The sequence below is a fragment of the Aquirufa ecclesiirivi genome (genome assembly GCF_011250515.1).
Classification (GTDB): Bacteria; Bacteroidota; Bacteroidia; order Cytophagales; family Spirosomataceae; genus Aquirufa; species Aquirufa ecclesiirivi.
Window position 1 is genome coordinate 173,015 of sequence record NZ_JAANOP010000004.1, and the last position, 57,671, is coordinate 230,685.

At 38.2% G+C, this 57,671-nt stretch carries 46 protein-coding genes and 1 tRNA gene (2 of these 47 running past the window's edge); 25 read left to right on the plus strand and 22 right to left on the minus strand.

Annotation, left to right across the window (positions count from 1 at the left end):
• A protein-coding gene (locus tag G9H65_RS07455; protein WP_166374714.1) for a DUF885 domain-containing protein crosses the window boundary here: on the minus strand, positions 1-526 show its 5' end (the start). Its footprint begins 1,232 nt before the window's first position; the window shows 526 of its 1,758 coding nt (coding positions 1-526); it begins with the start codon at positions 524-526; the stop codon falls past the left edge of the window.
• A 260-nt stretch (positions 527-786) separates the two neighbouring features.
• Here G9H65_RS07455 and G9H65_RS07460 point away from each other — a divergent pair, with 260 nt between their 5' ends.
• Positions 787-3,426 (plus strand): MGH1-like glycoside hydrolase domain-containing protein, encoded by a 2,640-nt coding sequence (locus G9H65_RS07460; RefSeq protein WP_166374715.1) that lies wholly within the window; start codon positions 787-789, stop codon positions 3,424-3,426.
• Positions 3,419-3,892 (plus strand): RidA family protein, encoded by a 474-nt coding sequence (locus G9H65_RS07465; RefSeq protein ID WP_166374716.1) that lies wholly within the window; start codon positions 3,419-3,421, stop codon positions 3,890-3,892. Before G9H65_RS07460 ends, G9H65_RS07465 begins: the two co-directional genes overlap by 8 nt.
• Positions 3,893-4,061: 169 nt before the next feature.
• Here the strand turns inward: G9H65_RS07465 and nadA are convergent, their stop codons facing one another.
• A complete protein-coding gene (gene nadA / locus G9H65_RS07470; RefSeq protein ID WP_166374717.1) occupies positions 4,062-5,048 on the minus strand; it encodes a quinolinate synthase NadA in 987 nt (328 codons plus the stop codon).
• A complete protein-coding gene (nadC, locus tag G9H65_RS07475; protein WP_166374808.1) occupies positions 5,045-5,884 on the minus strand; it encodes a carboxylating nicotinate-nucleotide diphosphorylase in 840 nt (279 codons plus the stop codon). Before nadC ends, nadA begins: the two co-directional genes overlap by 4 nt.
• Before the next feature lie 114 nt (positions 5,885-5,998).
• Here nadC and G9H65_RS07480 point away from each other — a divergent pair, with 114 nt between their 5' ends.
• The 4 genes from G9H65_RS07480 (at position 5,999) to G9H65_RS07495 (ending at position 12,564) form a co-directional block, all read left to right on the plus strand.
• A complete protein-coding gene (locus tag G9H65_RS07480) occupies positions 5,999-6,352 on the plus strand; it encodes a hypothetical protein (RefSeq protein ID WP_166374718.1) in 354 nt (117 codons plus the stop codon).
• 60 nt (positions 6,353-6,412) lie between these two features.
• Positions 6,413-9,340, plus strand: a complete 2,928-nt coding sequence (gene secDF, locus G9H65_RS07485) for a protein translocase subunit SecDF (protein ID WP_166374719.1) — start codon at positions 6,413-6,415, stop codon at positions 9,338-9,340.
• 65 nt (positions 9,341-9,405) lie between these two features.
• Positions 9,406-10,884, plus strand: coding sequence for an APC family permease (locus G9H65_RS07490; protein WP_166374720.1), 1,479 nt, complete (start codon positions 9,406-9,408; stop codon positions 10,882-10,884).
• Positions 10,885-10,971: 87 nt separating this feature from the next.
• A complete protein-coding gene (locus G9H65_RS07495) occupies positions 10,972-12,564 on the plus strand; it encodes a peptide chain release factor 3 (protein WP_166374721.1) in 1,593 nt (530 codons plus the stop codon).
• A 187-nt stretch (positions 12,565-12,751) separates the two neighbouring features.
• Here the strand turns inward: G9H65_RS07495 and G9H65_RS07500 are convergent, their stop codons facing one another.
• Positions 12,752-14,506 (minus strand): phospho-sugar mutase, encoded by a 1,755-nt coding sequence (locus tag G9H65_RS07500; RefSeq protein ID WP_166374722.1) that lies wholly within the window; start codon positions 14,504-14,506, stop codon positions 12,752-12,754.
• A 107-nt stretch (positions 14,507-14,613) separates the two neighbouring features.
• Here G9H65_RS07500 and G9H65_RS07505 point away from each other — a divergent pair, with 107 nt between their 5' ends.
• Positions 14,614-16,398, plus strand: a complete 1,785-nt coding sequence (locus G9H65_RS07505) for a hypothetical protein (RefSeq protein WP_166374723.1) — start codon at positions 14,614-14,616, stop codon at positions 16,396-16,398.
• Here G9H65_RS07505 and dapF read toward each other — a convergent pair.
• Positions 16,385-17,158, minus strand: a complete 774-nt coding sequence (dapF, locus tag G9H65_RS07510) for a diaminopimelate epimerase (RefSeq protein ID WP_166374724.1) — start codon at positions 17,156-17,158, stop codon at positions 16,385-16,387. The two genes, G9H65_RS07505 and dapF, sit on opposite strands and share 14 nt — an antisense overlap.
• A gap of 213 nt (positions 17,159-17,371) precedes the next feature.
• Positions 17,372-17,890 (minus strand): DinB family protein, encoded by a 519-nt coding sequence (locus G9H65_RS07515; protein WP_166374725.1) that lies wholly within the window; start codon positions 17,888-17,890, stop codon positions 17,372-17,374.
• A gap of 74 nt (positions 17,891-17,964) precedes the next feature.
• Between G9H65_RS07515 and G9H65_RS07520 the strand changes: the two genes are divergently transcribed.
• The 7 genes from G9H65_RS07520 (at position 17,965) to G9H65_RS07545 (ending at position 22,012) form a co-directional block, all read left to right on the plus strand.
• Positions 17,965-18,041 (plus strand) — tRNA-Asp (locus G9H65_RS07520).
• A 224-nt stretch (positions 18,042-18,265) separates the two neighbouring features.
• A complete protein-coding gene (locus G9H65_RS07525; RefSeq protein ID WP_166374726.1) occupies positions 18,266-18,853 on the plus strand; it encodes a hypothetical protein in 588 nt (195 codons plus the stop codon).
• A gap of 6 nt (positions 18,854-18,859) precedes the next feature.
• Positions 18,860-19,294, plus strand: coding sequence for a helix-turn-helix transcriptional regulator (locus G9H65_RS07530; RefSeq protein ID WP_166374727.1), 435 nt, complete (start codon positions 18,860-18,862; stop codon positions 19,292-19,294).
• On the plus strand, positions 19,294-19,749 hold the full coding sequence (locus G9H65_RS07535; RefSeq protein WP_166374728.1) for a hypothetical protein: 456 nt from the start codon (positions 19,294-19,296) through the stop codon (positions 19,747-19,749). The genes G9H65_RS07530 and G9H65_RS07535 overlap by 1 nt, the downstream gene beginning before the upstream one ends.
• 169 nt (positions 19,750-19,918) lie before the next feature.
• On the plus strand, positions 19,919-20,167 hold the full coding sequence (locus G9H65_RS13545; protein WP_394367192.1) for a Fic family protein: 249 nt from the start codon (positions 19,919-19,921) through the stop codon (positions 20,165-20,167).
• 290 nt (positions 20,168-20,457) lie between these two features.
• Entirely contained in the window at positions 20,458-20,799 is a 342-nt protein-coding gene (locus G9H65_RS07540) for a HipA domain-containing protein (protein WP_317164413.1), read from the plus strand.
• A gap of 190 nt (positions 20,800-20,989) precedes the next feature.
• Positions 20,990-22,012, plus strand: a complete 1,023-nt coding sequence (locus G9H65_RS07545; protein WP_166374729.1) for a DUF2971 domain-containing protein — start codon at positions 20,990-20,992, stop codon at positions 22,010-22,012.
• A gap of 103 nt (positions 22,013-22,115) precedes the next feature.
• Here G9H65_RS07545 and G9H65_RS07550 read toward each other — a convergent pair whose 3' ends face one another.
• The 3 genes from G9H65_RS07550 to G9H65_RS07560 all read right to left on the minus strand — a co-directional run bounded on the left by G9H65_RS07550 (position 22,116) and on the right by G9H65_RS07560 (position 27,102).
• Positions 22,116-23,783: a carboxylesterase/lipase family protein gene (locus G9H65_RS07550; RefSeq protein ID WP_166374730.1), complete on the minus strand. Its 1,668-nt coding sequence runs from the start codon at positions 23,781-23,783 to the stop codon at positions 22,116-22,118.
• Positions 23,780-26,161, minus strand: a complete 2,382-nt coding sequence (locus tag G9H65_RS07555) for an alpha-L-rhamnosidase-related protein (protein WP_166374731.1) — start codon at positions 26,159-26,161, stop codon at positions 23,780-23,782. The genes G9H65_RS07550 and G9H65_RS07555 overlap by 4 nt, the downstream gene beginning before the upstream one ends.
• A 212-nt stretch (positions 26,162-26,373) precedes the next feature.
• Entirely contained in the window at positions 26,374-27,102 is a 729-nt protein-coding gene (locus G9H65_RS07560) for an NUDIX hydrolase (protein ID WP_166374732.1), read from the minus strand.
• A 210-nt stretch (positions 27,103-27,312) separates the two neighbouring features.
• Here G9H65_RS07560 and G9H65_RS07565 point away from each other — a divergent pair, with 210 nt between their 5' ends.
• Positions 27,313-27,690: a hypothetical protein gene (locus tag G9H65_RS07565; protein WP_166374733.1), complete on the plus strand. Its 378-nt coding sequence runs from the start codon at positions 27,313-27,315 to the stop codon at positions 27,688-27,690.
• Positions 27,691-27,760: 70 nt separating this feature from the next.
• On the opposite strand, the gene G9H65_RS07570 is transcribed toward G9H65_RS07565, so the two are convergent.
• The 7 genes from G9H65_RS07570 to G9H65_RS07605 form a co-directional block, all read right to left on the minus strand.
• Positions 27,761-28,126 (minus strand): DUF1304 domain-containing protein, encoded by a 366-nt coding sequence (locus G9H65_RS07570; RefSeq protein ID WP_166374734.1) that lies wholly within the window; start codon positions 28,124-28,126, stop codon positions 27,761-27,763.
• 6 nt (positions 28,127-28,132) lie between these two features.
• The gene (locus tag G9H65_RS07575) at positions 28,133-29,530 is read right to left on the minus strand and encodes an aminopeptidase P family protein (protein WP_166374735.1); all 1,398 of its coding nucleotides are present in this window, start codon (positions 29,528-29,530) and stop codon (positions 28,133-28,135) included.
• Positions 29,531-29,635: 105 nt separating this feature from the next.
• Positions 29,636-30,154 (minus strand): acyl-CoA thioesterase, encoded by a 519-nt coding sequence (locus G9H65_RS07580; protein ID WP_166374736.1) that lies wholly within the window; start codon positions 30,152-30,154, stop codon positions 29,636-29,638.
• A gap of 79 nt (positions 30,155-30,233) precedes the next feature.
• A complete protein-coding gene (locus G9H65_RS07585; RefSeq protein ID WP_166374737.1) occupies positions 30,234-31,190 on the minus strand; it encodes a ketopantoate reductase family protein in 957 nt (318 codons plus the stop codon).
• A 6-nt stretch (positions 31,191-31,196) separates the two neighbouring features.
• Positions 31,197-32,309 (minus strand): DinB family protein, encoded by a 1,113-nt coding sequence (locus G9H65_RS13500; protein ID WP_317164411.1) that lies wholly within the window; start codon positions 32,307-32,309, stop codon positions 31,197-31,199.
• A gap of 38 nt (positions 32,310-32,347) precedes the next feature.
• Entirely contained in the window at positions 32,348-32,629 is a 282-nt protein-coding gene (locus G9H65_RS07600) for an antibiotic biosynthesis monooxygenase (protein WP_166374738.1), read from the minus strand.
• 49 nt (positions 32,630-32,678) lie between these two features.
• Entirely contained in the window at positions 32,679-33,269 is a 591-nt protein-coding gene (locus tag G9H65_RS07605; protein WP_166374739.1) for a TetR/AcrR family transcriptional regulator, read from the minus strand.
• Between the two features lie 258 nt (positions 33,270-33,527).
• Here G9H65_RS07605 and G9H65_RS07610 point away from each other — a divergent pair, with 258 nt between their 5' ends.
• The 3 genes from G9H65_RS07610 to G9H65_RS07620 all read left to right on the plus strand — a co-directional run bounded on the left by G9H65_RS07610 (position 33,528) and on the right by G9H65_RS07620 (position 39,599).
• Positions 33,528-34,772 carry a serine hydrolase domain-containing protein gene (locus G9H65_RS07610; RefSeq protein WP_166374740.1) on the plus strand — a complete coding sequence of 415 codons (1,245 nt, stop codon included), beginning with the start codon at positions 33,528-33,530 and terminating at the stop codon, positions 34,770-34,772.
• Between the two features lie 92 nt (positions 34,773-34,864).
• Positions 34,865-36,136: a purple acid phosphatase family protein gene (locus G9H65_RS07615; RefSeq protein WP_166374741.1), complete on the plus strand. Its 1,272-nt coding sequence runs from the start codon at positions 34,865-34,867 to the stop codon at positions 36,134-36,136.
• 154 nt (positions 36,137-36,290) lie between these two features.
• Positions 36,291-39,599 carry a glycosyl hydrolase gene (locus tag G9H65_RS07620; protein WP_166374742.1) on the plus strand — a complete coding sequence of 1,103 codons (3,309 nt, stop codon included), beginning with the start codon at positions 36,291-36,293 and terminating at the stop codon, positions 39,597-39,599.
• Positions 39,600-39,656: 57 nt separating this feature from the next.
• Here G9H65_RS07620 and G9H65_RS07625 read toward each other — a convergent pair whose 3' ends face one another.
• Positions 39,657-40,565, minus strand: coding sequence for a lipopolysaccharide biosynthesis protein (locus G9H65_RS07625; protein WP_166374743.1), 909 nt, complete (start codon positions 40,563-40,565; stop codon positions 39,657-39,659).
• On the opposite strand from G9H65_RS07625, the gene G9H65_RS07630 reads away from it, so the two are divergent.
• Positions 40,564-40,707 (plus strand): hypothetical protein, encoded by a 144-nt coding sequence (locus G9H65_RS07630; protein ID WP_166374744.1) that lies wholly within the window; start codon positions 40,564-40,566, stop codon positions 40,705-40,707. The two genes, G9H65_RS07625 and G9H65_RS07630, sit on opposite strands and share 2 nt — an antisense overlap.
• Positions 40,708-40,738: 31 nt before the next feature.
• On the opposite strand, the gene G9H65_RS07635 is transcribed toward G9H65_RS07630, so the two are convergent.
• Positions 40,739-43,207 (minus strand): SLBB domain-containing protein, encoded by a 2,469-nt coding sequence (locus G9H65_RS07635; protein ID WP_166374745.1) that lies wholly within the window; start codon positions 43,205-43,207, stop codon positions 40,739-40,741.
• A 464-nt stretch (positions 43,208-43,671) separates the two neighbouring features.
• Entirely contained in the window at positions 43,672-44,559 is an 888-nt protein-coding gene (locus G9H65_RS07640; protein ID WP_205753274.1) for a DUF4382 domain-containing protein, read from the minus strand.
• A gap of 141 nt (positions 44,560-44,700) precedes the next feature.
• On the opposite strand from G9H65_RS07640, the gene G9H65_RS07645 reads away from it, so the two are divergent.
• The 3 genes from G9H65_RS07645 to G9H65_RS07655 all read left to right on the plus strand — a co-directional run bounded on the left by G9H65_RS07645 (position 44,701) and on the right by G9H65_RS07655 (position 47,478).
• Positions 44,701-45,438 (plus strand): sulfite exporter TauE/SafE family protein, encoded by a 738-nt coding sequence (locus tag G9H65_RS07645; protein WP_166374746.1) that lies wholly within the window; start codon positions 44,701-44,703, stop codon positions 45,436-45,438.
• Positions 45,439-45,575: 137 nt separating this feature from the next.
• Positions 45,576-46,151 carry a GDP-mannose pyrophosphatase NudK gene (gene nudK, locus G9H65_RS07650; protein WP_166374747.1) on the plus strand — a complete coding sequence of 192 codons (576 nt, stop codon included), beginning with the start codon at positions 45,576-45,578 and terminating at the stop codon, positions 46,149-46,151.
• 106 nt (positions 46,152-46,257) lie between these two features.
• Positions 46,258-47,478 carry a L,D-transpeptidase family protein gene (locus G9H65_RS07655; protein WP_166374748.1) on the plus strand — a complete coding sequence of 407 codons (1,221 nt, stop codon included), beginning with the start codon at positions 46,258-46,260 and terminating at the stop codon, positions 47,476-47,478.
• A gap of 236 nt (positions 47,479-47,714) precedes the next feature.
• Here the strand turns inward: G9H65_RS07655 and G9H65_RS07660 are convergent, their stop codons facing one another.
• Positions 47,715-49,148: a Gfo/Idh/MocA family oxidoreductase gene (locus G9H65_RS07660; protein ID WP_166374749.1), complete on the minus strand. Its 1,434-nt coding sequence runs from the start codon at positions 49,146-49,148 to the stop codon at positions 47,715-47,717.
• Between the two features lie 498 nt (positions 49,149-49,646).
• On the opposite strand from G9H65_RS07660, the gene G9H65_RS07665 reads away from it, so the two are divergent.
• A complete protein-coding gene (locus G9H65_RS07665; protein ID WP_235927479.1) occupies positions 49,647-52,778 on the plus strand; it encodes a SusC/RagA family TonB-linked outer membrane protein in 3,132 nt (1,043 codons plus the stop codon).
• A gap of 29 nt (positions 52,779-52,807) precedes the next feature.
• Positions 52,808-54,370: a RagB/SusD family nutrient uptake outer membrane protein gene (locus tag G9H65_RS07670; protein WP_166374750.1), complete on the plus strand. Its 1,563-nt coding sequence runs from the start codon at positions 52,808-52,810 to the stop codon at positions 54,368-54,370.
• Between the two features lie 122 nt (positions 54,371-54,492).
• Here the strand turns inward: G9H65_RS07670 and G9H65_RS07675 are convergent, their stop codons facing one another.
• Both G9H65_RS07675 and G9H65_RS07680 read right to left on the minus strand, forming a co-directional pair.
• Positions 54,493-55,854 (minus strand): Gfo/Idh/MocA family protein, encoded by a 1,362-nt coding sequence (locus tag G9H65_RS07675; RefSeq protein WP_166374751.1) that lies wholly within the window; start codon positions 55,852-55,854, stop codon positions 54,493-54,495.
• Positions 55,855-56,018: 164 nt separating this feature from the next.
• On the minus strand, positions 56,019-57,308 hold the full coding sequence (locus G9H65_RS07680; protein ID WP_166374752.1) for a purple acid phosphatase family protein: 1,290 nt from the start codon (positions 57,306-57,308) through the stop codon (positions 56,019-56,021).
• A gap of 163 nt (positions 57,309-57,471) precedes the next feature.
• Between G9H65_RS07680 and G9H65_RS07685 the strand changes: the two genes are divergently transcribed.
• A protein-coding gene (locus tag G9H65_RS07685; RefSeq protein WP_166374753.1) for a bile acid:sodium symporter family protein crosses the window boundary here: on the plus strand, positions 57,472-57,671 show its 5' end (the start). The gene runs 664 nt beyond the window's last position; the window shows 200 of its 864 coding nt (coding positions 1-200); the start codon lies at positions 57,472-57,474; its stop codon lies off the right edge, out of view.

Consider the following 57,671-nt stretch of genomic DNA (forward strand, 5'->3'; position numbering starts at 1 on the left):
TCGCCTTCAAGCCTTTTTTGAAATAGACGATACTGCTGTCTAAACAAGCCGCGCCTAAATGCATTCTTTTTTCCCAATTGGCATAGTCTTTCACGGTTTTAAAGGGCTGCACAACCGACCCAGAGCCGTATTGAGCAAAGGTTAAGTGAAACCCTTGAAATTGATTGAGTGGGATATAATTTTCTGGAAATGATAATCCTTCTAGGTTAAGTTCTAACGTGTTTTTTAGAATTTCATAACTCAGTCGGTCATTATCATTTAAATCCTTCAGTGGGATGTTATTTAGGCTGGCAAGGGTCTTTTGAGAATAGGCTTTTTGTTTAGCCCGATAGTCGTCTGTAAAATCAAATGATAATTGGTCATTGAACCGATTATCTCCATTTTGAGTAGCAGATAGTGGATTCATTTGAAGTTGATTTTCATAGAATGCATCTGCTAATTGGTTTAAAGCAGCATTCGGAGCCTGAGCTAAGGATTGAAAATAGCCTAAAGTAGCTAAGGAGAGAAGGAGGAAATATTTTTTCATGTTGTTGATGGAAGGATTGATATGCAGATACCAGAGAAATGAATCAATTTTTGAACTTTCGAATTAAAATGAATCCATTTGATAAGCAATATATTCATTTTTGGCAGAATTCATGGTAGGATTTAAACCTGTTTATGGACTAATTTCAATCTTGAATAGTATTTTTCATCGCTAGTTTTGAATTCGTCTTGCTTTCTATTTCGAATCTGCTTGAAATCAATAACTTTGCGATTTGCATTTATTCATACAAATTAAAAGATATGTCGGAACTAGGAGCGGAGCGTGCACGATTAAAAACTCGGAATGATAATAAAGGTTGGAAGAAGTGGGGGCCATATTTAACAGAAAGACAATGGGGTACCGTACGTGAGGATTATTCAGCTCATGGAAATGCTTGGGATTCCATCACGCATGACATGGCGCGATCCAAGGCCTACCGTTGGGGGGAAGAAGGTATCGGTGGAATCTCGGATAATAAGCAGCATGTATGCTTTGCTTTTTCTTTTTGGAATCACAAAGATCATATTTTAAAGGAACGCTTTTTTGGTCTAACGGGTGGAGAATCTAACCATGGGGAGGATGTGAAGGAATTGTATTATTACGAGGATTCCACACCTACGCACTCCTACATGCGGATGAGTTATAAATACCCTCATCAAGCTTTCCCTTATCAAAAATTGATTGATGAAAGTAAAAAGAGGACTCGTTTAGAGCCTGAATATGAGTTATTGGATACCGGCATTTTTGATCGAAATGAATATTTTGACATCAAAATGGAATATGCCAAAGCCGATGAGCAAGATATATTGATTCAAGTTACCGTAGAAAATAGGGCTAAAGTAGCAGCGCCTATTACGGTGTTACCCACCATTTGGTATCGCAATACTTGGTGTTGGGGATATGAAAATTACAAATACAAGCCCTTATTGACTGGAGTAGGTCATTCATTCATTGAAGTGGACCATCGAGTAGTGGGTCGTTTTAAGCTATATGCAGAGAATGCAGATGAGTTTTTATTTTGTGATAATGAAACTAATTTTCGTCGCCTGCATGATTCGCCCAATCTGAGTCATTTTGTGAAAGATGGAATCAATGACTACATTGTCAATAAGGCTAAAAACACGATTAACCCAAATAATATAGGAAGTAAGGCGGCTGTTCGATTTTCGGCAAAAATTCCTGCGGGTGGTAAAAAAGTGTTCCGACTGCGATTGACGAGCCAATCCATGCAACATCCTTTTGAGGATTTTGATGCTGTTTATTCATCCAGAATCAAAGAAGCTAATGACTTTTACGATGATATGCATGGCAATGTGAAAGAGGAAAAGTTGCGCGCTATACAACGCCAATCTTACGCGGGCATGTTGTGGACGAAGCAATGGTATTATTATAATGTATTTGAATGGATTAAAGGGGACCCATCCATGCCACCTCCGCATCCGAGTAGAAAGGTGGGAAGGAATAGTACGTGGCGACATATGTATGCGGCCAATATTTTATCCATGCCAGATAAGTGGGAGTATCCTTGGTTTGCAGCCTGGGATTTGGCATTTCATACCTTGCCTTTGGCTAGGCTAGATCCAGATTTTGCGAAACGTCAATTAGCGGTTATTCTGCGGGAATACTACATGCACCCTAATGGTCAAATTCCCGCTTATGAATGGTCGTTTTCAGATGTGAATCCGCCCGTACATGCATGGGCTACCTGGAAAGTGTATGAGATAGATAAGCAGATGAATGGAGGCAAGGGCGACCTTACCTTTTTAGAAAGAATATTTCATAAGCTCTTGCTGAACTTCACTTGGTGGGTGAACCTGAAGGATGAAGGAGGAAATAATATTTTTGGAGGAGGCTTTTTGGGGATGGATAATATTGGAGTATTTGACCGATCGGCCACTTTACCTACGGGTGGGCATTTGGAACAAGCAGACGGAACTGGCTGGATGGCCATGTATAGTCTGAATATGTTACGAATTGCCTGTGAAATTTCTATTGAAAAGCCTGTCTACCAAGACATGGCTTCCAAATTTTTTGAGCACTTTTTGCACATTGCAGGAGCGATGCAGGCCATTGGAGGCGACAAATTGAATCTGTGGGATGAGGATGATCAGTTTTACTATGACATGCTGCACAAAGAAGATGGCAATTTGATGTTATTGAAATTACGTTCCATGGTAGGTTTGATACCATTGTTTGCCGTAGAAGTATTGACCTCCGATATGTTGGAAAAACTGCCCCAGTTTAAAAGAAGGGTAGAATGGGTATTGAACAACCGACCAGATTTGGCCAATTTGATTTCTCGATGGTATGAACCTGGCAAGGGGGAAAGTCGATTGTTGTCGATATTACGCGGTCATCGTATGAAAATGATTATGAAACGGATGTTTGATGAAACGGAATTTTTATCTGATTTTGGCATAAGAACTTTGTCGAAATACCATCAAGAACATCCTTATAAGTTTATTTATGATGGAGGAACGATTCAGGTGAATTATGATCCAGCGGAATCAACGGGTGATATGTTTGGGGGTAATTCCAATTGGCGTGGGCCTATTTGGTTCCCTATGAATTTCTTGATTATTGATTCTTTGAGAAAGTTCTCGGACTATTATGGAACGGATTATGAAGTCGAGTTCCCTACAAATTCTGGCGTGATGGTCAATATCAAAGATGCGGCTGAGGGAGTATCTAAGCGTTTGTTGGATTTATTTATTCCGAATAAAGAAGGAAGGATTCCAATGTACGGTAGTTATGAAAAGATGCAAGAGGACGAGAATTTTAGGGAATCTATGTTGTTTTTTGAGTATTTCGATGGAGATACGGGTAAAGGTTTAGGAGCCAGTCATCAAACAGGCTGGACAGGTTTAATTTCAGAAATAATACATCAATTATATGGATAAGCGTACACCAGAAGAGAATTTTGCAGCCTTGAATTTGGCATTACCTCCAGCACCTAGTCCTTTGGGGGTTTATAAACCAGGGCTTCAAATGGGTGAATTATATTATGTTTCAGGTCATGGACCCGTGCAAACCAATGGTCAGCTGATTATTGGTAGGATTGGAGAGGCATTCACAATGGAGGAAGGTAAGGAGGCGGCTCAACAGGTTGGATTAACGATATTGGCCACCTTAAAAGCTCAATTAGGAAGTTTAGATCGAGTAAAACGGGTAGTTAAGGTGTTAGGAATGGTCAATTGCACCTCAGATTTTGAGCGTCATCCTTACATTATTAATGGATGTAGTGAGTTATTTGCTAAGGTTTGGGGAGAAGAAATGGGTATCGGGGTGAGAAGTGCTGTGGGGATGGGAACATTGCCTGACAATATACCCGTGGAGATTGAGGCCTTGTTTGAATTACATCAATAAGTTGATTTTTATTTTTGATTTTTCCCGTTTAGATTTGTCAACTTTGTCAAAGTTGACAAATCTAGGTGCCATCCCCCGCCGCCACAACCGTTCACTTAATTCCCCAACCAATCCCTTAATTCCCCAAGCAGTCAGTAGCTTAAGGACCACCAAACTCTTTTATTAATTTTTACTTGGAAATTTCCAACATCGCTTTTAAGGCCTTATAAGCTGGAATACGTATTTCTTCTCTCAAGTGAATTTCTGGTAGTTCGTAGTACAAGGCATTGTACAATTTTTCTAGGGTATTCATTTTCATATAAGGACATTCGCTGCAAGCACATGAGTTTTGCTCATTGGCAGGCGCAGGAATTAAGTGCTTATTCGGAACAGCCATTTTCATCTTATGTAAAATGCCTGCTTCGGTAGCCACAATGAAGGTTTGTCGCTCTGATTTTTCTACATAATTCAATAAGGCGGTGGTGCTACCTACATAATCAGCTTCCCGCAAAATCATCTCCTTGCACTCTGGATGAGCAATCAATAGCGCATCTGGGAATTCAACACGCAATTTTTTCAACTTTTCCAATGAAATGTCAATGTGTACCATGCACGCACCTTCCCACAAAATCAACTCTCTACCTGTTTTATGGGCAACATACCTCCCCAAATTAGCATCTGGGGCAAAGATGATTTCCTGATCATTCGGAATTGATTCCACCACTTGTACGGCATTGGATGAGGTACAAATAATGTCTGTCATCGCTTTAATTTCGGCTGAGCAATTGATATAACTCACAACCACGGCATTCGGATGCTTGGCTTTTAATGCTGCGAATTCTACAACAGGAACCGAATCAGCTAAGGAACAGCCTGCATTGAAGTCCGGAACAACGACTTTCTTGCTAGGATTTAAAATCTTGGCAGTCTCACCCATGAAATGCACCCCACAAAATACGATTAAATCGGCCGTTGTTTTTTCTGCAGCTTGTGATAAACCTAAGCTATCTCCTACAAAATCAGCCAATTCTTGAATGTCCCCATCAACATAGTAATGAGCCAAAATCACGGCATTTTTTTCCGCTTTTAATTTTTTGATGGCTTCAATTAATTCCGGTCCCTTTGGGGCGGATCTACTGATATAACCAACTTCTGCTGCTTCTTCCGTTAAATTCATGCTTTTTTTGCTTTTAAGCTAAGATCTAAACTCTTGATTTGATGGGTTAATGCTCCCATTGATATATAGTCAACACCCGTTTCGCCATAGGCTCGCAAGGTCTTTTCTGTAATTCCTCCAGAAGCTTCTGTTATGAATCTTCCGTTAATTCTTCTAATCGCATCTCGTAGACGGTCGGGACTGAAGTTGTCCAACATGATGCGCTGTACTCCACCAATGGCCAATACTTCATCTAACTCCGACTCATTTCTGACTTCAATTTCGATGGCTAATCCCAATTGATTCTTTTGGTTATAGGATATCGCTTGTTCTAATGCTGCTTTGATTCCACCGGCATAATCGACATGGTTATCTTTGATTAAGATCATATCATATAGAGCAAAACGGTGATTCGTAGCTCCTCCTATCTTACAAGCCCACTTTTCAGCTATTCTGAAATTGGGAGTCGTTTTACGGGTGTCTAATAATTGAGAACGAGTGCCATCCAGTAGATTGACCATACGTCTGGTATACGTGGCAATTCCCGACATTCTTTGCATGCAGTTTAACACTAAACGCTCTGCTTTTAGAATCGATTGAGCATTTCCATGTACTTCTAATACGACTTGACCATGCTGGATACTTGCCCCATCTGTCATAAAAGTTTGAACTTGTAATGCTGGATCTACCTCCTTAAAAATGTGCAAAGCCATTTCTACACCGGCTAATATCCCTTCATCCTTGACCAATAATTGTGCTTTTCCTTGGGCATCTTGATTCACTGTAGCCAATGAGGTATAATCTCCAGGGCCAACGTCCTCTTTCAAGGCAGCTTGAATAAAGGAGTGAATATGAATAGGATCCAGGTAGGCCAACATGCTCAGGGGTTTTGTTTGACAAATTTACAAATTTTAATCTTATCCTGCGGGAAATGGAATTGTAAAAAAAATATCCTATTTTTGCTCCCCATCATGCAAAAGAAGGTCAACTTTTTTCAATTGTTTTTATTTCTACCCGTCCTGTTTTGGTTGGTAGCGAATCCTATTTCTCTGTTTTCAGCAGAAAAGGATTTAGTGAAAACAGATAAAAAGTACCCAACAAGCAAAAAAGAATCCACTCCTGAAACGGTCGTAAAAGCAGAACAGCCTGTATATCAGGTAAGTAGTAATTTGCAATTTGATTTCCCTTCGGATTGGGCCTTTCAGCAAATCAGTTTTCCTAGTTTTCAGGAAACCTTGCATGCCATTAAATTACCTACTTCTTTGCCACGTGCTCAAATTCTGAGCATACTATTTACTCAATACATAGCCACTCTGGCCCCTTGAGAATTGTCTAGTAATTTGGACGATTATATTCTTATTCCATTTCATTTTTAATTTAAAATTATGCGTTACAAAAGTGCCATTATATGGCTGTCTACGATTATTTCAGCCCTATGTATCTTTTTCCTTTCCTTTACTTGGAAAGCGAATCAATTACGTGATCAAGCTATTTCATATGCCACTGCTAAAGATGGTAAGTATGATCCAGCAAAACGTTTGCGTTTCATCGATTCACTTTGGAAGCAACCTGTTTATTTAGGTTATACATTTCAAGAGGTGACTCAATATGCCTTACAGAAAGGTCTAGACCTTGAAGGAGGTTTACATGCGGTATTGGAAGTTTCACCCGACGAAATTTTACGTGCCTTATCTGGAAAGAGTAATGACCCGACATTTGAGAAAGCCATTGCCGAGGCAGCGAAACAACAGTTGAACTCAACGCTACCTTTCAATGAGTTATTTTATGCTGCATTTGCTAAAATTGCGCCGAATCAAAGTTTAGCTTCTGTTTTTGCAAACTCGGTTAACCGTGGTAAAATCAGTTCTAGCACCTCAGACTCTCAAGTGAAGAAAGTGATTAATGCAGAGATTGATGGTGCTGTGGACCGTGTGTACAAAATCATCCAAGCTCGTATTGACAAATTTGGCGTTGCTAACCCAAATATTCAGCGTTTGCCAGGTTCTAACCGTATTCAGGTAGAACTTCCAGGTGTAGATAATCCAGAGCGTGCTCGTAAATTATTATCAGGAGCTGCGAAATTAGAGTTTATTGAGTGCTATGAATTGAACGAATATGGTGCCGGCTTAAATGCCTTAGGCGCTTTGTTGGAGCAAGAAACAAAAGCACCGGTAGCAGCGGCAAGTACCCCTACTGCAGCTAGTAAAGATACTTCAGCAAATGCATTGGCTTCTCAATTGACATCTTCTCCAAAAGCGGATTCAGGAAAAGCAAAGGCTGATACAGCCGCGGGTAATGCTTTGACTAAATTATTTGTTCAAATGGGGAATGGTATTGGCGTATATCGTAAAGATACAGCTCGCGTAAATGCCTTATTCCGTCGTCCAGAAGTTAAAAGTTTCTTCCCAGCTAATTTATCATTTGCTTGGTCAGCCAAAGGTACTCCAGCTACGAATGGTGATGAAATTTTGAGTTTGGAAGCATTGAAAAAAGGTGAAGGACAATCTGCTCCATTAGAAGGAGATGTGATTACCGATGCCGCTCAAGATTTTGATCAAACAGGTCGTGCCGAAGTAACCATGTCCATGAATGGAACTGGTGCTCGTATTTGGAAAAACTTAACTGGCGCTAATGTGGGCCGTCGTATTGCTATCGTATTAGATGGTTATGTGTATTCAGCTCCCGTAATCAATGGTGAGATTCCAGGTGGTCGTTCTTCTATTTCAGGGAATTTCACAGTAGAAGAAGCTAAAGACTTAGCTAATGTGTTGAAAGCAGGTAAATTACCAGCTCCTACACGTATTGTAGAAGATGCATTCATCGGACCATCTTTAGGTGATGAAGCTATAAACCAAGGGTATTTATCCATGGCATTAGGTTTATTATTAGTGATCATCTTCATGGTGGGTTACTATGGTACTCCAGGTTGGATGGCTAATTTGTCTTTGTTCTTCAACTTATTCTTTATTGCAGGAGTTTTGGTTCAAATCCAAGCTTCTTTGACTTTGCCGGGTATTGCTGGTATCGTGTTGACTTTAGGAATGGCAGTAGATGCAAACGTATTGATCAACGAGCGTATTCGAGAAGAATTGCGTAAAGGCAAAGGCTTATTAGAATCTATTAACTTAGGTTATGAGAAAGCTTTAAGTGCCATTTTGGATGGTAACATAACGACGGTATTAGTCGGTGTCATCTTGATTATTTTCGGTTCCGGTTCTGTCAAAGGATTTGGAGTTACACTTTGTATTGGTTTGATTACTTCCGTATTTACTGCCGTATACTTATCACACATCTTCATCGATTGGATGGCTAAACGTGCCATTAAAGCTGGTAAAGAAAAAGAAATGACCTTTGAGACATTTATTTCTAAAGATCTTTTCAAAGGCATGAATTTTGATTTTATCGGAAAGCGTAAATATTCTTATTGGTTTTCTTGGGGTTTAATTACAGTAGGAGCTATTGTATTGTTTATGCAAGGTGGATTCAACCTAGGTGTAGACTTTAAAGGTGGTCGTTCTTATGTGGTGGAATTCTCCAAACCAGTAGAAGCAGGTTTAGTAAAAGAAGCATTGAAAGATGATTTCAATGGTGTTGGTTCAGAAGTAAAGACATATAATGGTCAAACTAAACTGAAGGTGACTACCTCATATTTGGTCGAAGATGAATCTATTCAAGCGAATCAAACGGTGAGAACAGCCTTAGAAAAAGGATTAAGTGAGTTTTCAGCAAGCAATCCTACGATTGTATCCGAATCCAAGGTTGGTGCAACGGTTGCAGATGATATTTTGACCCAATCTTTTGTGTCAATTTTCTATGCATTGATTGCCATCTTCGTTTACATTTTGATTCGTTTCCGCAAATGGCAGTACTCTTTAGGAGGTATCATTGCCTTGTTACACGATACATTCGTGGTGTTAGGTATGGTAGGTATCGTTCGTTTGTTTGGTTTTGAATTAGAGGTAGACCAAGTATTCATTGCCGCAATTTTGACGGTAATTGGTTATTCCATCAATGATACCGTGGTTGTATTTGACCGTATTCGTGAGGAAATTGGTGTAAATCCTGATTTAGGAAATAAGCCATTGATGATTAAAACCATCAACGAGTCGATTAACCATACCATGTCGCGTACCGTTATGACAGCTACCACCGTATTCTTAGTAGTAACAGTCTTGTTATTCTTTGGTGGGGAAGTCTTGAGAGGATTCTCTTTCGCCATGTTTATTGGTGTTGTATTTGGTGCATATTCTTCTATATTTGTAGCTGCACCTATTGTAATCGACTTAGGTACGTCGAAAAAAGAAAAGAAATAAATTCATTAGGCCGGTGCAAAAATTGCACCGGCTTTTTAATGATTTCCATTTAAAAATTTGATGCTATGAGCAACAGTATTTGGAGAAAAAAACCATTGGAAGCCTATGCTGCCGATGTTAAAAACAATCAATTAAAACGTGTTCTTGGAAAATGGGCTTTGACCTCTTTAGGTATCGGAGCTGTTATTGGTGGGGGTATTTTTACCTTAACCGGAATTGCTGCCCATGATTGGGCGGGTCCAGCTTTGGCTTTGTCTTTTGTGATGGCAGGTGTAGCCTGTACATTTGCAGCATTATGTTACGCTGAATTTGCTTCGATTTTGCCTGTAGAAGGCTCCGCTTATGCCTATTCATATGGTACTGTGGGTGAATTTTTTGCTTGGTTCATCGGTTGGAATCTGATATTGGAATACATGATGGGAGCTACTACGGTAGCTGTGGCCTGGTCTGGGTACTTTGAAAAACTATTGCATCTCTTCAACATTAACTTACCGATTTATCTCACCAATGACCCTGTTACTGCCGCAGAAAAAGCGGAGAAGCTTCGTGCAGCAGGGGAAGTGGTACCCGATTTCGCTTTCGCTTTTAATTTACCCGCTTTCTTGATTGTTTGGGGTGTAACATGGGTCTTAGTAAAAGGAATCAAAGAGGCAGCTAGCACCAATAACTTAATCGTTATTATGAAAGTGGCCGCTGTAATTTTTGTTATTGTAGTCGGTGCTTTTTATGTAGATACTGCCAATTGGCATCCATTTATTCCAGAAGCAGTGATTGATGATTCAGGAGCTCAGCATTATGGATTCAATGGTGTAGTAACCGCTGCAAGTATTATTTTCTTTGCTTACATTGGTTTTGACGCAGTTTCTACGCAAGCAGGGGAGGCGATCAATCCGACTAAAGATATTCCTTTTGCCATTATTGCTTCCTTATTGATTTGTACCTTATTGTACATATTGGTCTCTTTGGTTTTAACAGGTATGGTGAAATACGATACCTTGGATTTGAAAGCACCAGTCGCTTCAGCCTTTGAAGGAGCAGGCTTACCTATTGCCATGTACATCGTAACTATAGCTGCCACGGCAGGTTTAACTTCGGTGATGTTGGTGATGATGTTATCTCAAACACGTATCTTCTTGGGTATGGCCAAAGATGGTTTATTACCGAAAGGTTTATTTGGAGCTATCCACCCTAAATTCAAAACACCTTGGAAAAGCACGATTTTCGTTGGTGGAATTGTGTCGGTCGTTTCAGCGCTTACTCCCATTGATAAAGTGTCCGAAATGTGTAGTTCAGGAACCTTGTTAGCTTTCGCCATGATTTGTGGTGCAGTTTGGTTATTGCGTGTTCGTGAGCCTAATATTGAGCGCCCTTTCCGTGCTCCCTGGTTGCCATTTGTGGCCACTGCGGGTATCTTATGTAACCTATATTTGATGTGGGGATTACGGACAGAAACCAAAATTTCCTTCTTGATTTGGGGTAGCTTAGGTGTAATTGTTTACTTCCTATACAGTAAAAAGCATAGTAATTTGAATCAGAAGAACTAGCTTCTATGACTTGTAATATTTGGCACCCAAATTGGGTGCCATTTTTTTTTGCCGTACTTTTGCAACTTGATTTAAAATATTCATTGAATGAGTAAGCTCGCAGCCGAAATTGCCAAAAGAAGAACCTTTGGAATTATCTCCCACCCCGATGCCGGAAAGACTACTTTAACGGAAAAATTGCTTCTTTTTGGAGGAGCAATCCAAACAGCAGGTGCAGTAAAGTCCAATAAAATTAAGAAGGGGGCAACCTCCGACTTCATGGAAATTGAACGCCAAAGAGGTATTTCGGTGGCTACATCCGTAATGACTTTTGATTACCAAGGAGTTAAAATTAATATTTTGGATACTCCTGGTCACAAAGACTTTGCTGAAGATACTTATAGAACCCTAACGGCGGTAGACTCCGTTATTTTGGTCATTGACTGTGTGAAAGGAGTGGAGGAACAGACAGAGCGCTTGATGGAGGTTTGTCGGATGCGTAAAACACCCGTGATTATTTTTATCAACAAAATGGACCGTGAAGGTCAAAATCCATTTGATTTGTTGGATGAATTGGAACAAAAACTCTCCATTAGTGTGCGACCATTGACTTGGCCGATTAATATGGGATCAAATTTCAAAGGAGTTTACCATTTACTGGATCGTTCATTGAATTTGTTTTCTGCCAACAAAACCAGGATTGAAAAAAATGTAGTATCGGTAGATATTCATACGCCAGAATTAGATGCGCGAGTAGGAGAAAAGGATGCGGCTCAATTACGAGAAGATGTGGATTTGATCGAAGGAGTCTATGAACCATTTGACCGTGCGCAGTATTTGTCTGGTGAAATTGCCCCCGTATTTTTTGGTTCGGCCGTAAACAATTTTGGTATACAAGAATTGCTTGATACGTTTACCAAGATTGCCCCACCTACCCAAGCACGTGGTACCGATGTACGAGTAGTAGAGCCTTCCGAGAAGAAATTTACTGGATTTGTATTTAAGATACATGCTAACTTGGACCCGAAACATCGGGATAGAATTGCCTTCTTGCGCATTTGTTCGGGTGTATTTCAGCGAAATACCTTTTACCAACATATCCGTTTGAAAAAGAATGTCCGCTTTGCTAATCCATATAATTTCATGGCTCAGGAGAAAGAAGTGATTGAAGAAGGATTCCCAGGCGATGTGATTGGTTTATACGATACAGGGAACTTTAAAATTGGAGATACCTTGACGGAAGGAGAAGTTTTAAATTACCAGGGCATACCTAATTTTTCACCTGAGATTTTTAAGGAATTAATCAATTTAGACCCAATGAAATCCAAGCAATTGGAAAAGGGAATTGACCAATTGACTGATGAAGGGGTAGCTCAATTATTCCTTCAACCCCAATTGGGTAATCGTAAAATTGTAGGAACCGTTGGGGATTTGCAATATGAAGTTATTCAATATCGTTTGGAACATGAATATGGTGCCAAATGTCGTTTTGATGGCATGCAGGTTAGTAAAGCTTGCTGGATAACCTCAGAAGACTCTAAGAAATTACAAGAGTTCGTTCGTTTGAAAGGACAAAATATTGCTCAGGACAAAGATGGTAACTACGTGTTTCTAGCAGAGTCCGATTGGATTTTGCGCATGAACCAAACGAATAATCCGGAGATTGAATTTCATTTCACTTCGGAGTTCAAATTAGCTTAATATCAATTTCTTGGACAATATAATTTGTTCGAAAAACGTTACAACGCTCAACGCTGTCAAGGTTTGGAACCTTGCCAGCGTTAGGAAAAAGAGCGTTGAATTCCTTTTAAAAAATAAAAAGCCCAGACAACTTGCCTGGGCTTTTTGATACCAAAATATTGCGTCATTTTCCAATGACATCCAATCCTTATTTAAGGCCTAAATCCTCTTGAATGGTTTTGACTTTGGCTTGTAAAGAGCTAAAGGTCGCATCAAAATCAGCAGCAGATGCCAATGGTGCATTGACAGAAACGTAAAACTTGATTTTTGGCTCCGTACCTGAAGGTCTTGCCGAAACCTTAGAACCATCAGCTAAGATCAATTGAATCACATTGGAAGCCTCAATTCCTCTACCTTCAACAATTGGGCTAACTTGTCCTGTGGTTAAGTCCGTCGACTGTAAGCCTTCATAATCCAAAACCTTCACTGGCTTGCTTCCTGCTACGCTAGCAGGCACATTGGAACGAAGATTAATCATCATTTGCTTGATTTCTTCCGCTCCTGCCTTTCCTTTTTTAGTTAAGGAAATTAAACCTTCATAATAGAAATTATTCTCGATGTACATTTCTGCTAAAAAGTCAAAAAGAGATTTGCCCTGATCTTTCGCGTAAGCGGTTAATTCTGCTATCATTGCACAAGACGCCACCGCATCTTTATCACGCACCGCATCGCCAATTAAATAGCCATAGGACTCCTCTCCGCCACCAATAAACTTCTCCTTACCTTCTAATTCACGAATCACCTGCGCAATGTATTTGAATCCGGTCAGCGTATTGTAGCATGGAACCCCTTGTTGAGCACACATTTTATCAATTAAATCCGTCGTCACAATGGTTTTAGCCACAAATTCTTTACCTGTTAATCGACCTAGTTTTTTGTCGACCTTCAATAGATAATACAAAATCAAACTTGCCATTTGATTTCCATTTAGCAACTGCCATTCTCCACTAGGACTTTTTACAGCAGCCCCCACGCGGTCCGCATCTGGGTCCGTAGCAATCACCAAATCTGCGTCCAAAGCTTTTGCCTGTTCTAGCGCTAAAGTCATGGCTTCTTTCTCCTCCGGATTTGGATAAATAACCGTTGGGAAATTACCATTGGGCTCCGCTTGTTCTTGAACAACATGAACCGATGTAAATCCTAATAAAGCTAGTGCTTTAGGTACCAATGTTATACCTGTTCCATGAATTGGAGAAAAGACAATTTTTAAATCTTTCTGGCGCTGAATTACCTCGGGTTGACGACAATTGGCTTGAATCGTTTTTAGATATTCTTGATCGATTTGATCATCCAATAGATGCAATAATGCATCATTCCCTTGGAACTTAATATCATCTACCGAAAGAATAGCATTCACTTCAGCCACAATGTTTTTGTCATGCGGAGCTACCACCTGTGAACCGTCCGACCAATAGGCTTTATATCCATTGTATTCTTTCGGATTATGCGACGCTGTAATTACGATACCAGCATGGCAACCTAAATGACGTACCGCAAAGGATAGCTGGGGTGTGGGGCGAAGGGCAGGAAATAAATATACTTCGATGCCATTGGCGGTAAAAATATCAGCGGCAATCCGACAAAATTCGGGTGAATTATTTCTGGAATCATGGGCAATGGCCACTTTGATTTTTTGATTCCCTAATACTGTTAATAAATAATTCGCAAATCCTTGGGTAGCAGCACCAACCGTATAGCGGTTCATGCGATTGCAGCCTACGCCCATTTCGCCTCTCATTCCTCCCGTACCAAACTCCAAGGATTTATAGAAGGAATCAGTCAGGGTAACTTGATCTTCTTGATCAATTAATTGTTGGATTTGAGATTTTGTTTCTGCATCATAGGCTCCAGAAAGCCATTGATTCACATTTTGTTGAGTAGTATTGTCAAGGTGTAATGCCATAGGGTTAATTTTCAAAGAGGGCTGTCAAAATATTTGCTTACTTTTGTGGATACATGAACACATTGCCTCTAAATTAGAAAATTTTCGCAAGAATTATAATTGGATTGATGAACTTGTTTAGCCAGCGGCATTTTTATTTTTTACTTTCTCTGGCTCCTGCCATTTTCTTCTATTTCTTTCTTCTGAAATTTGGAATAAATGCCCCTTTTGCAGATGATTGGAGTGCTATTAACGGTTTCATCATTCGATTTTTTCATGGGAATGATAACCTAACAGAAAAAATAGCTTTGTTGGCTTCTCAGTGCAACGAACACCGTGAGGGTTATTTGTCCATCGTTAGTTTAATTCAATATGCTATTTCGGGTCAAATCAATTACATGACCTTGAATTTGATTGGCGCTGGTGCCACCCTAGGGGTTCATGTTTTATTGAATGGCTATTTACATCGCTATCAATTACCACATTGGTGGGTTATTCCCTTGGCTTTTATTTGGTACAATGCCGCCTATTTTCACAATATTTTCTGGCCGGTTTGTGCCTTGCAGCATAACAGTATTGTGTTTTTTATTTTATCGGTATTTTACGTGTTAGACGGGAAAGGGAAACAATCTACCCAATTTATATGGGCCATTTTCCTGGCTTTTATCGCCGTTTTTACGAGTGGAAATGGCTTTCTGTTGTTTGTAGCGGCTTTTCCTATCTTGAAAAATTACCGTTGGACATATTGGATTATTTGGTCGGTAGCAGGTGTTGCCTTTTTTAGTTTGTACATGTGGGGTTATCAGCATCCTTTTCAACGAGGACATTTAACGGATAATTTGCACATGGTAGGTTCTATCGTTCACATATTTTTTGTCTATTTAGGCTCTTTTGTAGGGGTATTTTTCTCTACTTCCTCTGAGTTTCGGGTTGAGCTTAGTTTAGGTATTGGAATGGCTGTTTTTGGGGCATGGATGATATTTGTATTCAAACATATTTATCAAATCATCCGTCGAAAATCTTCCTTAGATGTATTAATGGCTATTCAATTATTCATCCTCGCTACGGCATGTATTTATGCAGTAGGAAGAGCCAATTTACCCATTGAATTTGTGTTTGAAAGTCGATATGCCATCAATAGCACCTTATTTTTAATGAGCTTATGTTTGATGCTTTGGCATGCATTCCCAAGTATTAAAACATGGAGAGCTTGGGGTTTTGTAGCTTTCTCCATCCTGTACTTTACCCTATCATATTGGAATAATTTGCTGGCTGTCATCAATTTTACCAGTGCACAATCAGCGGCCATCATTAAGCATAGTATGCAACATCGTGAGCATTATTATTTTAAAGATTCTTTAGGTCAAAAGGCTGATTTAGGGGCTCCTACTTTAAAAAAACTTGCACAATTAGGTGGTCCAATCGTCGACTTTACTGCCGAATTACCATCTTCTGTTAAATATGCCAATGATGTAGTTTCCTTGACATTCAAAAATGGATTTTATACACTAGGTCAACGGGAAGCAAAACTCGAGAAGGACTTTCATACAGACGTAGCATCTATACCAAAGGCTCCTCCTGGTAAAGACTTGTTGAAATTTAGTCTCGCGAAAAATGGTCTGCGTTATTCGGGAGAAAAGACCCGGGCAAGAATGTCCCACGGATCTGACGGGATGTATGTGGTCTTTGAAAATGTCAAAAAAGAAAATTGGGTATTTAGTTTGTATTTTATGGAGTTGGATCGTGCCCGACAAATCAAGTTTCACGATGCCATTTATATACGCAAGGTTTCAGGAATTATCCCTTTCATTTACTTGCCTGATGGAGATTATCGAGTGAAAATTATGAGGGTGGAAGACAATCAGACTCGTTTAGTGGGTGTTTTAGCCCATATTCCAGTTAAAGGGATGTGATTTCCCCTTCAAATACCCGTACAGCTGGGCCAATTAAATAGACATCATAAAAGCCAGTTTCGGCATTTCCTTTAAATTCAATGGACAGCTTTCCTCCGATGGTTTGTATAGCCACTGGACTTGTTAATCCGTGGATGGCATTAGCTACCAACGCAGCTGCTGTTACACCTGTTCCACAAGAATAGGTTTCATCCTCAACCCCTCGTTCATAAGTACGAACAAAGAGACCTTGATTCAATAATTCTACGAAATTAACATTGGTGCCACCCCGACTTTTGAACGTATCTGAATAGCGAATTTGAGCACCGATGTTTTTGACTTCTTCCTCTTGCACGGCAGTGCTAAATCGAACAAGGTGGGGTGATCCTGTTTGGGCAAAATAGTCGGAAGAAATGGCTTCTATCTCAGACACATTTTGCATGTGCAAGGATATTTCATTGGGGTTTATGTGCGCTTGGTGTTCGCCATCAACGGCAATAAAAGTGGTGAAATCGTTTACTAAACCTAAGTCGGCCGCAAAGCGCACTAAACAACGTCCACCATTTCCGCACATACTTCCTTCGGTTCCATCTGAATTATAATAGACCATGCGGAAATCATAACCTTCAGCTTTTTGCAAGAGCATGAGACCATCTGCTCCAATACCAAAGCGACGATGACACAAATGGGCAATCTCCTTCTGACCGAGCTGAAATTTTCCTTCTCTGTCATCGATGATCACAAAATCATTTCCTGTGCCTTGGTATTTGTAGAATTTCATGGGTGCAAAGATAGGGAAATTAGAAATCAATGAAGTATGTAGGATGGGGAATGTAGAATGAAAAATGTAGAATGTAGAATGTAGAATGTAGAATGAAGAATGAAGAAGTATTGCTTTTATATAGTCACTCGCAAAATAAAAAATAGTCAATTATCATACATACTTCATTGATTTACTGTTGACACAACAATTCTACATTCTACATTCTTCATTCTAAATTGTATACCGCTCCTTCATAATTCCCAAATGATGTTTTTCATGGCCGGCGATCATCCAAGAAATGGCACGGACAGATACGGAATTGCCGTTAGCTGTACCCATGGTATTCCATTGTTCGGGCGAAAAGGACTGGAATAGGGCAGTGGTAGCTTGACGGGTCAATAGATATTGTTGTAGGATTAGATCTGGGTTTTGGTTTTCATAATGGGCATTTTCTAGGTAGGTATTTTCGTCAAAACCGGGTAGGGATTGTTGTTCACCCCGACTGATGCATAAGGTACGATAGGACAAGATGCGTTCTGTGTCAACTAGGTGACCTAGAAGCTGCTGCAAAGTCCATTTTCCAGGAGCATAGGAGTAAGTCCATTGCTCTGCACTCAGATTTTGGTAGAGCGATTGAATTATTTTTGATTGATTATCGAGTACGTCAAATAGATTTTCTGTCGACTCAAAATTCAGATATTCAGCGAAGTAGCGTGTTTTCGGGTATTCGTAGGAGGCGGGAGGGAACATATTTTTTAGGTTTTTTTTGCTTGGGCATTTGTTTGAAAGGATAAATTAGCTAATTTTGTGCCACATTACAAGACGGTCCGGTAGTTCAGTTGGTTAGAATACATGCCTGTCACGCATGGGGTCGCGGGTTCGAGTCCCGTCCGGACCGCCAACTTAGAAAAAGCTTCAGAGAAATCTGAGGCTTTTTTTTATGTCCGATGCAAAGTGGGGTGCTACAAATTGGATTCTATACTGATTTAATCTCTTTTTAAAATTTCCACTGGTCAATAATCTCTTTCCATTATGTTTTTAAATGTTAAATTGAACAGGTTTTACTTATTATTTAACCGGCGTTCAAAATAGCATTGTTAGTTAATCAACCTATAGGTTTATTTTGTGAAAATTTTACGTACTTTTGCTATCTCTGAAAAAAAGCTTTATTCTATTTTGTTTGATGAATATTTGATTCAAACAGATTCAGATGAAGAACCAGTGGATGAAAAAAGTTGTCATGAATTTAATAGGCTTTTTAATTTTTTTACAGATGCAAACTTGTTGTATGAATTTTTTGTTAAAAATGAGGCTGATTTAAAAGAGCCTTTTTGGGAAGGTATCTCAATTGAAAAAGCAATATTAAAAGTTAGAACGGAAGCAATTGACCTACATAAGAAAATAAAAAAGTATTCTATTGATCCTGAATACACATTAGCGTCTCTATTTGAGCCACTTTCTGGAACAAAAAACGAAGAATTTGGAAAAACAAAAGCATCTGTTAATTGGAAGAAGCCAATGATTAGAATATATGCTATTAAAATTCGTGAATGTTATTTGATTTGTGGAGGAGCAATCAAATTAAGGAAAACAATAAATGATCGTCAATATCTTATTGATGAACTTAATAAAATGAAAATTTCTCAAGCATGGTGCAAGGAAACATTTAACTTAGATGATACAGACGATATTGACTTTTTAGTTTTAAAATAAGTTATTATGAAAAACGATGAAATTTATACAGAATTAGAAAAAATCTCTGTCAAGGATTTGTCTTGGATGGATGATGAAAACTTGAATAAGGACAATGAAGATTGGTTAGATTTTTCATTCAAAATTGCTGTGAAAGTGTTATCTGAACTACGATTAAAAGGAATTTCACAAAACTCATTTGCGGATTTAATGGGATGCTCATCTCAATATATTTCTAAGCTTTTGAAAGGAAAAGAAAATCTTACCATTCAAACTATATTTAAAATTCAAAAAGTTTTAGGCCTTCAGTTGATCTCTACTTTCGATTTTGAATATCAAGATACAATTAGTACTAATGAAGTTACTTTGATTCCCCAAACATTCGTTAGAATGCCTGATTATGGAAGCATTTCTTTTCCGTTGCAAAGTGGTGGTTTTAGAAATGGAAACTATGCAGCATAATGACAAAAGATAATATAATGGTGAATTTTGGGCTGCGTAAAATAGCGACTGAACAATTTGCAATCATTGAAAGTAATTTTGATGAATCAAGTCAAAGTAAAATCAATATTTCAACTGGGTTGCGATTCGGAGTAAATACTGAAAAGCATATGGTCTCGGTTACACTTGCGGTAAATCTATCTCAAGAGGATAGACCATTTATTATTCTTGAGATTAGTTGTTTCTTTGAAATACAAAGTGATGATTGGGAAAATTTATATAACATTGAATTAGGTAAAGTTGAACTGGGGATAGGTTTTGCTAGACACGTAGTAATGTTGACAATTGGTACAATTCGTGGAGTTTTACATAGTAAAACTGAAAACACTGTTTTTAATAAGTTTTTTATTCCTACTGTAGATGTTGACAATTTGGTTAAAGGAAATGTAGTTATTAAGTTAGATTCATTAACTTAGGAGCTTTATTCTCCACATTTAAAAGTCCATCTACATCAGCCTCAATTTGAAGTATTTTTGAAGGGTCGTCAACTTCTTGTGACCGGTGATTTTCATCACTTGATGGTAGGGGAGACCAGCATCCACCAAAAATTAGGAAGTTATATTTCCGCCTAAATCTAATCGAGAATTGCAGGAAGATTGCCTTCAATTGAAGAAACATTCAGATAATTATAAAAAAGTAATTGAACCATTAATAAAAGAGGGTTTGATTTCTAGAACTATCCCTGGAGTACCTTCAAGCCCTAATCAAAAGTATTTTATATCGGAGAAGGGTAAGATTTTTCTTTATATCATTGAATATTTATCATCTAATTCTCCAAACTTGAAAGATGTCGACCAGGCTTCCGACCAGGCTTCCGACCAGGCTTCCGACTAGGCTTCCGACTAGGCTTAAAATTACTAAAATAAGTGTGATTATATTTTTGGAATGCCAACAAGAGAAAAGCTTCTGAGAAATCTTAGGCTTTTTTGTTTTTAGCTGTTTACTTAATATTCCCCATCAAAAATCTCGTTATTGGGAGCATTTAGAGTTTATTATTTCATCTCCCTTTTTATTTTTCTCCAGAATTTCCTTGAGTAGTCAAGATAATTTGAATATACTATTTTATAAATTTTAGTATATTATAATATTCATATATGTTATTTTGTTCTATTTAGAATACTATAATAGTCTTTTTTAATATTGATGACCACTTAAAAAATCATTCCTTTTGTTACGATGCGGACAAAGACCATTGGCATTTGGCACCTGCCTATGATTTGACCTATTCTGCCTCCTTGAAACTTAACCGTCTCAAGACCAATCGAGCCTTGTCGGTCAACCAAAAACGGAATCAGATAACGAATCAGGATATCTTGATTTTGGCGGATCAATATGCCATCAAATTTCCCGAAAAGTCCATTCTGCACATTCAAAAAGCCATTCCTTTTCTACTTCAGCAGATGAGAGAATTATCCATCCCCGAAACTATTTGTGCTAAAATCCAGCAGGATTTGGGTGGGATTTGATTGGAAATTGAATTAGCAAATACTTATTGGTGATTTACTGAGTTGCTAAGGCGAATGTGTAGTATTGATTTCAATTTTCCCAATCGGTTTTTACAAAATGGCACACAATTAATGTGAAAATAAAACGATTTTCTTCTTAAACGTTTATTATTTATATGAGCAAAGGTGCTTTTATATAATATTTAATAATATGAATGAAATCCGACAAGAGGAGTATGAAATTCAAAATTTTGTAAATGAGGTTTTAATCCCATCGTTTCCAAATTGGACTTTGAAATCATTTGGTACATTTAAAAAAGTAAATTCCAAGGCCAACACATTTTTTGGAGAAGCTTCTAAAACTCAAATTTTTGAAGGCACACCTTATCAATATATTGGTAACTGCCAATTTTTACATTTTACTTCTTTAATTAGCTTGAAGGCAATTCTTGATTGTGGATGGTTAAGAATGTCTGAATTTGGCAATTTATCTGACAATACTGAATTTGTATATGCAGCAAGCAGCGTTTTTGGAGGAGAATTAGAATTTTCTAAAGTAGATTTGGATTCAATAAAAGAAACGCTGTTTAGTTTGTCAGCCTGTGAAGTGTCACAAGAAAATAATATTGACCCATATTTGTGGAATGTTTATGGTGATCAAGGTAAAGGGGTTTCAATTGAATATGAATTTTCTAATTTTAAAGTTTACGATTATTTGTTCGGAAATGTGCGTTATGGTATTGAAAGTTTAGATTTATTGAAAGAGGTATTTCATAATTTTAATATTTACAAAAAATCGAATAGAGGAATTTACCCAACCAATTTTTTAAATTTAATATCTGACATTTTGGTGTTTCATAAAGCAGGACAATTTAAATCTGAAAAGGAAGTTAGATTGTTTTGGAGGAGCGAAAAATCCTCGTGGGAAAAACATGAAAAATTCTTGATTTATAAGGATTTCAATACCATACAGGAGGTGAGGTATTTTGCAAAATTATTTTTGAAAGGAAGGAATCCTTTTTTTGCTAATGGAGACGTTTCGGATGTAATGAAAAATGAAATTTTAGGGGTTATTCCGCAAGTTGAAATCAAAAAAATAACTTTAGGGAGTAATATTTCAATTGGGAAAAAATTGGATATCCTTGATTTATTAAATGAATTAAAGAAGAAGCATAATTATGAATATTCAATTTTTCATTTGAATGCAGATTCGGAAATTCGACCATTTTTTTAAATTAGTTAAGTGAAATTTTTTATCTAAACAGAATTTTAAAAAACAAAAAAAGCCCCAGAATCCTGGGGCTTTGTAATTCATAAACTGATTATATTTTTATTCTTTAGGACAATTTCCCCAATTCTCTCCAAACGCTTAATTCCTGCTTGAATCGGTCATGAATCACTTCCAATTTTGAATCAATGCGCATGGTTGGTCGGTCCTTCAAATTATAGGCTTTCCACTCAGGGGCATCTTTCGCAAATGGTTTCCCTGTTTTAGCAAAATTGGTCCATAATTCAGCGAAATAGTGAGAAGCTTGTGCTTTCTCTGGTCGATTGCCGCCAAAGAAACTAGCCTTATTGGCGGATTCATTGTTGAACTTAAACGATATATCCATAGCATGTGGCGTTCCCATGGCATAATCGGTTCCGGGGATTTTCACTTCTGATTTGTAGCCAAAATTGTATAAATATACCGGTGCTTCGTTTTGTTTTACTTTCTTTTCTGCAATTTCTACCGAACCTAAACCCATCATGGTAATGGATGAAATAGCAACAAAAATATCGGGTGCTGTAGCAGATGGATTGGCTTTGCGGTAGGTATCTATCAGCTTGGCTGTATCCTTTTTATATTGTGGTTCTAACTTGTTAGCCAAGGCCTCAAAATCCATTTTAAAGGATTCCGTATCTTTTCTTTCCCATGCAAAAAAGGTGTACTCATCTTCATTCCAACCCACTAATAAAGGTTTATTCTTCGAAATGGCTGGTGCCGTTGGGTCAAATGGATGATATGGTAATGCTTTTCCATCTACCACTGGGCCAAATGCTCCCGCATTTCGACGCATCAAACCTGCTGCGCTGGCCTTGTTCTTTTCTTGGAAAGGAGGAACAAGAGGAAGTTTCGCTTGCATGGCTAGTAAGTCGGCCGCAGGAATATCCAATAGTTTTTTCCAATCTTGTGTGGAGATATTGAACTCTTTCAATAATTGTAAGGTATTTTCATGCGCCGTTTCTTTGTCCATCATCCTAACGCCTGGTCCACTTTCGATGGATGCTTTATTGAAATAAGGCGCTGCCGATGGCATAGCATATAAACAAGATGTTTTGGCTCCTCCACCTGACTCACCCCAAATCATGACATTGTTGGGGTCTCCACCAAACTGAGCAATGTTGTCATGAACCCATTTTAAGCCATCCACAATATCCAACATGCCATTATTTCCTGAACCTTCATAGTCAGCTCCAGCTAATTGTTCTAAATACAAAAAGCCCATCAATCCCAGTCGGTGGTTGGTTTCTACCACCACCACATCAAAATTACGGGCTAAATTAGCACCATCTTGACTCGCTGATCCTCCCGATCCAATCACAAAACCTCCACCATGATTATAAAACATCACTGGTCGCTTCTTATTATCGTTGGCGGGTGTCCACACATTTAGAAACAAGCAATCTTCCGATGGCGCAGGCTCGTTTCTACGAGGTGCTTGAATGGCAGGTGCACCTAAGGTCAGCGTGTCTTTCACCCCTGTCCAAGGCTCTAATGGAGCCGGCCTACGGAAACGTCTGTCGCCCGAAATCCGACCCGCATAGGGGATACCTTTGAAGATGTTGACTCCCTCTGTTCGGAAGCCCTTAATTTTGCCAAAGGTGGTTTCAGCTGGGACGAATTCTTCAACTAAAGAGGCTCCAGAAAAAATCGTAGAACTAGCCTGTAGGTAGCTTGGTAAAAAGCTCACTCCAGCTGTCGCCAAGGATAATTGGCTTAAAAATTTGCGTCTATTGGTCATAGTTTGAATGAGTTTACACCTTCTTTAAGTTGAATTTTTCTTCCTTTCCATACGAAACTGCCTGTAATTGTAGCAGGAAGGTTAATTTGTATTTTCCATTGATTTTGAATCAATTGATAGTCGACCGAAATTTCTCCATTGGGATGCGGGATCTTTCCATTCACCTGAGTTAAAGCCCCTAAATGAGGTTCGATCTTCACTTTAGAAAAACTGATTCCATCGCTGTCAATTCCTAGTGTAGTACGGTAAAATTCGATGTTTGGACTGGAACCCCAGGCATGGCAATCGGATCTTGTTTTATCTACATCTGAAGTCTCTGCCCAAGTGGTTAAGCCCATTTGGATGTTTTCTCTCCACTTGTCCAACCAAGACAAATAATCATTTCCGTATCCTGCCTTGATTAAGGCTTGATGTAAATAATACTTGAAATAGATCGAAGCAGGAGCTAACGTGGAATTATGCAGTAATTGATCTGCTACTGCTTTAATCTCTTCTCCTTGGGTCAATCCCGTTAAAATAGCAAAGGAGTTGGTATGCTGAGAAAAAGTATCTTTTTCTTCTCGGTCAGCAAATAGATTTTTCTCTTTTACCCAATATTTTTGACGAATCGTCTTTTTTAATTGATCAATTAAACCTTGATAATCCGTCGCTAATGCCTTATTGCCTAGTTTTGATTCTAAGTCTAAGGCAACTTGATATGCCCACAAAAGTTGGAAATCTAATACTGCCGAGGTTCCATTGGGACTCATTGGGCCCATTCCTGCACGCCAATCTTTGGCATTATCCACCCAGTCGGTAAACATCCATTGCGGGACATTTTTTAATGAACCATCTGCTTGCTGATAGTTTTTGAAATACTCCAATATCTGACGAACGCCTCCTAGTTTCTGCTTGACAAAACTGGCATCTTTTCCATAACGAGCATAATCTTGCAACATGCCAATGTACCAAAAAGAAAAGGTTGGGATGTACTGAGGAGTAAATGAGGGGTGTCGACTAAAAGTGACACCTTCAGGCTGTCTTGAATAATCAATGAGATTCAAGGCATTTTTAAATAAGCGATCATCGCCACTGTTGTATAATGAAATCAATGCTTGAATTCGACCATCACCGATGTATTGCAATTGTTCATAATAGGGACAATCCATATAGGTTTCATAGGCGCATAAACGAGCCGTTCTCCATCCAATTTCCAGAATTTTACTGATTTCGGTATTGGAAGAAGTTAAACTTGCATTTAATTGAAATGGATAAGCTGTGAATTGGCTATATATGTCCTGAATGGTTAATGGCTCATTTTGCGTAGTGACCTTCACTTGAACATAGCGATAGGTGCGGTAAGTCAAGGTGGTAAATGTTTGATTGCTAGATCCATCTACTAATAAACTATCTGTACGCCCGATGAATCTTTTTCCTGCTACCTCATTTCTATTTCCTTTAGAAGACGAAGTATTAAATAAGGATTCCGCATAAGCTAAGGCGATGGAGGCTCCTTTGCCTCCGCTGAAAACTATTTGTGGATAAGCATTTGTCAAATAAGACTGATCTAAAATGAGTTTAACGGTGCTGTTGGCTGGAATTACAAGGTCATTCTTTTTTTCAGGAAAGGAGGAAGGAATTTCGATGGCGCCTTCTTTGTGAACAAGTTTTTTCAAACGTTCTTCCTTTAATTCCATTTGTGGAATTTGGGAAGGTACAAGCATCCAACCACTCATGGTACCAAATTGGCCCAATTGATTTTTAGGAGAACCTGAAAAAATAGGTCTTGCTTTTTGCCATTTAGAATCATCAAACTGGTCACTTTGCCAAGATTTGGTTTGGGCATTCAAGTTTCTTAATTCACCTGCACCTGCCACATAATAGGCCCTAACGTTAAACCTGATTGGATTATAGCTATTGTCCTTTTCACACAGCCAAGTATTATTGGTGTTGACCATGGCCTCATTGCTACTCGCGCCTTGTAAGATAAAACCTGTTCTATAGGTAATTTGTGCTTCGGGTCTAAATTCTCCTTCATTCCAAACTTGGGCCGCTAGGATATTTTTACCGGATTTTAAATAGGGCGCAATGTCTACTGTTTCAAAATTCCAGTGAGCTAAATCACCTCGAGCTGGTCCCATGGAAACAATCTTCTCATTGATGTAGAGTTTATATCGATTATCTCCTGAAACATGGATGATGAATGATTGTGGTTTGGTACTCAGGTCAATGGTTTTTCTAAACATGTAAACCCCATATCCATCTGGACTTGTATTGGGAACACATATCCAATTGGCTTGCCATCGTTTTTGTAAAATGTCAGCAGAAACTTGTTGCGAATAAGTTAAAAAGGACTGACAAAGTAAAAGCAGTAAGATAACTCGTGTGCGTAAATTCATGTTCATTGGGCGGCTTATTATTGAATGAAATGTATACAATGTATATGTTTTGTAAAACATATTCTTGATTTGATACAAATATTGATATTGAAAATGAAAGGACTATCCTTATTAGTATTAAGGTTAGTTGGCAAAAGAAGTAAAATTTAGTGACTGAGAGTTTATTTAACGGAAATGGCTGTCTTGTTAGCCAGAGAAAATGATGGATGGTATCAAATTTCTTTGAATTTATACAAATAGGGGGCTTTGTTGGCCGCACCCGTAAATTGTTTTTCTAATCGATCGAGCATGTTTAAGCTCAGCATCATTTTTTGGAAATTGTTTCTTCGAAAAGGTTTATCGAAAATCGTTTCGTACAGATTTTGAAGTTCTTTCATAGTGAAAGTCTTCGGTAGCAGATTATAACCAACCAAATGATCATCAAAGTTGGCCCGCAAAACTTGAAGTGCTTTTGCGATAATTTCTTTTCCATCCAAAATCAAATGGGGTAGTTGATTGATATCCACCCATTCCATTTTTTCGTCGATCGGTGTAGTTTGTGGTTTTACTTTTTTGATGTCCACCAAGGCATAGTAACCAATGGACACGAATCGACGAACAAACCAGTCGTATTCGGCTTGGGAGCCTTGTAAATGTGGATTTTGAGCGAGTAGAGAACCCATGAATTCAGCATTGTTTCGATTGGCATTCCCAAATACATGAAATTGCTCCAGATAAATGTCCTTCATCTGAGTTCTGTCTTCCAGTATGCGTTTGGCCGCTTGGTCCACATCTTCCTCTTGGTAAATAAATCCGCTGGGTAGTCCCCAGAAATCACCTTGGAAGTTCAGTTTGGGAACCAATACTTTCAATGTCCCATTTTGGTAGCCAAATATGACACAGTCAATCGACAATTGGGCGATGTAATTTTGGGTACTTAATCCTTTATAGCTTTCAGACATAGGTTGACATATTCTTATATCAAAAATAAGAAATTATTGTCTAAAAAATAGACAATATAAAAATTGTTTCTATATTTGGGCACAGATTGGAGGTGATATCCGTATAATTTATTGATAATCAGTAGAAAAAGAAATCTAATTCACTGAGTTTTACGCTTATGGAAACCCAATTAAATTGTAACTAATTGTCATATCTAAATAATTAAACCCATGAAAAAAGTAAGTATGTTGTTTGCCTTGTTAGCTTTTATGGTAAGTTTTTCAAGTTTTTCTAAATCGAATCTTGCACCTGATTTTTTTGCAGGTAAGTGGGAATTGGTGATCGTTGGAACTCCCAATGGAGATGCGAAAATGATCAGTGAAATTAAGCGTGTGGAAGGTAAATTGACTGCGGTATTGAAAGATCCGCAAGGACAAAACCCGGATATGAATGCCAGTGTGGAAGAAAAGGAAAATCAGATTTCTGTATTTTTTCAGGCGCAAGGCATGGATATCACCATGACCTTAAACAAAGTAGATGAAGATAATTTGAAGGGGGATATTTTAAGTGGAATGTTTGAGGCGAAAGCTAAACGTATCAAAGAATAAAAGGATTTACTTAAACAGAAAAGGGGCAAAATGCCCCTTTTTTTGTTTAAAACACCTAGGTTTTTTGAAACTATAAAAACATATAAGCACAAACTAAGCTAATCAAAGCGGGTAAAGCTTGTTTGAAAAAGATGCCTCTGCTATAAAGCGCTCCAAAAAGTCCAGCCACTGATACACAAGCTAAGAAAAACAGCGCCACGTTTTTCGACCAAGCTGGATCAGAAATACATAATGACCAAATTAATCCTGCGGCTAAAAATCCATTGTATAAACCCTGATTTGCTGCAAGTCCTTTGGTCGGTGTAAACAATTCAGGCGACAAAGCGCCTTTGAATGTTTTTTTGCCCAAAGTTTCCCAAGCAAACATCTCTAAATACAAGATGTACATATGCTCCAAGGCCACAAGTCCAATGAGTACTTTGCTGACAATTTCCATGTTGGCTTATTTAAAAATACTTTTACCTTTGGTCAATTTTTCAATCTCGGCCACGGTTCTTGGAGAGCCCGCAGATAAGTTGATTGGTGTATCCTGAGTGACTAAAATATCATCTTCAATTCTTACCCCAATATCCCACCATTTTTTATCACAATTACTTCCAGCTGGAATATAGATACCGGGTTCTACAGTTAATACCACGCCTGCTTCCAAGACCCTTGGTCCCATATCATGCACATCCAAGCCCAAATGATGGGAAGTACCATGAGGGAAATATTTTCTAGCTTCTTTTTCATTGGCAGCAATGCCCAGCTTGATTAATCCCGCATTCACTACAGCTCTTGAGGCTGCATCTACCCCAGAAAAAGGCAAACCAGCTTTGCAAGCAGCAATACCCGCATCTTGGGCCAGAAGCACAATTTCATAAATCTGTTTTTGAGCCTCACTGAATTTACCACTGGCAGGAACCGTTCTGGTGACATCAGCACTGTAACCATGGTACTCCGCCGCGCAATCACTCAGCAATAATTCACCTGCTTGAATTTCTTTTTGATTGGTAATATAATGTAAGACACAAGCATTTCCCGCGGCACCGTTGATACTTGGATAACCCGTATATTCAGATCCTTGGTTTTTGAAGTGGTATTCCATGATGGCCTGTGCCTGAAATTCTTTCATCCCAGGTTTAATGGCTCGCATTACATCATTATGTCCTAAGGCACTGATTTCCGCTGCTTTTTTAATTAAGGCAATTTCCTCAGGAAGTTTGATTCCCCTCAATTTACTGAGTATTCCCAAAGTGCTTCTTTGAGCAATCGGTTTATTATGAGCTATCACAAGACTATCCAATATATTGGCCATCTTGGTTAATGGCTCTTCTCTTCTTTCGTATTTTCCGAAAATTCCTTCATTGCGATAGAGTGAATAAACGGAATCAATTTGGGCAAAAGGTAGGGTAGAAGCATTCAGTTTATCATTGGTGAAGACATGAGCCATCTTACTTTTCTCTTTGTATCCATCTACTCCCAAAATCTTGCCCGTCCAAAGCTCTTTCAATGGATCACGATTTTGAAGGAAAATAAACTCAGTTCCTGTTTTGCCTAAAAGCGTCACTGGGTTTTTGAATAGAAATAAAACAGCATTAGGCTCATCTAAGCCCGTTAAATAATAGAAGTTTTTACTTTGGGCATATTGATAGGTAATGTCATTATTGCGCACTCGAATTTGCGAAGCAAAAAAGACAGCCATTCCCTTTTCTGAAAGTTTTTCTTTTAATGCCGCTCTTCTGCTAGCATGGAACTCTGGACTCAAATAATCATTGGGATATAGCTGGGGAGACTGTGCTAAAATCAAGCCAGAGCTTAATAAGGCACATACCAAGAAAAAGAATTGAGTAGTCTTCATATTTTGTTGATAGGATGTTATTCTAGAAATAAAAGTATCAAGTTTCCGTCAATTTTTTGTTGCCTAATTCAAAATATCCCAAATTCAATTCTAATTGGATTAAACTTAGTCGGCAGGGAGTTCGTTAGGTATCGGGATTAATTTAGCTTTAAACGAACTGAGTAAGTGCTTAAGTCGTGTAGGTAAATTCTCCTCGTGATTGATAGCTTCATTTTCAATGGATTTGGCCCAGTTCAAAAAGTCAGTGGTGTGCTGACTTTTCTTACCTGTTTGTGTACTGATGGGGATCAATTTCGTCCGCATGATGGCTTTTAGATGACTTTGACTTTTATTCATCATGATGGTTTCTAAAAATAAAAGCTCAGAATCTGCATAAAGCAGACTTGATTGAATGCAAACAACTTCATTATATAAAGCGGGTTTGATGTAGGCGATTTCATGTCCACCTACAACCCAACCTAGGCCCTTGTTAAAGTAAGATGTCAAATCAACTTGGTAAAAGTCTCTTAAATGATCTTCTCGCGCATTCATGAAATAGTCGAGGTATCTCGAATTATTTAAGTGCCCCAATAAATCACAATCATTAAATCGAATAATATAGGTACTGCTAGGTGTCTTAGTCATGTCTTTATTATTTTATTATTTGCACGGATCATTTTCTTAGATTATCATTCGTACGAGTATAAGTTTATAATGGGCCGATTTAGGCTTTTATATGCGGGTATTTTACGAGTAGCTCTTCAAATACCTTTTCATAATGGGGGAGTTTCAGGGCATGAAATGCAGCTTCTTCTAAAACATAAGATATAAGCGAGTCAAATTCAGATATTTGCCCTTTCGCCAAATCAAGTTGGAAGGAGGACTTAACAGTTGGATTGAATTTCCTGAGTAGCTCAACATTGTTATTGATGGCATTTGCATCCAATGGAATATGTTTTACTTGAGCTAACTGAATCAATTCTGATGTAAGTTGAATGAATCTTGTCAAGTGTTTTTCGTTTTCACGTATTTGGGAGAATGTCAGCTGAGTTAATGCCGAAACAATGGCTATGGGTGAAACAAACAAGAATTTTTTCCATAGAATTTCTTGAATATTTTGTGTGAATGTGGTGTTTATTCCAGCCTCTTGAAGTAATTTTTCAAAAGCTTCCCCTTGCTTACTTGTTTGATTATTTGTACCAAAAAACAAATGGGTCGGTCCAGGTTTGTGTTCTATGATTCCTGCTTGTAGGATGTTGGAAGCTATGAAAATACAACCTTCCAAAAGGCTAATTCTTTTGGGCAACAAATCGGCTAAGCTTGCGTGACCATTTACCGTGTTTTGAGTGGTGATTATAACAGCATTCGGTTGTAAACACTTGGCATATTCTTTTAAAATCGTGGTGGTCGAATAGCTTTTGGTACAGATAATTAAGGCATCTATTTGACCAATAATTGCTGGATCATCCGAGTTAACGCTTGGGATACAACGATATGTTTGATCACCAGAATGTAGCGTAAGTCCTTGTTGGTCAATAGCCTTTTTGTTTTCTCCTCGTGAAATAAATAGGATTTCAACGTTTTCAGTATTTTGATAATGGTAGGCTAATTTCCCTCCTATGTATCCACCTATACCACCAATTCCTGCTATGGCAATTCTTGTTTTTTGATTCGTATTCATAGGTTTTTATTGTGTCTTGTATAGTAATTGGCTGATGGTAGCTAAATGGTGATCGTCGTGATCTGCCACAAATAATACATGGTCTTGTAGGTTCATCGGTATTTTTAATCTAGGATGAAGGGCAGATTGTAACAGGTTTTCGGGTTGTAGCGTTTGTAGTATTTGTATGGTATCCAATCGACATTTTTTAAAGGAGCCTAGTAATTCCTGGATGGAAGTGGCATTGTGATTGGCTGTATGTGTTGGAGTATTAGCTAAATCAGTATATCGCAATTCGGTCTGGCCGCTCAATATATCCTCAATTCTACCTAGCCACAGTGGTTCCAGGTCAATCAGGTGGCCAATGTTTTCTTTGATACTCCAAGAGCTATTTTCTGACCATGTAAGTGTTTTTTCAGATACTCCTATAAGTTTATCTACTAATCGAATGGATGTTCCACTGAGTCGTTCGAGTATGGATGGGAAAATTTGCTGCGTATTTCCAAATTGAAAATGTCGCTCAAACCATTTTTCTTGTTGCATGGTCGTATGGGCAATTTGATAATTTCCTTTATTAAGCTGTTGGAGGTATTCCTCTGTAAAGTGAATATGACCCTTTTCTATGGCAAATTTTTGGGCATTATACTGCCGAGAATTCCCTTTCGGAATAGATAGGGATTTCCATTGTTCATTACGAAGCATTTTACCTAGGAAAACGATTTGACCTATATGGTAAGGATAATGGGCTAGTTGGCGATTAATCGCTTCAGTAACCGTATGACCTTGGTTTCTAATATAAATGATTTTTGATAATTCATCATCCCTTAGTTTATTCAAGGTTGTAAAGAGGCAATCCCAACCCGCATTCCAGCTAGCCATGAGCTGTTTTTTATCTTGAATAGAAAGGTCGAATTCTTGATCTCTATTTCGTCCTTCCTTTTCTCCGTCTGAAATTAAGAAGTCGGTCCAGCGAGAAAGCATATTTCCACTAAGGTGTTGAATGATGATAGCGATGCTATTGCTTTCCGAGTTGTATTGCCAAAATAGATCAGGTTCATCGACTTGTTCTATGGTCTTTTCAGCGAGCATTTTGTAATATTCAAATTGCTTGATGACACTTGATAAATAGTTGGGGTCCATGTTTTTCTTTGATTATCGTAAGACAAAAGAAATAGGCATTAAAGAATGCCAAAATCAACTTGTTTGAGGTAATTGAACTCCGGCGTTTTAACACCGGCATCTAGTCGGATTTGCTTGACTTCTGGTGAGTCGAAAAATGACTTGGCCTTTTCTATATCTTCCCAATGTGAAAAATGTACAACTTTATTTGGCTCATGTTGGAATTGTAATACTTGAAATGAAATTTCCCCAGCTGCTTTTCTTAAGTTAGCGGCTCGGTCAAATTGCTTTTTCCAGGATGCGTAATCGGCTACTTCATGGATAATAAGGACGTAGTTCATAAAATTGTATTTTTTATACCATTCGGTATATTTTTAGATAAATTTTTATTTATGCTTTTATGTTTCGGATCAATTTTTCTAGGAAGTCCATCGAATCATACAAAGCATTCAGGTTACCAGTTACTTTAGTTTGCATAAAGCTGCCTTGAATCAAAGAGGTAAGCACAGATATAAATTCTTGAACTTGAAGATCGGCTTTGATTTCACCTTCTGATATTCCTTTATTAATGAGGAATTCCAATGTTTTTCTCCAATAGGTAAAAGCTGCAGTGGCCTTGCTTCTCAAGAGAGGATGCGTGTCGTCAGCTTCGGTTGACGTATTCGTAATGGGACAGCCTGCAGCTAGGAAAGGTAATTTTAGAAAGCTTCTATAGGTTTGGGGATAAACTAATAATTTACCGATGATGGAAGTTTGTGTTTCCATTTGACTTTTTATGTAGAGGTTAACCCGCATAAAATTATAATCAAATGCGGCTAATGCTACTTCGTCTTTATTGTCAAAATTTCCATAAATACTCCCCTTCGTTAATCCCGTAGCAAAAGTTAAATCATTGATTGAAGTACCTGCATATCCTTTTGTATTGAATATGGGGGCAGTTTTTTCAATGATAAATTGCTTTGTTCGTGCTGCTTTCGACATCTTTTGTTTGCTAGGTGATGTAAATGTAATAAAATATACCAATTGGTATAAATATTAGGTTGATTATTTTCGAAAAGCATTTCAAGAATTTTTATGTTACTCTTTATTCGAACTTTATATTCAATTTATATAGTTCTTTGGCTAGTAGGAGTATTTTTCGTGAAGAGGCTACATTCATTTGCAAGACATGGTGCATGATTTTTATCTATTTATTGCTTAGCTTCAAGTCTAAATTTCAAAAAAATCAATTTTAGTGAAATGAGACTTAAACAATACCTGATATTCTTCGGATTTTGCTTCATATTCAGCACTTCCATTTTCGCCCAATCTTCCGAAAAAATAGTAGCTGGGTTATCACTTGAGCGCCTGCACCGCTACCATGCCTTTTTGCAAAAGGAAATTGATGAGCATCAGATACCTGGAGCTGTTAGTTTCATCATGAAAGATGGCAAAGTGGTCGACCAACGTGCCTTGGGATATAGCAATGCGGTTGACAAAGTGCCCATGAAGCAAGACGATCTTTTTTACATGCAATCCATGACCAAGCCTATCATTACCGTGGCTTTTATGATGTTGTATGAAGAAGGTCATTTTCTCCTGACTGACCCTGTTTCGAAATATATTCCTGAATTTAAAAACTTTCGTGTTGCCAAAGATGTCAATCAAGGTGCCAATGGAGAAACCGATAGTTTAAATAGCCCAATTACCATTGCCCAAATTCTAAGTCATACTTCTGGCATGACCCATGGATTGGCAACAACGGCTTTGGATCGGGATTTTAGAATAAAATATTATGGTATGCCCTTTCCTAAAAACATACAAGAGTTAGTTCTCAAGGCCACCAAAATTCCTTTGGTAGGGCAGCCCGGAAAACAGTGGAATTACAGTGCTAGTCCCGATGTATTGTCTGCCTTAATCGAAAAATTTTCGGGCATGAGTACGGCTGAATTTTTACAAGAAAGACTGTTTAAGCCCCTGGGGATGACAAATACCGGTTATAATTTAACGGATGCACAAGCCGCTCGAGTGGTTAAAGTACATCGTAATTCTCCAGATGGATCTTTGATTTTGACGACAAATCAACCTAAAACTTCGGGTAATGTCATCTGGTTTGGTACTCATAGCCTATTTTCTACTGCCAAAGATTACATGGAGTTTTGCCAAATGTTATTAAATGATGGCAAATGGAAAGGGAAACAATACTTAAGTAGAAAGACATTGGAATTAATGATTTCTAACCATGTGGGGGAAATGTATGAAAAACGAATTCCCGATCGTAAAGGGGAAGGTTTTGGTTTGGGATTTGCTGTATTAGAAAGTGTTAGCGGAAGTCAGGTCTTAGGAGATAAAGGATTGTATTTTTGGTCAGGCGCCAATAATACCCACTTTTTTATCAACCCGAAAGAGAAGTTAATCGCCATCATGCTAACTCAAAAAGACCCACATACCATTTATTACCATACCAAAATGCGCCAATTGATCCATCAAGCCATTGTGGATTAGTTGCCTTAGTTATTAGTTAATTCTGATTTATTAATAAATAATCCAATATGCCGAAGCCCCCAAGCCTTGGCATATTGATGTAAACCTATTTTATGAAACACTTTATTATCCTATTGGTTTTAGGGGCAATTCCTGCATGGGCCCAACAAGCAAAAATTGTTCGAGGACCTTATTTGCAAAATTTCACTAGCACCTCAGGTGTAATTCGATGGAGGACGGATGCACCTACCGACAGTCGGGTATATTATGGAAAAGAATTACCCAGAAATGCCAAATCAGTTCATGATGCCCGTTTGACGACGGAACATGAGGTGAAAATTTCCGGATTGCAAGCCAATCAGACCTATTTTTATTCCATTGCCAAATTAGAAAAAGTTTCCAATCAATTTGTGAAGACTTTGCCTAAACCTGGAAGTCAGCAGGTTATTCGGATATGGGCCTTAGGGGATTTTGGTACGGGTTCTAAAAACCAGTTATTGGTTCGAGATGCAGTCAAAGATTTTGTCAAAGAGAAGCCCATCGATGCTTGGATTTGGTTAGGAGACAATGCCTATGGAAGTGGCAAAGATGTGGAGTATCAAAAAAACGTATTTGAAATATATCAAGAGGATTTCTTTCCGAACACCAAATTATGGCCTAATCCAGGCAATCATGATTATAAGGATAATCCTGATTCCAAGAAATTGGCATATTATCAAAACTTCACCATGCCAATGAATGGAGAGGCAGGCGGTCTTAAATCGGGTACCGAAGCCTATTATTCTTTCAACATGGGAAATGTACATTTTGTGTCGGTTAATTCGGAAGAAACTTCGGAAGACGGAACTAGCATTGTGGATAGTACGGGTCAACAAGCTCAGTGGTTAAAACGTGATTTGGCAGCTAATAAATTACCTTGGACCATCGTCTATTTTCATGAACCTCCTTATTCGAAAGGATCCCACGATACAGATACGGATGAGGAAATGACGAGGGTACGTCAACAAATAGTACCTATCTTGGAGCGGTATCGGGTGGATTTGGTATTGGCAGGACATAGTCATTCTTATGAAAGAACGTTGCCAATTCGGGGGCATCTAGGTCAAAATGAGAGCTTTGATCCAAATAAGCATGTGTTTGCCAAGGAAATAAAACCTAATCATTACGTAGTTGATAAATCCTCAGCCCAAGGGACAATTTATATCGTAGCTGGTTCAGGTGGACAATTGGGGAAAAGTCAACCTAGTTTTCCATTGAAATCTTCAGCCTTTTCCACCGTAGCACTGGGAGGATCACTTATTCTGGATATCCTAGGTAAAAAACTAGTAGGTCAGTGGTTAGGATCTGATGGAAAGGTGCACGATGCATTCAGCATTCAAAAGTAAATTGAACTCTTTTTTTTAAAAATAAGGAGTGGTTTTTTCTTTAAGAATGTATAATGGATGCCAATTGATTGATTTAGTGGGTTTGCCCTAGGATGGACAATGATAGTTAGCTCAAATACCTTTGGTATTTTGCCACTACAAAACTGAATTATTCATGGTTAAGCGTAGCTATTTAGTAGCCCTAATAAGTCCTTTTATCATAAGCTTAGGCGTGCAAGCTCAGGATGCATTCAAGGCTGACTTTAAAACTCCTCCGAATGCGGCTAAACCAAGGGTATGGTGGCATTGGATGAACGGGAATATTACCAAGGAAGGAATTCAGAAGGATTTGGAGTGGATGGAGAAGTCGGGGATAGGTGGTTTTCAGAATTTTGATGCCAGTTTAATGACTCCCGTGGTGGTGAAAGACAAGCTAGGCTTTATGAATCCAGGCTGGAAGGATGCCTTTAAGTTTACAGCAGATTTAGCCCAAAAAAAGAACTTAGAAATGGCCATTGCAGGCTCTCCGGGATGGAGTGTAACGGGAGGCCCTTGGGTAAAACCCTCTGATGCCATGAAAAAATACGTGTGGTCAGAGACACGTATTAGTGGAGGCAAAGTGTTTACGGGAAAAATTCCTGCGCCATCATCTGTAACAGGTCCCATGCAAAATACCCCCGTGGAGGCTGGAGGATTTGGTGGTCCTGCTCCTGGTCCAGCGCCAGTGGTGCCTGAATATTACCAAGATTTTGCCCTAATAGCCTATCCTTTATCCCAACAGGATAAAACTTTGGGGAGTATAAATCCTACGTTGACCAGCAGTGGAGGTACATTTACTTTAGCTCAATTGACCGATGGTGATTTGCATAATTTTGGTATGTTACCACCTAAAAATGTGGGTGAAGAAACATGGATTCAATACGAGTTTCCAGAAATTCAAGAAATTTCCGCAGTGACCATTGCGAATGAAGGGTATGGCGAATTAGCGGTATTTAGAGGAGGACCAGAAAATCGCTTTCTTCAATACAGTTTGGATGGAATTACTTTTAAGCAAATTATCGCTATACCGGGCACTATCACTGCTCAAACCACCTTGTCATTTAGTCCTATTAAGGCAAAATATGTTCGCTTAGTGTATAAAATATTGCCTCCTGCCCCGGGTATGATGGCGATGTTTGGGGGTAGTCAAGACAATAGTCCTAAGGGAACCCAAGTTTCGGAATTTGTCGTTCATACAAGTCCTAAAGTGCATTTATTTGAAGGTAAAGCTGGATTTCAGCCTTGGGTAGAGTCCCCTGGCATTTCAACTTATAATCCTGTTGGACCTAAAACGAATCAAGTGGTGGATTTAACTGGTCAAATGAAAGCAGATGGTTCCATCTCTTGGAATGCCCCTGCGGGAGAATGGATCATTTATCGATTTGGGTATTCATTGACAGGTAAAAAGAATCACCCAGCTTCACCAGAAGCTACAGGTTTGGAAGTGGATAAGATAGACAGAGAAGCAGTAAGCCGTTATTTGAATAATTACTTAGACCAATACAAAGATGCTACGGGAGCTGATTTGATGGGGAAGCAGGGCTTGACGCACATGGTATTGGATAGTTATGAAGCGGGTCACATGACTTGGACTCCTGCCATGTTTGAGGTGTTTAAAGGGAAACGCGGCTATGATATGAAACCATGGTTGCCTGTATTAGTGGGTCAGATAGTTCAAGATCTCAAATCTAGTGAGAAGTTTCTGTGGGATTTTAGAAAGACCATAGGAGAGATGATTGTCGAAAATCATTACGAATTGATAGGGGAGATTTTGGCACAGCGAGGTATGAAACGTTATACAGAGTCACATGAAACGGGTCGTATCTTTTTAGCTGATGGAATGGATGTGAAAAAGAAAGCGGATATTCCTATGTCGGCCATGTGGCAACCCGGAGCATTGGTACCAGGTGCTGATGAAGAGATTAGAAGTAGAGCCGATATTCGAGAGTCAGCTTCAGTAGCCCATATCTATGGTCAGAATATTGTAGCGGGTGAATCAATGACTACCGTAGGGAATCCATTTAAACCACATCCTGGAACATTAAAGAGAACAGCTGATGTGGAAATGGCATCAGGCTTGAATCGATTTGTGATACATACGTCGGTGCATCAACCTTTGGATAATTTATTTCCGGGATTCACCTTAGGGCCATTTGGACAATGGTTTACTCGCCAGGAGACTTGGGCAGATCAGGCACGTGTTTGGGGAGATTATTTGGGTAGAAGTTCATATATGTTGCAGCAAGGTAAGTTTGTAGCTGATATCCTGTATTACTATGGAGAGAATACCAACATCACGTCCAATTATACTTTATCACTACCTTCAATACCTGCGGGTTATGAGTATGATTTTGTGAATTCTACTGCATTGAATAATGTCATTACAGCAAAAAACAAAAAATTGACGAATCCCAATGGCGGTCAGTATTCCGTGTTGGTCTTAGATCCGACGGCCAAACAAATGACTCTTTCGGTGTTGAACAGGATATTGCAATTAGCGAAAGAGGGTGTAACTGTGGCAGGACAAGCTCCAGAATATTCGCCAAGCTTAGTTGATCATGAACAAGAGTTTGCTAATCAATTGGCTCAATTGAAAAAATTATCGAATGTATATTTTGGGAAGAATTTGAAAGAGGTTTTGGCGCTCGTAAAGGTGTCAGAAGATGTTCAGATTTCGAATCAAAAAGCGGAGATTTTGTATGTTCACCGTGCTTTGGCGGATAAGCAGATTTATTGGTTGAATAGTCGTTCCAATGAACCAAATTCTGCGCAGGTTTCCTTCCGTGTGAGTGGAAAAGTACCTTCTATTTGGAATCCAGAGACGGGAGAAGTCACTAAAGTGGGTTATGAAATGAAAGGAGGGAGAACGATGTTGAACTTAGATTTTAGTCCTTGGGATGCTTATTTCATTGTATTTGAAGGAAAGGCTACGACATTAAAAGTAAGCTATCCGAAGCCACAAGTGGTGAAAACTCAAGCAATTGAAGGGCCATGGAAAGTTCAATTCCAAAAAGACAGAAGTGCTCCAGCTGAGGTTACATTGAATTCTTTGGTATCATTGAATCAGCATGAAAATGAAGGAGTTAAGTATTTCTCTGGTGCAGCTACTTATAGCAACAAGTATGAATTATTGAGTATTGCTCGTGGAGAAAGTATCAAGCTGGATTTAGGGGATGTGAAGAACTTAGCAGAGGTATTTGTGAATGGAATTAAGGTGGCGACACTTTGGAAAAAGCCATTTGTGGTAGATATTACTTCCCCTTTAAAAATGGGTAAAAATACGATTGAAATAAAAGTAATTAATTCTTGGGTAAACCGCTTGGTGGGTGACGCTCAGCCAGGAGCGAAGAAGATTACATTTACTTCCTTTCCTTTGATTCGTCCCAATAGTCAAACTGAAGAATCAGGTTTGCTGGGGCCAGTGAAGGTTTCAACTTACAAATAAAATGATAAATGATTGCTTAAAAATCCCCGGTATTTCCGGGGATTTTTTTTGTATCTACTATTTTAATTGATCCTTTATTTTTTGAAAATACTTTTTTGCTAAAAAGAAGAGAATACTTAAACATCCAAATAAAATAGAACCACCTAGGGCAGACTCCCTTTTTGATTTTTTAGTAATTTCTAGTGGTAATATTGGTTTATCTATGACCTGGATAAGAGGCGTTTCTTTTCGAAGCATCAATTTCCCCATTTCTAAATTTGTAAGCACTTGGGTTAACATAGCCGTAGTAGTTTGTACATCGATTTGTTTCTTAGCTCCTGTCGTTTTTCTGACATTTAATGCAGGATTTAGGTTATAAACATTGTCTACCGCCACGGCAACACCTGTAATAGCTGAATTTAATTCCATTCGAAGTGAATCAGCTTGATGTTGCAGAATATTGACGTTTATTCTAGATTTTTTACTTTTAGTTTCTCCATAAAAATCGGAGGTTTCTTGAATTAAATGCTCACAAAATAATTTGGAAAAAAGTTCATCGATAGAGTTTACTTCAATCTTTAAAATGGATATTTTAGCATCTGGTTGGAGTACGATTAAATGATCATTAATGATGTTTTTGTATAAAATAGCAATGGTTGAATCCTCTGTTCTACTGAAGTTTTTTAATTGATAAAAGGTTGTTTTATTCGGATAATCTTCCGCATATATTTGGTATATCTTAATATAATAATCAGCTAAAGTTGTCTCTTTAGAATTTATAGTGATAGGTTTTAATAATGTTTTACGAACCATCAGCTGGCTTTTCATTATTTCTAAAAGGTTTTGACCAGAAAATAAATTACCTCCCGCATCTCCACCTAGGTTTAGGCCTATTTGACTTGCTATTCCACTAACTCCAGCTCCAGGTCCTTTATCCTCTTCTAATGCAAAGGTCAATACCGCTTTATAAGTAGGTTTCTCATTCATGGCAAAGTATAGACCAGCACCAAAGCCGATCGCGGAAGCCAATGCGATGAAAATCCACTTATTTTTTAGAAAATGGTATAAATTGATGCCAATTTGGATAATATCCATGATAGAAATATTACCCTCTTCTTCTACGGATTGAATGTTTGATTCAGAATTAGTCGACATTTTTATTATTTACTAAGTAAAGAAATGGTGAGTAGGGTAGTACCTATTTGGGCAATCATTCCCGTATATTGTAAAATAGTTACTAATACATTGGCCTTAGGTTGGGTTAGTACTGGTACAACCACTTGACAACCAGGTTCTATCACTGGATTAAATCGGAAGAACCCAAAGCGTTTAATTTGTTTTGATCGGCCATTAGCATAAATGACATAGGCTTTACCTCGTATCGATTTATCGGTTACCCCTCCGGCAGATGATATACAATTTTTGATATTAAGGCCATTTTCAAATGGGATAATCGTTTCTTGAAAAACGGCCCCTGATATCTTAACTTGGTTATTTATTTTGGGTACAACCAATTCATCTCCATCTTTTAAAATAATATCAAATGTGCTACCAGGTTTCATGAGTATTTTATCTAGTTCTAGGGCTAGATAATTTATTTTCTTGGTCGTATTTGTTTGAGCATAACCATCCAGTGATTTAATCGAACCTTCAAATTTTATTTTCTCTAGCGAGTCTAAATAAGCCGAATTGTTATCAGATTCAAAATAATTTTTTTTGTTTTCATTTCGGATTAAATAAGCCCCTTTCAAAAAAGCGCTTGGTAGAACTCCTCCAGAACGTTGAATTAAATCGCTGATCCTCTCTGTTTTGGATGCTAATGAATATGTACCCGTAAAACGAATTTGACCAGTCAATTTGATTTGTTCTACATCATTGAAATTTTGATTTTTAGTAATGGAAATAAAATCAAAGGGTTCTAATTGGAAATTTTCAAAACCCTCCACTACGTTTAAATTAGCATCAATTTCTGAATTAAGAATTTGAGTTTTTGATTCAAGAGATTTGTCTGTTAAGGCCCCCCCCTTGTTTAGCGAACGAGCAATTTCAATTTTACTATTAGCTTTATAAGTAGTACCTCCAGCTAATCGAATTAAATCTTTTATCGTTATTCCCTCGTAATACATAAAGCTACCTGGTTTATGTACTTCACCTTGAACAGAAACTTTTAATTTATCTTTTAAATCAAAAATGGATGTTACATGAATAGAATCTTCTCTTTGTAATAAAATGTTTTCTTTTTGATCGTCCTCTAAAACTTTCTTTAAATTGATGTTGATGATTTCTTTGGTTAGGTCTGCTTTATTTCTGAATAAGTGTGCGCCATATAAATATGCATCTTCTTTTAACCCTCCAGATTTTTCAATCAAAGTTTTTATACGCAATCCTTCTTTTAACTCATAACTATCTGGGCGGAAAACAGCACCTCCAATTTTAATTCTATTTTTGAAACGATTTAATATTTTAGAGATGATAAAAGTACTGCCACCCTCTGGATGAAACGATGAATATTCGTTTTTAATTAAATCCTGGATAAGGAATTCTTCATCATTTTTTTTTATGACTTGTACACTAGCTTGATAAGCAAAATCATCAAATCCCCCAGAGTAATTTAATATATCATTGAAAGTTTCTTGAGCTTTAATTTCAAAAATTCCCGGTCTTTTAACAAAACCTTTCATTTCAATTCGATCCTTAAAAGGCGGAATACGTATGACATCATTCTCCTTTAATCCAACATTGTCCGATTGATCTCCATTGATTAAAAAATGGTACAAATCGATAGTTCGCAGTAATTTATTATTTCTGATTAATTCGATATTTCGATAAGTGCCAATTTTCGATGGTCCCCCAGCAATATTTAATGCATTGAATACCGTTGTTAAAGAACTGACATTAAAGGTTCCAGAATTATTTGCACCTATAATGGTGATGTGTATGGTTCTAATATTGGAAAGTGTAACTGATAATTTTGATTCGTTTGTTTTTAATGATTTATAAATATTCTTTTCCATTTGCTGCTTAATTTTACTTTGCGCAGCTTCCATGGTTAATCCACTAATTTTCACTAATCCTATGTTAGGAATAGTAATGTTGCCTTCTTTGGTTACACGTTGTTCCGTCGAAAATTCTTGAATGCCATACAACATTATTTTAAGGACATCATTGGGTCCTATTTCATAATTGTAAGGAGAGGCTAAGTTAGAATTAGCCATGAAATTCGACTTCTGCAAGAATAATTCAGAACCGAATATTAATGGATCTATTTCGGTATTATTTTTGGCACTTGGAGCTTCTATTTTTACCGAATTTTCAATTAGTTTTTCGTTTGAATTTTGTTGGTTGTTATTTTTTTGACCTTCAATTCTTTGACGAATCAATTCGAATTCCTCGCTGGGTAAGCCTCTTTCCAAAGCAGAGTTTTTAAGTTCATCCATGCCCATGTTGGAACTTTCTACTTGCGATTTTATTTTTTGAATTTCTGCGTCAGAAATTTGACTTGCTTTTATGGCACTTAAATTCTTTTGTGACAAGGTATTTAAATCTTGACCTGAAACAGGCAAAAATGAAAGAAAAAAGAGCAAGGAACAAGTATTAAGTATTGTGGAACTAAATGAATTTGATTTCATTTTGACGATTTAAATATGTAAAAGAAAATTTAAGGATATAATAATTTAGAAGAATCTCCCAAGTACACTTGTATACATGTCAGACGATATAGGTAATTTTTAGGTTAATGTGACTTTGTTTGGATTACGATCAAAATTTTAGATACATTTAATGAAATCAAGGCTTTGTTTTATAGTTGATTTAAATAAATAGCTAATAATATCATCGGAATTAACAGTTGATATTAGTTTATTCTTACATCTAATTTTCAATAATAAAATGCTGGAACAGGTTATTACAATCAAAGATAAAAAAATGGATTGTTAAAAGGAAATTAAGGTTATAAATGATTGGGCGTTAAATACTCGCCAACTATTTCTTTAGAAAAATATAAATATGGAGGGAAATATAAAATTCATTAGCCTTTCATTAAAAAAAATCGGAGTCCACTATATGTAGACCCCGATAATAAATTACTTCTGAATTACAATGCAATATTCAACGAGGTTGTTTTCTGACTTTGAACCACGATGGCACTAACTTGTTTCTCTACCGTTACTAAGCCGTTTGCGTTTTCAGATACAACGATCAAATCATAGCTTCCTGCTGCTAAGAATGCCAAAGTATAGGCACCTGTAGAGCTTATTTTGGTACTTGAAATTGCATTGGCAAATCGTACATTTTCACCACTTGGTTCAGCGCTTTCACTGTTCGTGTATTTGTCCTTTTCATAGGTATAAACCACGTATTTTTTATCCATTGCTAAATTACTCACTAATCCTGTGATTGTTCCAGATTGATTATTGACTGCAATTTTGATGGTTGGATTTAAAATATAAGTACTTCCAGATCCTGTAACCACAATGGATTTTCTTAAGTCGAAGTCGGCCGTAACTTCCACCACTCCATTGATCGGAACCGAAAAGTTTCCGTTTGCCTTGTACCCGGATGATGCACCGCTAGGTACAAATAATGGCATTTTTTCACCAGTATTGAGCTCTACATAACAACCTGGATTGCTGGGATTGTTCGTTCCTTTGGTTGGAGCATCTAGTTTAAAGCGTAATCCGGTATAGTTTCCAGATTTTAAGGTATAATTACCTAGTAGAGAAGTTTTTCCGTTTTGTAAATCTAGGATATTCACGACTTGTGGACTGGTAAAATCAGTAGCCGTTTCCCAGGATCCACCACTATTTTGGTATTCTAATCCCGTGAATGTCACATAAACGGCTTTAACATTGGCGGCGTCAATCGGGGCATCCGTAACGCTAAGGGCAAGCTTTCCTGTGCCATTCGTGAGATCATCTGATTTACAGGAAACAAACAAGGCAGAAATGATTAAAAGTGCTGAGAGTTGATTAGAGAGTTTCATTATTTTATATGGTTTTAAAATTTTAATGTTAACGCAATATTAGTTGTTAAATTTCATTAAAAAATGCTAAATTGTTCCAAATAAGGCATTTTTGAAGCCACATTTGGGCTCTTTGTCACCCTAATAGTTTAAGTCAAAGTCATGATGAGTTCACTAGTCGTTTTACTACTATTTTTAGCAATAATCGCATTTCTTTATTCATCGGTCGGACATGGAGGGGCAAGTGGATATTTGGCGGTGATGGCTATTATGGGTGTTGCACCTGCCATCATGAAACCTTCTGCCTTGGTCATGAATTTAGCTGTCTCGCTGTTTTCATTTATTGGATTCTATCGAGCAGGACATTTTAAGTTCAACTTATTTTGGCCTTTTGCATTAGCCTCTGTGCCTTTGGCCTATTTGGGAGGGACCATGACGCTGGCAGATTCGTTGTATAAGAAAATTTTGGCACTATGTATTCTGATTTCTATTTTCCGATTAATCTTTCAATTCCGAAACGAAAAGGAAGAAATTAAACCGATTTCTATTTCAGCAGGATTGGTTTCAGGTGGAGCCATTGGATTGCTTTCGGGTATGATTGGAATCGGGGGAGGGATTGTCTTAAGTCCTTTGATGCTGTTGATGCGATGGGCCACCCTAAAGCAAACGGCAGCAGTTTCTGCCTTGTTTATATTTGTCAATTCCTTATCAGGATTATATGGCCAAATTCAAAAAGGAGGAATTCAAGTGACTGAAAATTTTCCATGGACTATAGCGGCAACCATTTTGGGAGGACTCCTAGGTTCATATTATGGGAGTCAGAAATTCAATGTCCCTACACTGCGCTATCTCTTAGCCCTTGGTCTTATCATCGCTAGTGCTAAATTAATATTTACGTAATTTTGATTAGTGATGGTCAAAACTAAAAACTACTTGATTCTTTTTTGAATCTTTCCATTTATCATATTTCGACAATTCTAGATTGATTTGTCCCTTGAAACAACTTATTTCGTTCTTTCAATGAAATCATTTACTTTATGGCTCAAATAAAAATCACCCAAAGCGAAGTTCTGTCAGACAATTGGTACGTTTTGAGAAAAATTACTTACGAGTATACTCAGGCTGATGGAGGTGTACAAATACATCAAAGGGAAGCTTATGATCGGGGAAATGGGGCAACTATTTTGTTATACAATAAGGAAGCAGGAACGGTAATTTTAACCAGGCAATTTCGTTTACCTACTTATGTCAATGGAAACCCAGATGGCATGATGATTGAAGCCTGCGCTGGTTTATTGGATCAAGACAATCCCGAAGATTGTATTCGTCGTGAAACGGAGGAAGAGACAGGATATAAGATTACAGAGATTCAAAAAGTGTTTGAAGCCTATATGTCTCCAGGCTCTGTCACCGAGATTTTATATTTCTTTATTGCTGCATATGCTAAATCCATGAAGGTGAGTGATGGGGGAGGTGTGGAACATGAGCAAGAAAACATTGAAGTGTTGGAAATTCCGATCCATCAAGCTTTGCAAATGATTCAGTCTGGAGAGATTAAAGATGCCAAAACCATCATGCTTTTGCAGCACATTAAGCTTCAAGGGATTTTATAAAAATTGAAAACATCGTAATCATGTCACCTATTTTCTATTCTTCAATTAGAAAATGTATATTGGTCTATCATAAAAGGTGTTTGGGCCTTAAGGGGATTAATCATATATGGTGAATTATCGTAAATTTTTATGTTTTCTTTGTTTGGGGATATTGCTGAGTTTAGGACTTAAGGCTCAAACAGAATATTCTTGGTTATTACGTCCTCATGCCCTCCAGAGTTTGGATAGTTTATTACATCAGTCGCCTAGCATGGCACTAAAAACAACATTTTATCCACATGGTTTTTTGGATTCTTTGCTACAGCAACCAAAATCCATGCTCAGCTCAGATTCCTTGGCATTAGAAAAGAAAATCCAGAATCTAGCACAAGCTTTTTTTGAAGACCTTAGTTTTGGTAATCCCCGACCGACCTTTAAATTCCAAGGGTATGTTTTTGAATTGCGAAAGAATGAGGTTCGTCAATTGATGGTTTCTTATTTAAAAAACCAATCAATTGTAAGTTTAGTTAATTATTTAAATAATTCTTCTCCTGAAGTTAAATCCATCTTGGCTTTACTTCAACTCAAACAAGATAGTCTAGTATCTAATCCGACTAAAATAGCTCAATTGACATTGTCGGCCAATCATTACCGTTGGTTACATCACATTCGGAAAAACCAGATGTTAACTGTGGTTAATATTCCTGCCGCACAGTTGAAAGTTTATCAAGGGAATCAAGTTGCATTAAAAATGAGGGTGGTATTGGGTCGACCTGCTCGGCCTACTCGGGTATTAACTGCTCAGATCAAAAATGTGATTATCAACCCGAATTGGTATGTTCCACGAAGTATCGCTACAGAGGAATTATTGCCTGAGATACAAAAGAACATCCGCTATTTTTATGCCAGTCATTTGGACTTATTGGATAGAAACAATCAAGTCATAGATGCGAAAACGGTTGATTGGAAAGCCTTAAGTAAGAACTATTTTCCATATACATTCAGACAGAAGACGGGTGTTTGGAATACCTTAGGGATATTGAAAATCCCATTTGAAAATCCTTACCGATTGTACTTGCATGATACTTCAGAGAAGAAGCTATTTGCTTCTAGCAAGCGATTTTTCAGCCATGGATGTATCCGTTTAGAAGATCCCATTCGATATGCAAAAATGCTTTTGGGTCCTAATTCACGCGCGATAGATACTTTAAAGATCGAAGGACCATATTACAATATTCCTTCCAAATGGATTAAAGTCAATAAAACCGCTCCATTGATTATATGGTATAACCTGATTGATTTTGATGAGAAAGGAGAGGTGGTTTATTTGGAAAACATATATAAGTAGGGGGTGAGAATGAAGAATGTAGAATGAAGAATGAAGAATGAAGAATGTAGAATGAAGAATGAAGAATGTAGAATGAAGAATGTAGAATGAAGAATGTAGAATGTAGAATGAAGAATGTAGAATGTAGAATGAAGAATGTAGAATTTTTTATCGCACCATCTCGAAATTGTGTAAGTAGAAAATCGTGTTGGTTTTGGTCTTCCTAATTCTACATTCTACATTCTTCATTTAGGATATTAAACCTTATAATATTGCTCCCAACCTTTTCTAGGGGCGGCGCCTTTTAGAAGTGAATTGGCCAATGTATTGTTAGTAATCTGCTTGGTTTTTGGATCAAAAATCAATTTGGTATTTAATTTCTGTGCCATACAGCCCAAAGAGAAAACTTGACTTAAAGGGCCAGCAATGGCAAATGGAGAACGAGTTTCCTCTTGTCCCATACAGGCTTTCAAGAAATTAGCATAATGGTTGGAAGGACTTTTAGGGACTTCGGGTAATTTAGAGGCCATGTCTTTGGCTTGCTCTGGAGGGATAATGGACAACGTACTTCCATGTGATCCTCCTTTGAAAGTCAGGTCTTTGGAATAAATGATTTTCCCCGGATTCAGTTTAGCGGGTTGGATCTTTCCATTGCTAGCAGGTGGGATATTTGGATCTAATTCAGTCACTCCGTATCCTTGAGGTACTGGAGGGAGATTATTGACACCATCATACCAAGTGATATCCACTGGTGGCATGTTGCCCCTTTCAGGAAATTTAAATAAAATCGTTGAGGATTGCGGGTAGAAATAGGGATTATGTCCATCTGCTCGCAGCATATTGATTTCCGTTGGCAGGCCTAAGTCTAAAAATTGGTGTGCCGTATCTATGATATGAGCTCCCCAATCTCCTAGAGCGCCTAATCCATAATCAAACCAGCAGCGCCACTGTCCATTAATAAAATCTTTGTTGTAATCATGAGGTTGGGTTACTCCCATCCAAATATCCCAATCTAAGGTACTTGGGATAGCTTCTGCTGGAGGGAAGCTCTTGATTTGTGTGTTCCATCCATGCCAACGGCGGGCAGAGTTCATGTGAGCAGTTATGGCAGTAACATCTTTGATAATACCTGCATCTTTGTAAGCTTTAAACTGAAAATAATTGGCTTCTGAGTGTCCTTGGTTACCCATTTGGGTCACCAATTTGGAATGCTTCTTGGCTGCCTTCATCATCAATTCGATCTCATTGAATGTTCTAGCCATCGGCTTCTCCACATACACGTGTTTCCCTAATCCTAAGGCCATCATGGTTATCGCAAAGTGGGCATGATCAGGTACTCCAATGGCAACCGCATCAATTTGATTTCCCATTTTGTCGAACATCGTACGGAAGTCCTGAAACCTAGGAACATCTGGGAATTTTTTAAGGACTTCCAAGGTTTGTGGAGCGCCCATATCCACATCGCAAAATGCGACAAAATTAGCTAAGCCCGTTTTGTGAAACGACATGACATCAGAACCTCCTTGGTTTCCAATACCGATACAGGCTAAATTGACTTTATCGCCCGCTTTTTTGGTTGGGGTAAATGAAGAATGCTTTTCTGAATTGACCCAAATATAAGGGAATGCAGAGGCTGCGGCTATTAATCCTGAATTTTTCAGGAAGGTTCTACGGTCTTGGTTTGCTTTCATAATGGCTTAGTTTATCCAAATATATCATTTATTGCTTAAAACCCAACTGGGTTTTATCAGGATTGATTTGTATTAATCTAACAAGTAGTTCGAAGCTACAATCTACTCATTTCCAATTTTTAAAAACAGAACCAAATCTTATCTATAGCCGAAAAATATTCTTTACTTTTTAAAAGTAGACTGATTCTCGTTTTTTTCTTTTTGGTGTAAAATGAACGGTACATTTATTGAAATGCCGATAAATAAATTATTGCTGCAAATGAACCTAGATATGAATTTTATTTTACTAAAAAATTAAACATTTCGTTACAAATTTAACACGCATTTAATAATTTTTTTTAGGAATAATAGGATTTGGATGATATTATTGATCATTACTAATCCTATAACAACCAGTAAAATGGTCAAACTATGCAAAAAAAAATACTCTTGTCGTATAGACAAATGAGCTTAAGAAGTGCATTTCCCTTGTTGGGTTTAGCACTCACTTGCTTTAGTATGTCACCTGCTCATGCAGCACTGTCAGAAAAAGGAGGTTTGCTTCATGGATCTATCAAAGTATCAGTAGCAGATATCACTGTTACTGGTAAAGTCACCGATGAAACCAATTCAGGAATTCCAGGGGTGAATGTCATTGTGAAAGGAACTACTAAAGGGGTAATGACGGATGTTAATGGTAATTACAAGATTGTGGTTGCTGATTCCAAAGCCGTTTTGGTATTTTCAGCTATTGGTTATACACAACAGGAAATTACTGTTGGAAACCAATCGGCAGTTAACATCAATTTAAAGCCAGATAATAAATATTTGGATGAGATTGTTGTTATTGGTTATGGTACGCAAAAGAAATCTGACTTAACAGGTTCTGTCAGTTCTATCAAAACGGATCAATTAATGGAGCGTCCTGCAACATCTTTGAACCAGGCATTATCTGGTAGAATGGCCGGTGTACAAGTAAGTACCAACTCGGGTCGTCCTGGTGGTCGTACCACCGTACGTGTTCGTGGATTTAGTTCCATCAACTCGTCCAATAACCCATTATATGTAGTGGATGGAGTGATGTTGCCTCAAGGAAATATGAATCAATTTAGTTCGGCGATTGATTATTTAAACCCGAATGACATTGTATCGGTTGAGGTCCTTAAAGACGCTTCTTCAACAGCTATTTATGGAGCTAGAGGAGCCAATGGTGTAATTTTAGTAACCACTAAAAAAGGAAAATCAGGTGAAGGTAGTGTTACATACAATGCTGATTTCAGTGTTAACGTAGCAGGTCCTAATAAACCACAGGTGTTGAATGCAAAGCAATACATGGCTGTTGAAGATTTGGCTTGGGCCAACATGGCCAAATATGACCCAGCAGGCTGGGCAGCAGGAAGATGGGCCTATTTAAATCCAAGACTGAGAAGAACGGATCCACGTGTATTTGATGCCAGTGGTAACGCATTATATGATACAGATTGGTTTAATGAGTCAACACAAAATAAATTGTCTCAAAATCATCAATTAGGTTTTAGTGGAGGAAATGAAAGAACTCAATACTCCTTCTCTTTAGGTTATCGCGATGATCAAGGTTTAATCAAAACCACTTACTTGAAGCGTTATTCTGGACGATTCACGATAGACGATCAAATCAAAACGTGGTTGAAAGTTGGAGGAACTTTGGCATATAACAACCAAACGGAAAACTTATCCGATGTGAATGATGCCGTTTCAAGACAGATTGTGGAAGATTTTCCATTCCTTCCTGTAAAATATGCGGATGGTACTTATGCCAATAACCGTGATTTCCCATTTGCAGAAGGAACAATGAGTTCTGTTCACCGTTTAATGGGTCGTAAGTATATTTTAAATACACAGACTACTACGGGAAGTATTTATTCCAACATTACGTTCATGAAAGGTTTGGAGATGAAAACCATCTTAGGAGCTAATATCATGACCCAAGAAAATAATCAATCTCAAACGAGAACATTGAATATTGGTGGTCAAGGTAATGCTTCGGCAACCAATCAAACAGAAACGTTCTGGTCTTTAGAGAACTACTTAACTTACACGAAGGATTTTAACGAAAATCATTCAATCAATGCCTTGTTGGGTATTTCTTGGCAACAAACTGACTTCTTTAATATCGGAGCTAGTGTCAATGGTTTTGCGACGGATTATTTTGGTTTCAACAACTTAGGAGCAGGTGCTGTGAATCCAACGGTAGGTTCAGGTGCTTCTAAATTTGCTTTTAACTCATATTTTGGTCGTGTAAACTATACGTTTAAGAACAAGTATTTAGCTACAGCCACTGCCCGTGCAGACGGTTCATCTAAGTTTGGAGAGAATTATAAATTTGCGATTTTCCCTTCAGGTGCCTTGGCATGGAGGGTTTCAGAAGAAGATTTCTTGAAGGGTAATGCCACTATTTCCAATTTGAAAATTAGAACTAGTTACGGTCTTACCGGTAACTCTGAAATTCCAGCATACTCATCTCTTTCTTTGTTGAGTTCCAACTATTCTGCGGTTTACAATGACGGTCGTGTTTCTGGAACAGGTATTTCTAGATTAGCTAACCCAGATTTGAAATGGGAGAAAACAGCACAGACGGATTTTGGTATCGAATTAGGTTTATGGGGAGGTCGAGTTAATATCGAAGCGGATTACTACTACCGTTTGACTACCGACATGTTATTGGATGCGCCAGTACCTCAAACTTCAGGTTATGCTACGATTCGTCGTAATGTGGGTTCTATGGAAAACAAAGGTTTTGAATTTTCAATCAATTCTACCAACATCAAATCCAAAGATTTTCAATGGAATACTCAATTCAACATTTCTTTCAACAAAAACAAAGTGTTGACATTGGCTACTCCTTCGGATATTTTCAATGTGGGTGGACCAAACTTTACTAACCCGACGAACATCATTCGTATTGGTGAGCCAGTAGGATCATTCTGGGGTTTAACTCGTTTAGGAGTATGGGGAACAGCAGAGGCAGAAGAGGCTGCTAAATGGACTTCTTACCGAAATGGACTTAAGATTTTACCGGGTGATATCAAGTACAAAGACTTTAATGGAGACCGTGCGATTACCGATGCTGACCGTTCTATTATTGGTAATGGTAGTCCAGATTTCTGGGGAGCAATTTCTAACTCGTTCAAGTACAAGAGCTTTGATTTAACGCTAGAAATGCAGTTTAACTATGGAAACGAAGTCATGTTGATGAACCTTCACCCAAGTGAAGACCGTCAAGCTTTAGCGAATAGTTATACTTCGGTATTGAATGCATGGACTCCAACCAATCAAAATACGATGATTGCTGAAATTCGTGATACACGTGCAGGATATGTGACTAACGTGGATACTTGGTGGATTAAAGATGGTTCATTCTTGCGTGGCAGAAACTTGATGTTTGGTTATAATGTACCAAGCAACGTGGTAAGCAAATTGAATTTGAGTCGTTTAAGAGTATATGCAACTGCTCAAAACTTCTTCCTTTTAGTAAAAGATCCGATTGTTGGCGATCCTGAAGTTACTCCTACCAACCAAGGTGGAGGAAACTCAGCGTTCTCACAAGGTATGATTTGGCACAACTACCCTAAGCCTACGATTTACATGTTAGGATTACAGGTAGCATTTTAATGAAGGAAAATTTAAAAATGAAACGTAATATGAAATTCAAAATAAATTCCAAAATAAAGAAAGTGGCCCTAGGTGGGGTGCTTTTATTGGGGCAGTTTGGTTGTTCTGATTTCTTGGTTGAAAAAGCACCATCCAATCTAACTCCAGATGCTTTTTATCAAATTCCTGATCACGCAGAAGCCGCATTAGCTTCAGTTTATGCGGATACTCGATTCATGGGTGGTGGTGCAGGTATATTTTCATCTAACTGGCAGTTGTTGGAAGCATTAACGGGTACTTCTACGACAGAAACAGCTCAAAATTCTGACCTAAACAACTTGTACGGTTTGGTACATGATCCTAATACCATTCACGTAGTGAATTATTGGAATGGTTTATACAAGGTTATTGCTCAGGCGAACCAAGTACTAGAAAAAGTGCCACCAATCACTCCAATGGATGAAAACCAAAAGAAGAAAATTTTGGGAGAGGCACGTTTTTTAAGATCATGGGCTTATTTTCAAGCGGTGAGATTATGGGGTGACGTACCTTTAATTACCAAGCCTCAAACGGCTGGTTCTGAAGATTTCTTGCCAGCGAGAGCTTCTACCGAAAGCGTTTATAAACTAATCGTAGATGATTTATTAGAAGCTGAAAAGGCAGGTTTGCCTTGGATGGATGCCAGTGGTCGTGTTTGTTTGGCTGCTGTAAAAGCACAGTTGGGTAAAGTTTATTTAACGATGGCTGGTTTTCCATTAAATAAAGGAGCTGCTTATTATAAATTATCAGCTGATAAATCTTTGGAGGTTATTACTTACGCGAATGCTAATCCATCCGTCATTAATTTGTTCCCAACCTACAAAGATGTGCATACAGAAGGCTTGAAGAATCGTGTTGAGCACTTGTTCATGATTCAGTGTAATACGCTGGTTGCAGGTAATTTTATGGGAAATTTCTTTCCTAACTTTAAACCAGTAACTTATTCTGGTCCTGGAGGAACAGGTAGTTCGGTTCCAACCATCGCTTTTTATAATTCATATGAAAAGGGAGATTTAAGAGCGAAGAACCAAGAAGGCTATTTTTATACTAGCTATTTCACGAATGGAAATGGTGCGCCATTTGATTTAGGAGCACCATATGTATTCAAACACTTTAATCAGAAGGCCAATGGTTCTGCTGGTGTAGCTGGTACACGTTTAGATAATTTGAATGTTCCTCAAATTCGTTATGCGGAAGTATTGTTGAACTTTGCTGAGGCTCAAAATGAAGTAGGTGGTCCTTCTCAAGCGGCTTACGATGCGTTCAAACGAATTCGTGATCGTGCTACGTTGGAAACTCCAGGTTTAGGAAGCTATAGCGCTGCCAGTTTTAGAGAGGCAGTTTGGGTAGAGCGTTGGCATGAATTATGTTATGAGCAAATTACTTGGTTTGACATGGTTCGTTTACGTAAGGTTTACAATGAAACAACGGGTAAATTTGATAATTTCGTTGGTCACGTAAATCTTAGCTCCAACCGTCCATTGCAAGAAAAGCACTTACTGCTTCCTTTAGGAAAGCAAGAAATGTTGAATAATCCGAATTTGAAACCTCAAAATCCAGGTTATCCTAACTAGTTAAATTGATTTGAGTGATCTAGAAAAGGAGGGCAAATTTGCCCTCCTTTTTTTATGAATTAGGTATAAAAAAATCGCTTAGCTGGGGCTAAGCGATGAAGAGATTACGCTGTAAAGACCTATTACCAGCCTTTTCTGTATTTTCTTTGAATGTATTTATTGGCTTCGGGATAATTAGGGAACTTCATTTTTTTCGCATCCCAAACGAGTAATTGATCAGGTACACGAATGGCTACTGTTCCTAATAATACCGCCTCGGTCATTGGACCGGATTGTGCAAAGTGGGATTCCGTTTTTTCTCCTCCCAAACAGGCATCTACAAAATGATGGTAATGGTTTCTATCTGGTTTTACTGGCTGTTGGTACGATTTGAATTTAGCTTCTGGCAATAAAACGGGCATTTTTTGGTGAGGTATTAATAAGGCCCCTTCTGTTCCCATGATCATCGCAGATTCTGCTGGATAATCCGTTTCAGAAAAAAGTGCTCTAATTTCTTTCGGTGGGTAAAATTCTCCATCAAACCATTCGACGGTTAACTTGTCGGACTCCGTTTTTTCATTTCCTGGGAATGTCCAAGTAATATGATTTCCTTGCGGCCAGGTATCTGCCCTTCTTTCAGGAGATTCTTGCCATGATTTTTGTACTTCTGCCACTACAGAAATTGGATTTTTCATGCCTAAACCTTTCCATACAGCATCAAAGATGTGGCATCCTATATCTCCGGACCAGCCTGTACCAAAGTCTTGCCAAGTTCTCCAAATAGCTTGGTGGTAAATATTGGGTACATACGGCCGCATAGGTGCTGTACCAATCCAGTTATCCCAATGTAAGTGGCTAGGAGGGTTTTCTATACCTTCTGTAGGTCGAGGTCCCACATGTCGATATTTTGCCACTGCTCCTGGTCTATTTGAACATAAATAGGCATGTTTGACTTTACCAATAATCCCAGATTTTAATATTTCAACACCCGTGCGATCTCCAGACGTAGATGCAACTTGGGTTCCTAATTGGGTGATTACTCCAGCCTTAGTGGCTTCTAAGGTCAAAATCCTTACCTCCGCCACATCGTGGCACATGGGTTTTTGGCAATACACATGCTTGCGTCTTCGAATGGCTTCAATAGCGATGACAAAATGATTGTGATCAGGAACAGACACATTGACCGAATCTATTTTATCACTTTCTTGTTTGAACATCTCGCGCCAATCCGTATATGTTCGCGCATGGGGTAATAACTCGGATGCCCTCTTTAGATTCTTTTCATCTACATCGCAAATGGCGACAATGTCCACATTTGCATGTTTTTTGAACTGATTAAGGTCTCCCCAGCCCATTCCACCTACACCAATGCAGGCATGTTGTAAGCGACCGCTTGGGGAGGCAGCTTTAAGGGGTTGTCCCAGTAATATGGGTGCTGCTAAAGCGGCTGTGGCTGCCTTTAGAAGAAAATGCCTTCTTGAGTCGAATTGATTTTTGTTTTTCATTAGTTTAGAGATTTTATTCCTTGTCGAAGGAAACTTTAATATCTCTAATAATAGAAAAAATAGAGGAATAATTTATACTTTTCTATGCGTATTTTATCCCAAATTTTAAGAAAATAGGGATAAATCCAGTGTATTTCATTCCTGCGATTTATCCCCAGACTGACTTATTTTTTTGTAATCGTAAATTGATCATGAATCTCTCCATCAGATCCAAGCCAAACAGCTTCTAATTTGGTCTTGGTGATATCCAAAATCATGGATCCACCTATTTTATTATTGGAGTAAATGGCTGATTTTAAAGGAAAACCTTCTTTTTGTCCACCAAGTTGGCCACCTGATCCATTGACTATATAAATAACCCCTTGGCCATCTTTTCCGACTTCATACTGGTTTGGTGCTGAGCTTGTTGCAACAATATGTTTTGAGGCTTCAAAAGTAGCATTGATTCCATAATGTCCTCTCAAAGGATGCGTACGTTCGTACACATGGCTATGGCCTGCCATCACGATGTCCACCTTATATTTTTCAAATAAAGGATTTACATGCTCTCTCATTTTAACCATATCTTTTTCCGTATCCGAATCGTGCGAACCTTTGGAATAAGGCGGTTTATGGAAATAGACGATAGTCCAAGGTAATTTATTGGCTGCCAAATCCTTTTCTAACCATTCATATTGAGCTCCTTTACCATCCATTACTTGTAAACCAGAAGGCTCCATGAGCTCTGAATCAATGGATACTAAGTGTACCTGACCATAATTGACAGAATAGTAGGACTCATTCCCAGAAGGTACACCACCCAATTCTCCTTGTACTGGCATATTGAAAATCTTAAAATAGGGAGGCTCTGAAGGATCATGCTTACCTGCATAATCATGGTTTCCGGGAGCAGGGTATAAGTTTAAATTTTGAAAAAACTCATCTTGATAAATAGGAAAAACCTTCTTTTGGTATTCCTCATCTAATCCCTTGCTGTAAGCATTATCTCCTAACCAAATCCAAGCCTCTGCTCGGTGGTTTTTGGTATAATTCACTACCGCATTTTTTACCTCTAATTGGTTTTTAGAACCAGATCCAAAATCGCCTAATGCCCAAATGCGAACGGCTTGCGTCGATCCCAATTTAGGGGCAGTCAGAATAAATCTTTTTTCTGAAGCGGCTTCCATGGTTTTACTGTTACCAATGGTATAATAATATTTTTTGTTGGGTTTTAATCCTTGAATGAGGACTTCATGATCTACTACGGCCTGCTTCAGTTCAATGACTTTCGTTAATTTCTTTGGATTTTCACCGTAGATAACCCGACTATCCGTGGCTTGTTCGGTACGCCAACGAATGATTCCTTGATTTGGGCTCACACTTTGTAAGTAAGGTCCACGTACAATTTGGGCTAAAGCCGTAATTTGAAGGAATAATAAGCAAAAAACGGATAAGATGGATGTGTATTTTTTCATGTGTTAGAATAGGTTTTTCATTGCGCAATATTACTGATTTATATCTAAGCCAGATAAAGGGAGTGTAAAATTTTTAAAATGTACTCGGAGTCTTTCTTTTAGAGGATATTAACCCAATGCAAAATTTTATTATATTAGTACAATTATTCTAAACCTATCACACATGCAAGCTAATTTTTTATCAGCCGTATTACTTCCATTGGCGCTGGCCATCATTATGATGGGACTAGGTCTTTCATTGCAATTAGAAGATTTTAAGCGGGTGGTTACTTTCCCAAAGGCTGTGGTGCTAGGGCTGTTTTGTCAAATGATTTTGCTACCAGTTATCTGTTACTTTATTGCCTTGGGATTTGGACTTTCTCC

Excerpts from the sequence above, each read along its gene's own strand:
- G9H65_RS07630 (WP_166374744.1), top strand. The coding sequence starts at position 40,564 with ATGGCAAAGTATAGACCAGCACCAAAGCCGATCGCGGAAGCCAATGCG.
- G9H65_RS07560 (WP_166374732.1), bottom strand. The coding sequence starts at position 27,102 with ATGTCTGAAAGCTATAAAGGATTAAGTACCCAAAATTACATCGCCCAA.
- G9H65_RS07495 (WP_166374721.1), top strand. The coding sequence starts at position 10,972 with ATGAGTAAGCTCGCAGCCGAAATTGCCAAAAGAAGAACCTTTGGAATT.
- G9H65_RS07465 (WP_166374716.1), top strand. The coding sequence starts at position 3,419 with ATGGATAAGCGTACACCAGAAGAGAATTTTGCAGCCTTGAATTTGGCA.
- G9H65_RS07535 (WP_166374728.1), top strand. The coding sequence starts at position 19,294 with ATGACAAAAGATAATATAATGGTGAATTTTGGGCTGCGTAAAATAGCG.
- nudK (WP_166374747.1), top strand. The coding sequence starts at position 45,576 with ATGGCTCAAATAAAAATCACCCAAAGCGAAGTTCTGTCAGACAATTGG.
- G9H65_RS07585 (WP_166374737.1), bottom strand. The coding sequence starts at position 31,190 with ATGAATACGAATCAAAAAACAAGAATTGCCATAGCAGGAATTGGTGGT.
- G9H65_RS07680 (WP_166374752.1), bottom strand. The coding sequence starts at position 57,308 with ATGAAAAAATACACATCCATCTTATCCGTTTTTTGCTTATTATTCCTT.
- G9H65_RS07500 (WP_166374722.1), bottom strand. The coding sequence starts at position 14,506 with ATGGCATTACACCTTGACAATACTACTCAACAAAATGTGAATCAATGG.
- G9H65_RS07550 (WP_166374730.1), bottom strand. The coding sequence starts at position 23,783 with ATGACCAATAGACGCAAATTTTTAAGCCAATTATCCTTGGCGACAGCT.
- G9H65_RS07530 (WP_166374727.1), top strand. The coding sequence starts at position 18,860 with ATGAAAAACGATGAAATTTATACAGAATTAGAAAAAATCTCTGTCAAG.
- G9H65_RS07460 (WP_166374715.1), top strand. The coding sequence starts at position 787 with ATGTCGGAACTAGGAGCGGAGCGTGCACGATTAAAAACTCGGAATGAT.
- G9H65_RS07580 (WP_166374736.1), bottom strand. The coding sequence starts at position 30,154 with ATGACTAAGACACCTAGCAGTACCTATATTATTCGATTTAATGATTGT.
- G9H65_RS07610 (WP_166374740.1), top strand. The coding sequence starts at position 33,528 with ATGAGACTTAAACAATACCTGATATTCTTCGGATTTTGCTTCATATTC.
- G9H65_RS07670 (WP_166374750.1), top strand. The coding sequence starts at position 52,808 with ATGAAATTCAAAATAAATTCCAAAATAAAGAAAGTGGCCCTAGGTGGG.
- G9H65_RS07480 (WP_166374718.1), top strand. The coding sequence starts at position 5,999 with ATGCAAAAGAAGGTCAACTTTTTTCAATTGTTTTTATTTCTACCCGTC.
- G9H65_RS07645 (WP_166374746.1), top strand. The coding sequence starts at position 44,701 with ATGATGAGTTCACTAGTCGTTTTACTACTATTTTTAGCAATAATCGCA.
- G9H65_RS07600 (WP_166374738.1), bottom strand. The coding sequence starts at position 32,629 with ATGAACTACGTCCTTATTATCCATGAAGTAGCCGATTACGCATCCTGG.
- dapF (WP_166374724.1), bottom strand. The coding sequence starts at position 17,158 with ATGAAATTCTACAAATACCAAGGCACAGGAAATGATTTTGTGATCATC.
- G9H65_RS07575 (WP_166374735.1), bottom strand. The coding sequence starts at position 29,530 with ATGAAGACTACTCAATTCTTTTTCTTGGTATGTGCCTTATTAAGCTCT.
- G9H65_RS07515 (WP_166374725.1), bottom strand. The coding sequence starts at position 17,890 with ATGTTCCCTCCCGCCTCCTACGAATACCCGAAAACACGCTACTTCGCT.
- G9H65_RS13500 (WP_317164411.1), bottom strand. The coding sequence starts at position 32,309 with ATGGACCCCAACTATTTATCAAGTGTCATCAAGCAATTTGAATATTAC.
- G9H65_RS07615 (WP_166374741.1), top strand. The coding sequence starts at position 34,865 with ATGAAACACTTTATTATCCTATTGGTTTTAGGGGCAATTCCTGCATGG.
- G9H65_RS07620 (WP_166374742.1), top strand. The coding sequence starts at position 36,291 with ATGGTTAAGCGTAGCTATTTAGTAGCCCTAATAAGTCCTTTTATCATA.
- G9H65_RS07655 (WP_166374748.1), top strand. The coding sequence starts at position 46,258 with ATGGTGAATTATCGTAAATTTTTATGTTTTCTTTGTTTGGGGATATTG.
- G9H65_RS07635 (WP_166374745.1), bottom strand. The coding sequence starts at position 43,207 with ATGAAATCAAATTCATTTAGTTCCACAATACTTAATACTTGTTCCTTG.
- nadA (WP_166374717.1), bottom strand. The coding sequence starts at position 5,048 with ATGAATTTAACGGAAGAAGCAGCAGAAGTTGGTTATATCAGTAGATCC.
- G9H65_RS07660 (WP_166374749.1), bottom strand. The coding sequence starts at position 49,148 with ATGAAAGCAAACCAAGACCGTAGAACCTTCCTGAAAAATTCAGGATTA.
- G9H65_RS07640 (WP_205753274.1), bottom strand. The coding sequence starts at position 44,559 with ATGAAACTCTCTAATCAACTCTCAGCACTTTTAATCATTTCTGCCTTG.
- G9H65_RS07570 (WP_166374734.1), bottom strand. The coding sequence starts at position 28,126 with ATGGAAATTGTCAGCAAAGTACTCATTGGACTTGTGGCCTTGGAGCAT.
- G9H65_RS07505 (WP_166374723.1), top strand. The coding sequence starts at position 14,614 with ATGAACTTGTTTAGCCAGCGGCATTTTTATTTTTTACTTTCTCTGGCT.
- G9H65_RS07625 (WP_166374743.1), bottom strand. The coding sequence starts at position 40,565 with ATGAATGAGAAACCTACTTATAAAGCGGTATTGACCTTTGCATTAGAA.
- G9H65_RS07555 (WP_166374731.1), bottom strand. The coding sequence starts at position 26,161 with ATGAATTTACGCACACGAGTTATCTTACTGCTTTTACTTTGTCAGTCC.
- G9H65_RS07665 (WP_235927479.1), top strand. The coding sequence starts at position 49,647 with ATGTCACCTGCTCATGCAGCACTGTCAGAAAAAGGAGGTTTGCTTCAT.
- G9H65_RS07675 (WP_166374751.1), bottom strand. The coding sequence starts at position 55,854 with ATGAAAAACAAAAATCAATTCGACTCAAGAAGGCATTTTCTTCTAAAG.
- G9H65_RS07605 (WP_166374739.1), bottom strand. The coding sequence starts at position 33,269 with ATGTCGAAAGCAGCACGAACAAAGCAATTTATCATTGAAAAAACTGCC.
- G9H65_RS07545 (WP_166374729.1), top strand. The coding sequence starts at position 20,990 with ATGAATGAAATCCGACAAGAGGAGTATGAAATTCAAAATTTTGTAAAT.
- G9H65_RS07490 (WP_166374720.1), top strand. The coding sequence starts at position 9,406 with ATGAGCAACAGTATTTGGAGAAAAAAACCATTGGAAGCCTATGCTGCC.
- secDF (WP_166374719.1), top strand. The coding sequence starts at position 6,413 with ATGCGTTACAAAAGTGCCATTATATGGCTGTCTACGATTATTTCAGCC.
- G9H65_RS07565 (WP_166374733.1), top strand. The coding sequence starts at position 27,313 with ATGAAAAAAGTAAGTATGTTGTTTGCCTTGTTAGCTTTTATGGTAAGT.